Source organism: Flavobacterium sp. XN-5 (assembly GCF_008033395.2).
In the GTDB taxonomy this organism is placed as follows: Bacteria; Bacteroidota; Bacteroidia; order Flavobacteriales; family Flavobacteriaceae; genus Flavobacterium; species Flavobacterium hiemivividum.
Window position 1 is genome coordinate 57,672 of the sequence record NZ_VOGZ02000009.1, and the last position, 57,671, is coordinate 115,342.

48 protein-coding genes, 1 pseudogene and 1 riboswitch (2 of these 50 cut by a window edge) are annotated in these 57,671 nt (G+C 33.9%); of the genes and pseudogenes, 26 read left to right on the forward strand and 23 right to left on the reverse strand.

The features are described 5' to 3' along the window. The 6 genes from FQU23_RS13900 to FQU23_RS13925 form a co-directional block, all read right to left on the reverse strand. Window positions 1-104, reverse strand: partial view of an OsmC family protein gene (locus tag FQU23_RS13900; RefSeq protein ID WP_147674354.1) — the beginning only. 331 nt of this gene lie to the left of the window's left edge; only the first 104 of its 435 coding nucleotides appear in the window; its start codon is at window positions 102-104; its stop codon lies off the left edge, out of view. A gap of 122 nt (window positions 105-226) precedes the next feature. Beyond that, window positions 227-3,613 (reverse strand): bifunctional aspartate kinase/homoserine dehydrogenase I, encoded by a 3,387-nt coding sequence (thrA, locus tag FQU23_RS13905; RefSeq protein ID WP_147674355.1) that lies wholly within the window; start codon window positions 3,611-3,613, stop codon window positions 227-229. 80 nt (window positions 3,614-3,693) lie between these two features. Next, a riboswitch (SAM riboswitch) is annotated at window positions 3,694-3,801 on the reverse strand. A gap of 177 nt (window positions 3,802-3,978) precedes the next feature. After that, the gene (locus tag FQU23_RS13910; RefSeq protein ID WP_147674356.1) at window positions 3,979-4,185 is read right to left on the reverse strand and encodes a hypothetical protein; all 207 of its coding nucleotides are present in this window, start codon (window positions 4,183-4,185) and stop codon (window positions 3,979-3,981) included. A gap of 521 nt (window positions 4,186-4,706) precedes the next feature. Next, window positions 4,707-5,981 (reverse strand): O-acetylhomoserine aminocarboxypropyltransferase/cysteine synthase family protein, encoded by a 1,275-nt coding sequence (locus FQU23_RS13915; RefSeq protein ID WP_147674357.1) that lies wholly within the window; start codon window positions 5,979-5,981, stop codon window positions 4,707-4,709. A gap of 569 nt (window positions 5,982-6,550) precedes the next feature. Beyond that, a complete protein-coding gene (locus FQU23_RS13920; RefSeq protein ID WP_132111814.1) occupies window positions 6,551-6,748 on the reverse strand; it encodes a hypothetical protein in 198 nt (65 codons plus the stop codon). Window positions 6,749-6,948: 200 nt separating this feature from the next. Continuing rightward, window positions 6,949-7,254 (reverse strand): hypothetical protein, encoded by a 306-nt coding sequence (locus tag FQU23_RS13925; protein WP_147674358.1) that lies wholly within the window; start codon window positions 7,252-7,254, stop codon window positions 6,949-6,951. Between the two features lie 569 nt (window positions 7,255-7,823). On the opposite strand from FQU23_RS13925, the gene metK reads away from it, so the two are divergent. From metK to FQU23_RS13945, 4 genes are all read left to right on the forward strand, one after another. Then, a complete protein-coding gene (gene metK / locus FQU23_RS13930; RefSeq protein ID WP_132111810.1) occupies window positions 7,824-9,074 on the forward strand; it encodes a methionine adenosyltransferase in 1,251 nt (416 codons plus the stop codon). Window positions 9,075-9,207: 133 nt separating this feature from the next. After that, complete coding sequence (locus tag FQU23_RS13935) at window positions 9,208-9,999, forward strand: hypothetical protein (RefSeq protein WP_147674359.1); 792 nt, start codon at window positions 9,208-9,210, stop codon at window positions 9,997-9,999. Continuing rightward, window positions 9,999-10,613, forward strand: a complete 615-nt coding sequence (locus tag FQU23_RS13940) for a deoxynucleoside kinase (RefSeq protein ID WP_132111806.1) — start codon at window positions 9,999-10,001, stop codon at window positions 10,611-10,613. Before FQU23_RS13935 ends, FQU23_RS13940 begins: the two co-directional genes overlap by 1 nt. Before the next feature lie 146 nt (window positions 10,614-10,759). Beyond that, entirely contained in the window at window positions 10,760-11,134 is a 375-nt protein-coding gene (locus tag FQU23_RS13945) for a hypothetical protein (protein ID WP_147674360.1), read from the forward strand. A gap of 122 nt (window positions 11,135-11,256) precedes the next feature. On the opposite strand, the gene FQU23_RS13950 is transcribed toward FQU23_RS13945, so the two are convergent. From FQU23_RS13950 to FQU23_RS13965, 4 genes are all read right to left on the reverse strand, one after another. After that, complete coding sequence (locus FQU23_RS13950; RefSeq protein WP_147674361.1) at window positions 11,257-13,614, reverse strand: sodium-translocating pyrophosphatase; 2,358 nt, start codon at window positions 13,612-13,614, stop codon at window positions 11,257-11,259. A 115-nt stretch (window positions 13,615-13,729) separates the two neighbouring features. Next, entirely contained in the window at window positions 13,730-14,260 is a 531-nt protein-coding gene (locus FQU23_RS13955; protein WP_132111802.1) for an inorganic diphosphatase, read from the reverse strand. A 372-nt stretch (window positions 14,261-14,632) separates the two neighbouring features. Continuing rightward, a complete protein-coding gene (locus FQU23_RS13960; protein WP_147674362.1) occupies window positions 14,633-17,116 on the reverse strand; it encodes a DUF5686 and carboxypeptidase-like regulatory domain-containing protein in 2,484 nt (827 codons plus the stop codon). Window positions 17,117-17,185: 69 nt separating this feature from the next. Further along, a complete protein-coding gene (locus tag FQU23_RS13965; RefSeq protein WP_147674363.1) occupies window positions 17,186-18,163 on the reverse strand; it encodes a pyruvate dehydrogenase complex E1 component subunit beta in 978 nt (325 codons plus the stop codon). Between the two features lie 289 nt (window positions 18,164-18,452). On the opposite strand from FQU23_RS13965, the gene FQU23_RS13970 reads away from it, so the two are divergent. From FQU23_RS13970 to FQU23_RS13985, 4 genes are all read left to right on the forward strand, one after another. Continuing rightward, window positions 18,453-19,199 carry an electron transfer flavoprotein subunit beta/FixA family protein gene (locus FQU23_RS13970; protein ID WP_147674364.1) on the forward strand — a complete coding sequence of 249 codons (747 nt, stop codon included), beginning with the start codon at window positions 18,453-18,455 and terminating at the stop codon, window positions 19,197-19,199. An 83-nt stretch (window positions 19,200-19,282) separates the two neighbouring features. Next, window positions 19,283-20,251, forward strand: coding sequence for an electron transfer flavoprotein subunit alpha/FixB family protein (locus FQU23_RS13975; protein ID WP_147674365.1), 969 nt, complete (start codon window positions 19,283-19,285; stop codon window positions 20,249-20,251). A 164-nt stretch (window positions 20,252-20,415) separates the two neighbouring features. Continuing rightward, window positions 20,416-21,045: a bifunctional nuclease family protein gene (locus FQU23_RS13980; protein WP_132111792.1), complete on the forward strand. Its 630-nt coding sequence runs from the start codon at window positions 20,416-20,418 to the stop codon at window positions 21,043-21,045. Between the two features lie 69 nt (window positions 21,046-21,114). Continuing rightward, on the forward strand, window positions 21,115-21,939 hold the full coding sequence (locus tag FQU23_RS13985) for a thymidylate synthase (protein WP_147674366.1): 825 nt from the start codon (window positions 21,115-21,117) through the stop codon (window positions 21,937-21,939). 23 nt (window positions 21,940-21,962) lie between these two features. Here FQU23_RS13985 and FQU23_RS13990 read toward each other — a convergent pair whose 3' ends face one another. Next, complete coding sequence (locus FQU23_RS13990) at window positions 21,963-22,259, reverse strand: isoamylase early set domain-containing protein (RefSeq protein ID WP_147674367.1); 297 nt, start codon at window positions 22,257-22,259, stop codon at window positions 21,963-21,965. Between the two features lie 236 nt (window positions 22,260-22,495). Here FQU23_RS13990 and FQU23_RS13995 point away from each other — a divergent pair, with 236 nt between their 5' ends. Next, window positions 22,496-22,828, forward strand: coding sequence for a 2TM domain-containing protein (locus FQU23_RS13995; RefSeq protein WP_147674368.1), 333 nt, complete (start codon window positions 22,496-22,498; stop codon window positions 22,826-22,828). 10 nt (window positions 22,829-22,838) lie between these two features. Beyond that, window positions 22,839-23,321, forward strand: coding sequence for a dihydrofolate reductase (locus FQU23_RS14000; RefSeq protein WP_147674369.1), 483 nt, complete (start codon window positions 22,839-22,841; stop codon window positions 23,319-23,321). A gap of 52 nt (window positions 23,322-23,373) precedes the next feature. Here the strand turns inward: FQU23_RS14000 and FQU23_RS14005 are convergent, their stop codons facing one another. After that, a complete protein-coding gene (locus FQU23_RS14005; RefSeq protein ID WP_147674370.1) occupies window positions 23,374-23,673 on the reverse strand; it encodes a hypothetical protein in 300 nt (99 codons plus the stop codon). Window positions 23,674-23,914: 241 nt separating this feature from the next. Here FQU23_RS14005 and ubiE point away from each other — a divergent pair, with 241 nt between their 5' ends. Together ubiE and FQU23_RS14015 are read left to right on the forward strand one after the other, a co-directional pair. Continuing rightward, window positions 23,915-24,646, forward strand: a complete 732-nt coding sequence (ubiE, locus tag FQU23_RS14010; RefSeq protein WP_147674371.1) for a bifunctional demethylmenaquinone methyltransferase/2-methoxy-6-polyprenyl-1,4-benzoquinol methylase UbiE — start codon at window positions 23,915-23,917, stop codon at window positions 24,644-24,646. A 24-nt stretch (window positions 24,647-24,670) separates the two neighbouring features. After that, window positions 24,671-25,384 (forward strand): porin family protein, encoded by a 714-nt coding sequence (locus tag FQU23_RS14015; RefSeq protein WP_147674372.1) that lies wholly within the window; start codon window positions 24,671-24,673, stop codon window positions 25,382-25,384. 10 nt (window positions 25,385-25,394) lie between these two features. Here FQU23_RS14015 and FQU23_RS14020 read toward each other — a convergent pair whose 3' ends face one another. Beyond that, entirely contained in the window at window positions 25,395-26,117 is a 723-nt protein-coding gene (locus tag FQU23_RS14020) for a TrmH family RNA methyltransferase (RefSeq protein WP_147674373.1), read from the reverse strand. A gap of 37 nt (window positions 26,118-26,154) precedes the next feature. Here FQU23_RS14020 and FQU23_RS14025 point away from each other — a divergent pair, with 37 nt between their 5' ends. The 3 genes from FQU23_RS14025 (at window position 26,155) to accD (ending at window position 30,795) form a co-directional block, all read left to right on the forward strand. Beyond that, on the forward strand, window positions 26,155-28,719 hold the full coding sequence (locus FQU23_RS14025; RefSeq protein WP_147674374.1) for a BamA/TamA family outer membrane protein: 2,565 nt from the start codon (window positions 26,155-26,157) through the stop codon (window positions 28,717-28,719). Between the two features lie 67 nt (window positions 28,720-28,786). Beyond that, a complete protein-coding gene (gene fbaA / locus FQU23_RS14030; protein WP_132111772.1) occupies window positions 28,787-29,854 on the forward strand; it encodes a class II fructose-bisphosphate aldolase in 1,068 nt (355 codons plus the stop codon). Window positions 29,855-29,940: 86 nt separating this feature from the next. Beyond that, entirely contained in the window at window positions 29,941-30,795 is an 855-nt protein-coding gene (accD, locus tag FQU23_RS14035) for an acetyl-CoA carboxylase, carboxyltransferase subunit beta (RefSeq protein ID WP_132111770.1), read from the forward strand. Window positions 30,796-30,879: 84 nt separating this feature from the next. Here the strand turns inward: accD and FQU23_RS14040 are convergent, their stop codons facing one another. Continuing rightward, entirely contained in the window at window positions 30,880-31,926 is a 1,047-nt protein-coding gene (locus FQU23_RS14040; RefSeq protein WP_147674375.1) for an NAD(P)-dependent alcohol dehydrogenase, read from the reverse strand. A gap of 126 nt (window positions 31,927-32,052) precedes the next feature. Beyond that, window positions 32,053-33,303, reverse strand: coding sequence for an ABC transporter permease (locus FQU23_RS14045; RefSeq protein WP_147674376.1), 1,251 nt, complete (start codon window positions 33,301-33,303; stop codon window positions 32,053-32,055). 165 nt (window positions 33,304-33,468) lie between these two features. Between FQU23_RS14045 and purH the strand changes: the two genes are divergently transcribed. Genes purH through rodA form a run of 6 tightly spaced genes read left to right on the forward strand, consistent with a single transcriptional unit; the run spans window position 33,469 to window position 40,643 of the window. Beyond that, complete coding sequence (gene purH / locus FQU23_RS14050; protein WP_147674377.1) at window positions 33,469-34,995, forward strand: bifunctional phosphoribosylaminoimidazolecarboxamide formyltransferase/IMP cyclohydrolase; 1,527 nt, start codon at window positions 33,469-33,471, stop codon at window positions 34,993-34,995. 55 nt (window positions 34,996-35,050) lie between these two features. Further along, complete coding sequence (locus FQU23_RS14055; protein ID WP_132111762.1) at window positions 35,051-36,079, forward strand: rod shape-determining protein; 1,029 nt, start codon at window positions 35,051-35,053, stop codon at window positions 36,077-36,079. Window positions 36,080-36,135: 56 nt separating this feature from the next. Continuing rightward, window positions 36,136-36,960, forward strand: a complete 825-nt coding sequence (gene mreC, locus FQU23_RS14060; RefSeq protein ID WP_147674378.1) for a rod shape-determining protein MreC — start codon at window positions 36,136-36,138, stop codon at window positions 36,958-36,960. After that, complete coding sequence (locus tag FQU23_RS16260; RefSeq protein ID WP_147674379.1) at window positions 36,953-37,459, forward strand: rod shape-determining protein MreD; 507 nt, start codon at window positions 36,953-36,955, stop codon at window positions 37,457-37,459. The genes mreC and FQU23_RS16260 overlap by 8 nt, the downstream gene beginning before the upstream one ends. After that, window positions 37,456-39,390 (forward strand): penicillin-binding protein 2, encoded by a 1,935-nt coding sequence (gene mrdA / locus FQU23_RS14070; protein ID WP_147674380.1) that lies wholly within the window; start codon window positions 37,456-37,458, stop codon window positions 39,388-39,390. Before FQU23_RS16260 ends, mrdA begins: the two co-directional genes overlap by 4 nt. A 17-nt stretch (window positions 39,391-39,407) precedes the next feature. Further along, the gene (gene rodA / locus FQU23_RS14075; RefSeq protein ID WP_147674381.1) at window positions 39,408-40,643 is read left to right on the forward strand and encodes a rod shape-determining protein RodA; all 1,236 of its coding nucleotides are present in this window, start codon (window positions 39,408-39,410) and stop codon (window positions 40,641-40,643) included. A 25-nt stretch (window positions 40,644-40,668) separates the two neighbouring features. On the opposite strand, the gene FQU23_RS14080 is transcribed toward rodA, so the two are convergent. Genes FQU23_RS14080 through FQU23_RS14090 form a run of 3 tightly spaced genes read right to left on the reverse strand, consistent with a single transcriptional unit; the run spans window position 40,669 to window position 44,898 of the window. Next, a complete protein-coding gene (locus FQU23_RS14080; RefSeq protein WP_245181125.1) occupies window positions 40,669-41,490 on the reverse strand; it encodes a DNA/RNA non-specific endonuclease in 822 nt (273 codons plus the stop codon). Window positions 41,491-41,513: 23 nt separating this feature from the next. Then, window positions 41,514-42,623 carry an ABC transporter permease gene (locus tag FQU23_RS14085; protein WP_147674382.1) on the reverse strand — a complete coding sequence of 370 codons (1,110 nt, stop codon included), beginning with the start codon at window positions 42,621-42,623 and terminating at the stop codon, window positions 41,514-41,516. A 16-nt stretch (window positions 42,624-42,639) separates the two neighbouring features. Next, window positions 42,640-44,898, reverse strand: coding sequence for a carboxy terminal-processing peptidase (locus FQU23_RS14090; protein WP_147674383.1), 2,259 nt, complete (start codon window positions 44,896-44,898; stop codon window positions 42,640-42,642). 193 nt (window positions 44,899-45,091) lie between these two features. Here FQU23_RS14090 and surE point away from each other — a divergent pair, with 193 nt between their 5' ends. From surE to FQU23_RS14110, 4 genes are all read left to right on the forward strand, one after another. After that, window positions 45,092-45,871 (forward strand): 5'/3'-nucleotidase SurE, encoded by a 780-nt coding sequence (gene surE / locus FQU23_RS14095; RefSeq protein ID WP_147674384.1) that lies wholly within the window; start codon window positions 45,092-45,094, stop codon window positions 45,869-45,871. A gap of 141 nt (window positions 45,872-46,012) precedes the next feature. After that, the gene (gene lpxB, locus FQU23_RS14100) at window positions 46,013-47,122 is read left to right on the forward strand and encodes a lipid-A-disaccharide synthase (RefSeq protein WP_147674385.1); all 1,110 of its coding nucleotides are present in this window, start codon (window positions 46,013-46,015) and stop codon (window positions 47,120-47,122) included. A gap of 47 nt (window positions 47,123-47,169) precedes the next feature. Next, window positions 47,170-47,667, forward strand: a complete 498-nt coding sequence (locus FQU23_RS14105) for a C40 family peptidase (RefSeq protein WP_147674386.1) — start codon at window positions 47,170-47,172, stop codon at window positions 47,665-47,667. A 97-nt stretch (window positions 47,668-47,764) separates the two neighbouring features. Next, complete coding sequence (locus FQU23_RS14110; RefSeq protein ID WP_147674387.1) at window positions 47,765-49,801, forward strand: ComEC/Rec2 family competence protein; 2,037 nt, start codon at window positions 47,765-47,767, stop codon at window positions 49,799-49,801. A 3-nt stretch (window positions 49,802-49,804) separates the two neighbouring features. Here FQU23_RS14110 and FQU23_RS14115 read toward each other — a convergent pair whose 3' ends face one another. From FQU23_RS14115 to FQU23_RS14135, 5 genes and pseudogenes are all read right to left on the reverse strand, one after another. Continuing rightward, window positions 49,805-50,266, reverse strand: coding sequence for a thioredoxin family protein (locus tag FQU23_RS14115; RefSeq protein ID WP_147674388.1), 462 nt, complete (start codon window positions 50,264-50,266; stop codon window positions 49,805-49,807). Window positions 50,267-50,310: 44 nt separating this feature from the next. After that, on the reverse strand, window positions 50,311-52,116 hold the full coding sequence (locus tag FQU23_RS14120) for a peptide MFS transporter (protein ID WP_147674389.1): 1,806 nt from the start codon (window positions 52,114-52,116) through the stop codon (window positions 50,311-50,313). Window positions 52,117-52,153: 37 nt separating this feature from the next. Continuing rightward, entirely contained in the window at window positions 52,154-53,668 is a 1,515-nt protein-coding gene (locus FQU23_RS14125) for a peptide MFS transporter (RefSeq protein ID WP_147674390.1), read from the reverse strand. A gap of 27 nt (window positions 53,669-53,695) precedes the next feature. After that, window positions 53,696-55,198, reverse strand: a complete 1,503-nt coding sequence (locus tag FQU23_RS14130) for a peptide MFS transporter (RefSeq protein ID WP_147674391.1) — start codon at window positions 55,196-55,198, stop codon at window positions 53,696-53,698. Window positions 55,199-55,206: 8 nt separating this feature from the next. Continuing rightward, a pseudogene (locus FQU23_RS14135) lies at window positions 55,207-57,375 on the reverse strand (S9 family peptidase). Between the two features lie 180 nt (window positions 57,376-57,555). On the opposite strand from FQU23_RS14135, the gene FQU23_RS14140 reads away from it, so the two are divergent. After that, window positions 57,556-57,671 carry the 5' portion of a hydroxymethylglutaryl-CoA reductase, degradative gene (locus tag FQU23_RS14140; protein WP_147674392.1) on the forward strand. It continues 1,216 nt past the right edge of the window, so 116 of the gene's 1,332 nt are visible here — the first part of the coding sequence; the start codon lies at window positions 57,556-57,558; the stop codon falls past the right edge of the window.

A 57,671-nucleotide genomic window follows, 5' to 3' on the forward strand; every position in this document is an offset into this window, starting at 1 on the left:
TCACCACCAAATTCTGGTCGGCTGTCTACGTTAACTATGTGTCCACGTTCGTTTTTCAATTCGAAATGGAAGTTGTCATTTACTCTGTTTAATGTAATTTTCATAATGTATTTTTTGAACGTTGATCACGTTATTTTTGGACGCGGATGCCGCAGATTTAAAAACGATTGCAACGGATTTTTATTTATTTTATTGAATACTAAAAAACTGACCACTGATCATTTTTCTACCCTCTATCAGACAGCCTCAAAATATCTCCAAAAACTCCTCTGGCAGTAACGGCAGAACCGGCTCCAGCTCCTTGAATTACGATTGGGCGATCTCCATAAGATTCAGTATATATTTCGAAGAAAGAATCAGAACCTTTCAAACCACCTAAAGCAGTATCCGAAGGTACGGAAACTAGTTTTACTTCTAGAATTCCTTTGTCATGTTGTAAATCTCCTGATAGTTCCCCTATGTATCGCAACACGTGATTTGGTTTTTGCTCGCTTTTTATTTTATCGTAAATAGAATCAAATTCTTTTAGCTTCGTTAGGAAATCAGTAGCACTTCCTTCGCGTAAATGCTCTGGAATTAAATTCTGAATATCAACTTCCTCAAACTCGTTTTGCAAGTCTAATTCTCTAGCTAAAATCAGTAATTTTCGACCCACATCATTCCCACATAAATCCTCTCTTGGATCTGGTTCTGTGAATCCGCTATCAATTGCTTCTTTTAATATTTCGCTAAACGGAACATCCTTCGAAGAGAAATGATTAAATAAATAACTTAATGTTCCGGAGAAAACTCCTTTTATTTTGGTGATATTTTCACCAGAAAGATGTAGTAATTTAATAGTATCAATTAACGGCAATCCCGCTCCCACATTAGTTTCATACAAATAATTCTTTTGATTTTTCTCTAAGACACTTCTCAATTCTTTATAAAAACCATAACTCAATGTATTAGCTACTTTATTTGACGAAATTAAATCAAAACTACTATCAACCAGCGGAATGTAATTTTCTACAAAAGTTGCAGATGCGGTATTATCAATAGCTATCAAATTCTCTAAATGATTCTCGTTTGCATAAGCGATAATATCATTTAAAGTGTAACTAACTCCATCCGTTTCAAGCTCTTTTTTCCAGTTTGCATTGATTCCGCTTTTATTAAGCAATACTTTTTTAGAATTGGCAATAGCAAAAACATTAAGCTTTATGTCTTTTCGTTTTTCGATGGAAGCCGCCGACTCTAATATTTGGTTAATTAAAGTTCCTCCCACTAATCCATGTCCGAAAATGGCAATGTTTATTTTCTTGGCTACGCCAAAAATCTCTCCGTGAATAACATTTAATGCTTTATAAAGTTCCGTTTTTTTGACAACTAAACTTACATTTTTACCGGTTACAGTATTGTTGAAAAGAATAGGCACAATTTTGTTTTTTATCAATGCCGTGTAAGGCTTATGAAACGTACTTAAATCTTGTCCAATAATCGAAATCACAGATACATTATCTACAACAGTAATCTTGTTGACATCCTTAGAATAGAAATCGTTTTCAAATTCTTTCTCTAATTCGATCATGGCTTTTGTCGCTTTATCAGCCGCAACAACTAACCCGATTCCTCTTTCAGAAGATCCTTGAGATATGATACTTACACTAATATCATTATCGCCCATAACTTTAAAAATTCGAGCATCAACACCCGTTTTCCCTAATAATCCTCTGCCTTCCAGATTTACTAAAGAGACATTTTCTAATATTGAAAGAGTCTTAATTCCCGCAGCATCAGAGTTAGCAGTGATTAAAGTTCCATTATTTTCATGATTAAAAGTATTCAGAATTCGAAGTGGAATATTTTTTTCTAATAATGGAATTATGGTTTTGGCATGTAAAATATTTGCTCCAAAATTAGCTATTTCATTTGCTTCATTATAAGACAAAGTCTCAATCTTTTTAGCATCTAAAACCAATTCAGGATTGGCAGTGTAGATTCCGTTAACATGAGTGAAGTTTTGTAATTCCTCCGCATTAATATAATTTGCAACTAGCGATGCGCTATAATTACTTCCGTTTCTACCCAAAGTCGTGGTCTCGTGTTTATCATTCGAACCAATAAAACCAGTAATTACCAAAACAACATCTTTGTTATCTTTAAAAATTTGGATGATATTCTTCTTCGAAACAGCGTCTAAAGGTTGTGCGTTACCAAAGTTGGAGTCCGTTATAATTAATTCTCTGGTATCTGCTAGTTTTGCAGGAATACCTCTTTCATTCAATAAAAACACCAATAATTTAGCCGAAAGTACTTCGCCATGCGCTAAAATCTGATCTTGAATCTTCACACTATAATCCCCAATCAAGCTAACACCTTCAAAAAGTTTATCTAATTTATCAAATTCAGTCGAAAAATCAACTGCATCAAAACCATCTTTTTGATAGGTTTTAAAACTTTCTAAAAGTGGTTTGTAATTTCCGCTTTTGGCTGCAATAGTTAGAATATCATCTAGCTCATCCGTTGCTTTTCCTCTTGCCGAAACTACTACTGCAATTTTCTCTTCTCTCTTTATTTTACCCTCAATAATATCCAAAACGGTATTAATCCCTTCACCATTTGCTAAAGATTTACCGCCAAATTTTACTATTTTCATCTGTTTTTTATTTTTGAAAACAACTTCTAATAAATTGTCTAATTGTTCGTATTCCATCAAAAAGGCATCGTGCCCGTGCTGTGAGTCTATCTCACTATAGAATACATTATTTTTAAATTTTTTAATCTCATTGTAAGTTTCTCTATTCTCCTTTGCTGTAAAAAACAAATCCGAATTAATTCCAATTATGTATATATTGGCATCCACTCTTGAAATAACGGTCTCAATAGACTCGTGATTCCGAGTGATATCGATCGTTTTTAAAAGTTGGTTCATCATTTTATATGCCGAAAGCTGAAACCTTTTTTCTAATTTTTCTCCATGATAATTCAACCAACTTTCCACCTGAAACGTTTCTAGTTGTACGTTGATGTCTCTATTAAATTTCTCTTTGAAAGATTCTGGCGTGCGGTAACATAACATGGCGTGAATACGCGCATCTTCAATAGGTTTTATTGAATTATTTAGGATTTTCTCTTGCAAATAACAATTAGCAATCAACCAGTCAGTCGCTTTCCAATCTGTAGCAATGGGAATAAAGTTTTGAGCCAATTTAGGCTCTAATGCCAAAATTTCCCAAGCAATTCCTCCACCAACAGAACCGCCGATGAGCGCGAATAAAGTATCAATCTTTAAAACCCGAAGGCCTTCGATGAAAATCCTAGCGATATCTCTTGCTATAAAATCTCTGTAATTTTCGATAGTAGCCGAATTGAAACCATTACCTGGCACATCAAAAGCGACAATAGTATATTTTCTGGTGTCAATGGTTTTATCTACTCCCACTATATCATTCCACCATCCAGATTCACCAATTACTTGTGAGTTCCCGGTCAAAGCATGATTAATTAAAATAATGGGAGCGGTATGCAATGGAGCGCCAAAAACCTGAAAACTTAAGTTTAGGGTAGCATAAAAAGCACCATTATGTGTGGTGAAGTTTTGTAGGGTTATATTTGTTAGTTTATTTTCCAATTTCAAATCTTTAATGATTTTTGATTTGTATTTGGAAATATTAGAAAGAAAAAACTAGGTAAATACTAGAAAAATTCTTGTTGTTATCTTTCCACGTTTGGCGTGGTAGAATGCAGCACCTTCTTCGATAAATCGAAGGGTTGCTAAGGCTTCACTGGGTCTAATCCCTCGTCCTTTCTTTATAACATTTCAATACGTTTGTGAACTTAATACTGCAAATTAACTACATATTTTTATAACAACCAAACTTTTATGATTCTGATTATTAGCTAAAAATATTTTTAACAAAAAAAACGCAAGAGCTCGCTGAATCAAACAATTCAGAAATTCCTCGCGTGTAAAAAACTATATTGAATAACTTTCAATTAAATAAAAAGTGTATCATTTTCTTTTGAATACATCAAAAGTTGTAATGAGTTGACAACATTTTTAGCTTTTTCTCCGTTTGCAATATTCATCCCTAATCTTGGGTTGATTAGTTCATCGATTGCAATTATATTGTTCCTGCTTTTTTTGCTTCTTATGTTTCTAAGAAATCCCCATACTCTTGAAAGTTTGTTTGTTGCACTCATGATATCTGTATTTAAGTTGTTTGTTTTCTATTATTTTCTCAAAAATCACTATAAAAAAAATCCTTTTGGAAAAAATACCAAAAGGATTAAAGTCATAAAAACTTATACTTTTAGTATCAACAGACCTTCTCGCAAAACATTGCGACAAGGATCTGAATCTTTTTATTTGAAAATATCTTCATTAGCTTTTTCTATTGTGAAATAAAACTTTTTTTAAAAATAAAAGCCTCCCAATTATCTTGGGAGGCTCTTGCTATATTATATTTTTATATAATTTTAATGCAATTACAAGCTCCCGAATTTCTTCGATGCGACTAAAAATTGTTTATAAATATTTAAATTCATTTTTGGTATTTTTCTTCAACAAATATCTCATTTAATTCTATAATTTCCAAATGATTCACATTGATTTAACGATAATTTCATGTGACAAATTGAAAAAATGGTCAATATTAACGTTTGCCACTATTTATATCCAAAAATCATCTTTAGAATTAAATAAAACTTTAAAAATGATCTAACTACAATGAATCAAAAACAGCTTTTAGATCCGCCTTTAAATCTTCAATATCCTCTAACCCGACAGAAAGACGAATTAAATCTTTAGAAACTCCAGAAGTTAATTGCTGCTCTTCTGACAATTGTTGATGCGTTGTGCTAGATGGATGAATAATTAATGATTTTGTATCACCAATATTTGCTAAAAGCGAAAACAATTTTGTGTCATCCGCTACTTTTTTAGCAGCATCAAAACCTCCTTTCAAACCAAAGGTCACTAATCCGTTTTGTCCTTTTGGTAAATACTCTTGTGCTAAATTATAATACTTGCTTGATTTCAATCCTGGATAATTCACCCAAGATACTTGATCTTGCGACTCTAACCATTGCGCTAAAGCCAATCCGTTTTCACTGTGCTTTTTCACACGAATAGATAAGGTTTCTAACCCTTGAATAATTTGGAAAGCATTGAAAGGACTCAAAGCCGCTCCATAATCACGCAATCCTTCGATTCTAACTTTTGCTATATAAGCCGCAGCACCTAACGCATCATGATAAACTAAACCATGGTAACCCGGATTAGGTTCTGTGAATTCAGGAAAACGACCACTACTCCAATCGAAAGTTCCAGCATCAATTATAGCACCACCTAATGAGGTTCCATTACCAGAGATATATTTAGTTAGTGAATGAATTACAATATTTGCTCCATGCGCAATAGGGTTTAACAAAGCAGGTGAAGCAACCGTATTATCAACTACAAACGGCACTTTTAAAGTTTTAGCTACTGCCGCTATCGCTTTTAAGTCCAATACATCTAGTTTAGGATTACCTAAACTTTCTACAAAAATCACTTTGGTATTGTCATTGGCAGCTTTTGCAAAATTTTGCGCATCCGAAGGATCTACGAATGTAGTTGTAATACCTAATCTTGGCAAAGTAGCATTTAGTAGATTGAATGTCCCACCGTACAAACTACTTGAAGCTACAATGTGATCTCCCGTTTTTAACATGGTCAATAAACCTGTTGCAATTGCTGCTGTTCCAGATGCGGTAACAATTGCCGCGATTCCTCCTTCAAGAGCCGCTAAGCGTTGTTCTAAAATATCATTTGTTGGATTATTTAATCTCGTGTAAATAAAACCTGCTTCGGTTAATCCAAATAGATTAGCCGCATGCTCTGAATTATCAAACACATAAGATGATGTTTGGTAAATAGGTACTGCTCTTGTCCCTGCGTGTTTTGTTACATCATGTCCAGCATGTAAGGCATTCGTTTCAAATTTAAATGTGCTCATAATTTTAGTTTTTTAGTTTTATTCTTTTTTATTAAATGAAAAACCCTTTCAGACAGCTATCCAAAAGGGTTTTAAGTTGTATTATAAACTTATACTTTCGGAATCACCTGAAACAAACACACATCATGACTTTTGCACAAATCATTGATTTGGCAACACGTTTATTGATTTGCATAAAATTAAGGTTGATCATTTTTGAATTATTATTTATTATTTAAAAAAATATCTTTGTTCAATTTCAAAAAAAAAAAAAGCTTCCCTTTTTGAGGAAAGCTTTTGCTATATTTAAGATTTAAAATTAAAGCAATAGACTACCCCAGGAATTATCCTGCATGGCTTTCATCTTATTACAAACATTTAAACTCATTCTATTTCTTTTTTTGTTGAAACAAATTTCCTCACAATAATTCATATATCCTAATATATTTTAAAAAATAACAAATAAAAAACATTCTGTTAAAATACCAATAATCAAATATTTCTAATAAAATTCAATCTTATTTTCAATAAAAATTGAATTTCGTCTTTGAATCCTAATTGTTTGTTTTATTTTTAAAACACCTTTCAAATTATATAAACAATATATCATTCTCTTGAGAATACATTTGAAGCAACAATAAGTTTGAAGCACTTTTGGAACCAACAATTTTCGTTTTTTTGGCTTGAATCCTTGGATGAACTATTCTATTTTTTGGCTCGCCCTTCGCCTCGTTTTTTGTCGTAAATTGAAAATTCGACTCTACCGCAGTTGTTTTTAAAGTTTCCATGACACTAATTTTTACTCGTTTTATTTTTCCTTTTAATCTTAATCCGTTATCAGAATTTTAACTGCAGTTATTTTTATTTTCAATAGTTTTCAAAAAGCTTTATCTTTTCTTACGAACAGTAAAAAACAAGAATACTATTTATTTTCGCATGGGAACGTCCTACTAATTCATTTTTCAATGGATTCTCAAAAGTTCTAAAATCACTTAAAAAAAGCGTTAACAACCTTCATATTAATTTTAACCACTCTTCTTACTTGTCGCTCGCTTAACATTTTTTTATTGTACGCTTTAAGAAGCCTTTTTTTAACCGCTTCCCATTTTTCTTTCATATACGGATATAAGGACAATGAACGTAAATCTCCATTTTGAGCCATTAAATAGTGCTTATTATATTCTTTAACGTAATTATTATAGTCGTCTAAACACATATCCCATTTAGAATTTCCAACATTGTGTTTTGCAGTTCCTGTATTTTCCATTACTAAAAACTTTTCGTTTGCGCTCATGATAAAATATTTTATGGTTAATAATTAGTCTTTCTATATCCTAACGTCCATTTGTTGTGCCTAACATTTGGAAGATTTTAACAAATTTAACAAACTGCAGGTAATGAATTAAACTTAGTCGATTAACCGTCATAATATCAGTTAGCTAACATTTTTATCAAATAATAATTCAGAAAAAAGCCGCAAAAAATATTGTATCGAAACAACCTTACCAACAATGCTAAAGTAATCTTATGAATCCAGAGGAAAATAAACAAAATATTATTTCAGTTTTAAGAAATAAATTTCACTAACAATACAGATACTAGCTAGTTCCTTTTTTAAATAAAAAGAATAGCTAACTTCTAATTAAAAAAAAAGTTAAGTTTAATTTGCAATTCAAAATGGTTTCATACCTTTGCACTCAATTACAAGAGGAAAAATTTGAACTGATTGCAACCTCTTCATAATGAAATGAATTCATTATGAATGCTGAAAAATTTTCAGTAGAAAAAATGCTAAAGCAGAAACTCTTCTTTAGTATTTCCCGCAATTATTTTTCCTCCCTTAATATTAAAATACTATTTATTATGGCATATTTATTTACGTCAGAATCTGTAAGTGAAGGACACCCAGACAAAATTGCAGATCAAATTTCAGACGCATTAATTGATAATTTCTTAGCATTCGATGCTGATTCTAAAGTAGCTTGTGAAACATTAGTTACAACTGGACAAGTAATATTAGCTGGTGAAGTAAAATCAAATACCTATCTAGATGTTCAACAAATTGCTCGTGATGTGATCAAAAAAATTGGTTACACTAAGAGCGAATACATGTTTGAAGCCAACTCTTGCGGTATTCTTTCTGCGATTCACGAACAATCTGCAGATATAAACCAAGGTGTTGACAGAGCAAATCCTGAAGATCAAGGAGCTGGTGACCAAGGAATGATGTTTGGTTACGCTACAAATGAAACTGAAAATTTTATGCCTTTGGCACTAGATTTATCTCATAAATTACTGCAGGAATTAGCTATTCTTAGACGTGAAAATAAGGAAATCACTTATTTACGTCCTGATGCTAAATCACAGGTAACATTAGAATACAGCGATGACAACAAACCTACGCGTATTGATGCTATTGTAATTTCGACTCAACATGATGATTTTGATGAAGAATCAATCATGCTTGCCAAAATCAAGAGTGATCTAGTTTCGATTTTGATTCCAAGAATCATTGCAAAGAATCCTGCTCACGCTCATTTATTTAATGATGCTATTCAATACCACATTAACCCAACGGGTAAATTTGTAATTGGAGGACCTCACGGAGATACTGGACTTACAGGTAGAAAGATCATTGTAGACACTTACGGTGGAAAAGGAGCTCACGGTGGTGGTGCTTTCTCTGGAAAAGACCCAAGTAAAGTAGATAGAAGTGCTGCTTATGCTACACGTCATATTGCTAAAAACTTAGTCGCTGCAGGTATTGCTGATGAAATTCTTGTTCAAGTTTCTTACGCTATTGGTGTAGCGAAACCAATGGGAATCTTTATTGATACTTATGGAACATCTAAAGTAAACTTGACAAACGGAGAAATTGCTAAAAAAGTAGAAGCTATCTTCGATATGCGTCCTTATTTTATTGAACAACGTTTAAAACTAAGAAATCCTATCTATAGCGAAACTGCTGCTTACGGACACATGGGACGTACGCCAGAAACTGTTACTAAAACATTCTCTGCTCCAGGCGGACATGAAAAAACAGTTACAGTTGACTTATTTACCTGGGAAAAACTAGATTTTGTTGACCAAGTGAAAACCGCTTTTGGATTGTAATTAGATTCAACTGAATATATCAAAACCAGCTCAATTGAGCTGGTTTTCTATTTAAAAGCAACCTCAACAACGTAGTACGAAGTACTTAGTATCAACTACAATTCTACCGTTTTTTTTGTACTTTGCTTCCATTATGAAAAAGCTGTTTTTATTCTTTTCTCTTCTCTCACTTTCATTTGTCTTTGGACAAAACCAACAAATTTTCGTCAAAAAATTAGATTCTCTTGACATAAAAGCCGATAATTACCTGGGGCAAGATCAATTTGATTTCTACTATTATATAAGGAATAATACTTTATTCAAGTTCAAAGATGCGCAGTCCTTTGAATATAAAAACACTTCTTTTGGAGAAATAACCAAAATCGACATTCAAAACCCGCTAAAAATTACTCTGTTCTATGAAAATTTTAACGCGGTTGTATTACTTGACAACCACTTAAACGAAATCCAACAATTAAATTTTTCAGAAAACAAAAATTCGATACTGGCGTCAGCAACTGGAATTGCAGCGCACAATCAGCTTTGGATTTATAATAGTTTAAATCAACAACTGGGTCTATTTAATTATTTAAAAAACGAATATAAAACGATAAGCACCGCTTTTGCAGAAAATATCAAATACTATCAAACTGATTTTAACTCCTTTTATTGGATAGACAACAAAAACAATTGGTATACGTGCGATATTTTTGGAAGGATAAAAACGAAAGGCAAGATCCCTGATTTTGATGCCATCGAAATTATAAATGAACATCAATTTATTTATTCCAAAAATAACAAGTTGTTTCTTGAAGACTTCGAGAAAAAGCAAAAACATGAGATTGAACTATCAGAAAAAACGTTTAAAAAATTCTATTACAAAGACCAAATTTTATCTATTTTTACATCTAAGGGAATTATGAATTATAAAATCACAACACCGTAATGCACATAGCAGTAGCAGGAAATATTGGATCAGGAAAAACGACTCTAACCCGTTTATTAGCAAAACATTTTAAATGGGAGCCCCATTATGAAGATGTAGTTGACAATCCGTACTTGGATGATTTTTATCACCAAATGGAACGTTGGTCATTTAATTTACAGATTTACTTCTTAAACAGTCGTTTCCGTCAAGTAATTCAAATTCGAGAAAGCGGCAAGAAAATCATTCAAGACAGAACGATTTATGAAGACGCACATATATTTGCACCTAACCTTTATTCGATGGGTTTAATGACCAATCGTGATTTTCAGAATTATTCTTCGCTATTTGAATTAATGGAATCTACTGTAAAAGCGCCTGACTTATTAATTTATTTAAGAAGTTCAATCCCTAATTTAGTGGGGCAAATACATAAAAGAGGTCGCGAGTATGAAAGTTCGATTTCTATTGATTACTTAAGCCGATTAAACGAACGCTACGAGGCTTGGATTCACACCTACGATCGCGGAAAATTGCTAATTATTGATGTAGACAATATTAACTTTGTAGACAATCCTGAAGATTTGGGGACTATTTTAAACAAGATCAACGCTGAGTTAAATGGATTATTTTAAACATAATCTTACCTTCTTAATAAAAAAAAACTAATCATAAAAAAATGTCTCGCTGTTCGAGGCATTTTTATTTTATATATCTTTATGTACCAAGCTCATATTGTAACAAAATCTCTTTTCACCAACATTGGTTTAATTCTAAAGAAATGAAATTAAAAAAAATTAAGTGTAAAATTATTTGCGCCCTATTAACTTTAGGACTGCTATTTCAAAGTTGTGTTGTATACCAAAACCAAACTGTTTCATTAGATGATGCAGTAGCTTCTGACAGAAAAGTATTAATCACCAAAGTAGATGGCGCGGAACTAAAACTCATAAAAATAGAAAAATTAGATGGTAAATATTACGGTCATTTAAAAGTTAAAGGCGGCACTGAAAAAGTCAATATTATTGAAAACGATGTAAAAAACGTTCACTTAAAAAACAAAACTGCCAGTACCATTGGAAATATAGGAATAGTTGTTGGCTCCGGCATGGTACTATTTGCTACATTAATCGTAGTTGCTATTGCTACCTATTGACGATTGAAAAAACACCAATAATATAAAGTGAACTATCGTACTCTGCAATTTTATTTTATGTACCTATAAAAAACGCCTCACTTTCATGAGGCATTTTACATTTATAATAAAACGAATAAATATTATTTTAAAGCGTCAATTTTTGCTTGAACTTCAGCATCAGTCCCTTCGAAGATTTGAGTATCTTCCTTACCGTTTGTTATTGTAGTAACAGTTGCTGTCACTTTACCATCAATATTTGATTTTTCTATAGAAACTTCTTTCGAAATTATTTCAGTTGCTACTGGATTTTCAGAAATGGTGTGACTTCCTTCCCCTAAAATTGGCGCCATTACTAATCCTATTAAACAAGTCAATTTAATCAAGATGTTCATAGAAGGCCCAGAAGTATCCTTAAACGGATCTCCAACTGTATCTCCAGTTACGGCAGCTTTGTGTGCGTCAGACCCTTTATAAGTCATCTCACCGTTAATCAAAACACCAGCTTCAAATGATTTCTTAGCATTATCCCAAGCACCTCCAGCATTATTTTGAAAAACAGCCCAAAGCACACCCGAAACAGTGACTCCAGCCATATAGCCTCCAAGCATTTCTGCGATTAATTGATTATTATCTCCATAAACTATTTTCCCAAGAATTACAATCGCGATAGGAAAACCTATTGTCAAAACTCCAGGTAACATCATTTCGCGCAAAGCAGCTTTAGTAGAAATATCTACACATTTTGCATATTCCGGTTTGCCAGTTCCTTCCATGATTCCCGGAATTTCCTTGAACTGACGTCGAACTTCGTACACCATATCCATCGCGGCTTTACCAACAGAGTTCATCGCTAATGCAGAAAAAACAACCGGTATCATTCCACCCACAAATAACATGGCTAAAACAGGCGCTTTAAAAATATTGATTCCATCGATTCCAGTAAATGTTACATAAGCAGCAAATAATGCTAACGAAGTCAATGCTGCCGAAGCAATTGCAAATCCTTTTCCTGTTGCTGCCGTTGTATTCCCTACAGAATCCAAAATATCAGTACGCATACGTACTTCTTTTGGCAATTCACTCATCTCGGCAATTCCTCCTGCGTTGTCAGATATAGGTCCGAAAGCGTCGATCGCTAACTGCATCGCTGTAGTTGCCATCATAGCCGAAGCAGCCAATGCTACTCCGTAAAATCCTGCAAGTGCATACGAAGTCCAGATTGCGGCAGCGAATAATAAAATTGTTGGAAATGTAGAAATCATTCCTGTTGCTAAACCGGCAATTACGTTAGTTCCTGCTCCAGTGCTTGATTTTTGAACAATAGCCATAACTGGTTTCGTCCCTAATCCTGTATAGTATTCCGTAACAGATGATATAACTGCTCCAACTATCAATCCAACTATCGTAGCATAGAAAACTCTCATAGAAGATATGTCTTGTACGCCTTCGCCAAAGAATTCCATTTTCATATTGGCAGGCAACATATATTGGACTAAGAAATAACAAGCTATTGCTGTCAAACCTATGGAAACCCAATTCCCTATGTTTAAGGCTTTTTGTACTTGTGCTTCTTTTGCATTTTGATCTGTAATTTTAACTAACATAGTTCCGATAATCGAAAACAATATTCCGAAACCTGCAATTGCCATTGGCAATAAAATAGGTCCGATACCTCCAAAAGCATCTTGAATACTTCCTCCCATGTCCTTAATAACATAATTTCCAAGAACCATAGCGGCTAGAACCGTCGCTACGTAAGAACCAAATAAATCAGCTCCCATCCCGGCAACATCTCCAACGTTGTCACCCACGTTATCAGCGATTGTAGCAGGATTTCTTGGGTCATCCTCTGGAATTCCTGCTTCTACTTTTCCTACTAAATCAGCACCAACATCGGCTGCTTTTGTATAAATACCACCTCCCACACGAGCAAACAAGGCAATTGATTCAGCTCCAAGTGAGAAACCAGCTAATGTCTCTAAAACGATTGTCATATCCTCCGTATTACTCCATGTTCCATTCATAAAGAAATGGAAGAAAAAGATAAAGAAGGAAGTCAATCCTAGAACAGCTAAGCCTGCGACACCAAGTCCCATTACGGTACCACCGCCAAAAGAAACTTTAAGTGCTTGTGGTAAACTTGTTCTTGCTGCTTGTGTAGTTCTAACATTTGTTTTGGTTGCTATTTTCATTCCCATATTCCCAGCCAAAGCAGAGAAAAAGGCACCAAAAATAAAGGCAACTACTATTAAAATATGTGTTGTAGGAACAAAATAAGACAGCCCTGCTAAAACTATACTCGCTCCAATAACGAAGAAGGTTAATAATCTATATTCGGCTTTTAAGAAAGCCAATGCACCTTCATATATATAATCTGAAATTTCTTTCATCTTACCATCTCCGGCGTCTTGTTTTAATACCCACGATCTCTTAATCCACATGAACAAAAGTCCAACAATTGCCATGACTATTGGCAAATAAATCATAATTGCATTCATAAATTTGGTTTTTTTGGTTTTGGTTAATAATCAATATAGTACAAAAACGAATTTAAACAAAAAAGCAACACTCTTCACAGAATGTTGCTTTTTTTATAAAATACAGGTTTGTTTATTACTTAATACTAAACAATCCTTCTGGTTTATTCTCAATTTGATCAAAACGCTCGGTACATTTTCTAATGATCTCGTATGCTTCATTTACATCTCCCCAACCACCTACATCTACTGTTTTGTTTTCAAGATCTTTATAAACTTGGAAGAAATGTTCTATTTCTTTTAGTAAATGCGGATTCATATCTGATAAATCATTTAATGAATTCCAAATTGGATCAGAAACTGGTACACAGATTACTTTTTCATCTGGTCCTTTATCATCTGCCATGTGAAAAACCCCAATAGGCTTTACTTCCATAACACATCCAGGAAAAGTTGGTTCATTTACTAAAACCAATACATCTAATGGATCTCCATCTAATGCAAGAGTTTCAGGAATAAATCCATAATCAGCTGGATACATCATTGATGAAAACAACATTCTATCGAAACGCATTCTTTTTATTTCGAAATCGTATTCATATTTATTTCTACTTCCTCTAGGGATTTCGATTAAAACATCGAAAGTGTTTATTTTATCTGCAGTCATTTTATCTTAATGTCTTAAATTTTTATGCGACTGCAAAAGTAGGTTAAAAACACATTGTTTACAAGCATTAATTCGCTTAAAACACAAGAAGTCAAAACCATTACGTTTTATTAATAGAAAATTCATCTTCTACTCCTTCTTAGCTAATAATATCTAAATAAAAAAGCGGCTCCAGAATAACAAATACTCAATTTTTAGGATGTGGCATCGTAGTTTGTTTGCAATAAATATCTAATAATTCTTATTTAATAGTGACTACTTCAATATATTCTAGCAAAAAGGGAGTCAGAAACTTCTTCTAGGAATAAGCTATAACCAAGAGCTGGATTTAACTACAGTTAGCTACAGATACTGAAACAAGTGCAGTCTAAGCTAAAAATAAAAACCGAAAGACCCTTTTACAGAAAATCGCTGTGCATCTGGCGTGTTTAAATAATTTCCTCGCCAAGTGAAATCGATACGGAATACTTTGAAAATATTCCCAATTCCGGCACTATATTCCCAATATACGTTTTCAGGAGCATTGTATTGCAGACCCGAAGCGTTAATTGCTCTATTAGCATCAGAAATAGTTCCGTACACTCCTTTTACTCCTATTATTTCTCTCCAATTCAGTTTTCGCATAAATGGAACTCTGGAGAAAATTCGACCTCCAAAATTGTGGTCCCACTGCGCCGTAGCATATTCATCGGCCACAAACTCGTAGAAATTAAGGTTACTAAAGGTGTTTTCGATAGTAAAATAAGTTTGATTTCCCGGAATCACGCTGATCAAACCTAGAGGAATTGTACCAAAAGTTTTACCCATCTCCACCGTCACATTTGATCTTCCTAATGGCCCAATGATGATGGGTTGTTTATAATACAATTGCAATTTTTCATATTTAAAATCACTATCAAGTAATCCTTTAAATCCATGACTATAGTTTACAAAAAATCGGCTATAAGGACTATCTACATTGTCTCTCTCGACAGCATAGCCAATCGTTTTTCGCTTTGGCGTGTATTCAATCTGAAAACTAACTTCTGATTGTTTCACATCACTTTTTGTAGCTGTTTGCCCTGCATCTGTGTAGTAATCCAAACTAAATGTAGGCGAAGCAGATTCTAATGTTCGATAAGAGAAAGCCGTTTGAAATGTCAGGTTTTTAATGGGTTCGATTTCGACAGCAACATTACTTAAATTGATGTTTGTCAACTTCCCGTTACTCCCTGATGAAAATAAAGAAGACGAGGCAAAACTTCGACCCAAAACATCATTTGTAGTCGTTAAACTCGCGCCAATTTGTTCTACGTCACGTCTATTACCAGCCGAAAGAATAATTCTATTTTTCTTTTCGACCATCCATTTTCCTGAAAGTCCGTATTTGAATTTATCGTCTTTAAATCCGTAAGCAGTATATCCTTGTAATCTCCAAGTATCGCTAGTACCAAAATAAGTTCTACCTCCCGCTCTCAAGCGAACTCCCTCTACTTCATTGTAACCAAAAGTGGAAAAAATAGGTCCATAATCAAAATTTCCATAATTGAGATACCCGCTGGCAAGAACAGTAACTAAGCTTGTAATCTGTTTGAATTTGTTAACCGTTTGCAGCGTGTCCAGCATTCGATACACTCCCAGCTCATCTTTGCTCAGATTCTCATAGCGGTTATCATGCCAATATTGATCTGACTTATTGTATATCGAGTCATTTGCATAAGCAACTTCATCCTTATAAAAAGAAGCTGGTTTTTCTTTATTAAATTCATGATTCCCGTAGAAAGAAGTACGTTTTCCATAAAGTCCTTTGGAGTTTTCTTTTTTATTTAATGCAAAATCTGACATTAAATAATCACGTGTTAAAAGAAAAACAGAATCATTAACAACATCAAATTCCTGTTCTAAATAAATGTCCTTTACCCAGTTAATATTGGCACTTTTTGTAACCGCCATATTAATTTTCTTTATGGCAAATGTGGTGTCATTGACCCAGAAATCACCTTTAAAGGTCAATTCATTCTTACGTCTTGGATAGAAAACGATATTATAACACCATTTTTTATTAATGTAAGCACTGTCTTTCAATACATAATTATAAGTATCAACTCCCGTTGTAGAAAGTGGACTCGTAAAACTCTTATCAAAAAAAGTAAGGTGATTATCATAAACATTATAATCAGAATATAAATCTTTTACAAAAGACAACAATTGCTGATTTCCTTTAAAACCAGAGCTTTTATTGGCTTTTTCTTTTTCTTTTACTTTCTTGAGTTTATTGTCTCCATAAACATCTGACAGGGTTTCGTTTATGAAAATAGGTAAATACGTTTTTCCTGTCACATTTGAAGTATCAACATGATCAAAGATAAATTCCATTCCTCTAAATAGTCTGTTTTTCATAAAAGCACTATCGATTGTGTTCATATCAAACTCGATCTTCTCGTATCTTTCCATTTGGTATTGGTCAAAAAGGTACAAACCATTTTTACGTTTTCTTTCCCATATTTTCCTAAGAATATCTAGCGCTGGGTTGTCCTTTTTTGATGTTTTACCTGTAAAAATCACCACTTCATTCAAGCTTTCGGCTTCTTTCAACAACACATTAAAGTTATAACTAACCGCTTTTTCTAAGGCAATTTCTCGATCTGAAAAACCAACGGAAGTAATTACTAAAGTCGAATATGTTTTAGTAGATTCAATGTAAAAACGCCCATCTTCATTGGCAACAGCCCCCTCTTTAGAATCTTTGAAAGCAACATTTGCAAAAGGAACTGGAAGTCCAGATTTATCCACAACGACACCACTCACTTTTGTTTGCGCAAAAATAGCACTCGTGACAGTTAACAAGAAAACAATAAATAAAAAGCTCTTTTTCATAATTCTATTTAAAACAAAAAGCTCCACCAATCGATTGAATGATGAAGCTTTTATAAAATGTTTAGTGTATTATTTATACATTACTTTTTTTACAGCTTTAATCACATCATCAGCATTAGGCAACCATTCTTTCAACAAGACTGGAGAGTAAGGTGCTGGTGTATCTGCTGTTGTAATTCTTTGAATAGGTGCATCAAGAAAGTCAAAAGCACGCTCTTGTACAATATAAGTGATCTCAGAAGCAACACTTGCAAAAGGCCAAGCCTCTTCAAGAACTACTAATCTATTTGTTTTTTTAACAGAAGTTAAGATAGTATCATAATCCATAGGACGTACAGTTCTTAAGTCGATGATCTCACAAGAAATACCCTCTTTAGCTAATTCGTCAGCAGCAATATGGGCTTCTTTTATTATTTTTCCAAAAGAAACGATAGTTACATCTGTTCCTTCACGTTTAATGTCAGCAACACCAATTGGAATTGTGTATTCTCCATCAGGAACTTCACCTTTATCACCATACATTTGTTCTGACTCCATGAAAATTACAGGATCGTTGTCACGAATAGCTGATTTTAAAAGTCCTTTTGCATCATAAACAGTAGATGGAACAATTACTTTTAGACCTGGAGTGTTAGCAAACCAGTTTTCTAAAGCTTGTGAATGCGTTGCTCCTAATTGTCCTGCCGAAGCTGTTGGACCACGAAAAACAATAGGCACATTAAATTGACCACCTGTCATTTGACGCATTTTGGCAGCATTATTTATTATTTGATCAATTCCAACTAAACAAAAGTTGAAAGTCATGTATTCCACAATCGGTCTGCAACCATTCATCGCTGAACCTACTGCAATTCCAGTAAAACCAAGCTCTGCAATAGGAGTATCAATTACTCTTTTTGCTCCAAACTCGGCAAGCATTCCTTTAGACGCTTTATATGCACCATTATATTCAGCAACCTCTTCACCCATTAAGTAAATGGACTCATCATTACGCATTTCTTCGCTCATCGCTTCGCAAATAGCCTCTCTAAATTGTATCGTTCTCATATCTGATATTGTATCTGTATAATTTTCGAAAGCAAAAATAAATATTTTAAATCACTTTAATGCATAAATTTCTTTAAATTAATTAGATGCTTATTCAAGCTCGAATAGTCTACGGACACTATAACTTCTTCTAGTCTAATGTTAAAAAACTAGATGACAATAAAGACTCACCTACTACATGGTCTACGAAAACGAAATAGTTAACTAAAATTTATATGCACGCATAGTATATTATTCGAATTATTATTCTAATTTTGTAGAAGACTATTAGAAAATAAAAACCAATCCTATGAAAATATTAGTTTGCATCAGTCACGTTCCTGATACTACTTCAAAAATTAATTTTACCAATGGCGATTCAGAATTTGATACCAATGGAGTACAATATGTAATAAATCCAAATGATGAATTTGGCCTAACCCGCGCCATATGGTTTCAAGAACAACAAGGAGCAGCAGTAACTGTTGTGAATGTTGGAGGACCTGAAACCGAACCTACTTTAAGAAAAGCACTAGCTATAGGAGCAAACGAAGCGATTCGTGTCAACGCAACACCTACTGATGGTTTTTTCGTAGCTAAACAACTTGCCGAAGTTATTAAAAATGGTGATTACGATCTTGTTATCGCAGGAAAAGAGTCTTTAGATTATAATGGCGGAATGGTTCCTGGAATGATTGCAGGTATCTTAGGTTACAATTTCATTAATTCTTGTACAGGAATTACCGTTGACGGAACTGCTGTAAAAACAGTTCGCGAGATTGATGGTGGAAAAGAAACAGCATCTACTTCACTTCCATTAATTATTGGTGGTCAAAAAGGATTAGTAGAAGAAAAAGATTTGCGTATTCCAAACATGAGAGGAATCATGACTGCTAGATCCAAAGCATTAACTATTGTAGAACCAGTAGGCGCTCCAGTTAATACTAAAGCAGTAAAGTTTGAAAAACCAGCACCTAGATCAGCGGTGAAATTAATTTCCCCAGATAACTTAGATGAATTAATCGACTTATTACACAACGAAGCGAAAGTAATATAATTTTAAATTATGAATTTAAAATTGTGAATTAACGTTCTCAAATACATTTAAAATTTATAATTCAACATTTAAAATAAAAAAACATGTCAATATTAATATATGCAGAATCTACAGAAGGAAAATTTAAAAAAGTAGCCTTTGAATTAGCTTCTTATGCAAAAAAAGTAGCCGAATCTCTCGGAACAACTGTAACAGCAGTAACAGTAAACGCTGGTGATGTTTCCGAATTATCTAAATACGGAGTAGACAAAGTATTAAATGTAACCAACACTAAATTAGCAGGCTTTACTGCTAAAGCGTATGCTGACGTTATCAAACAAGCAGCACAAAAAGAAAGCGCTAAAGTAGTTTTACTTTCATCAACAACTGACAGTATTTACCTTTCATCACTTGTTGCTGTAGCCTTAGAAGCTGGTTTCGCATCAAATGTTGTAGGATTGCCAGTTAGCACTTCTCCTTTTCAAGTAAAAAGAAATGCATTTTCAAATAAAGCGTTCAATATTACTGAAATCAGTACTGACGTAAAAGTTCTTGGCCTTGCTAAGAACTCTTATGGTATTTCTGAAAACCCATCTACTTTAACAGAAGAAGATTTTAATCCAACTATTGGAGAAAATGACTTTGGCGTAAAAGTAGAATCAGTAGAAAAAGTATCTGGAAAAGTATCAATCGCTGATGCTGACATCGTAGTTTCAGCAGGTCGTGGCTTAAAAGGACCAGAAAACTGGGGAATGATTGAAGAGTTAGCAACTGTACTTGGTGCAGCAACAGCTTGTTCTAAACCAGTTTCTGATTTAGGATGGAGACCTCACGGAGAACACGTGGGTCAAACAGGAAAACCAGTAGCAACTAACTTATATATTGCAATTGGAATTTCTGGAGCAATCCAACATATTGCTGGAATTAGTTCTTCTAAAGTAAAAGTGGTAATCAACAATGATCCAGAAGCACCTTTTTTCAAAGTAGCTGATTACGGGATTGTAGGTGACGCTTTTGAAATTGTACCTAAACTAATTGAGAAATTTAAAGCATTTAAGGCGCAACAGTCTTAATTTAAAATTCTCTAGTAATTATAGCTGCCTGAAAACAAGTTAATCGTACCTTTGTTTTCAGGCAGTTTTTTTGTCTGTCATTTTTTTATTAAAATTGCACCAAAATTTCAAACCAAATATTAAATCTTTAAATTAGGTACTTTGTACTTTTCATTTCAGTAAATATGAGCTTAGTTAAATTATCGATAAAAGGAATTTCATACAGCCAAACACAAAATGGAGCATACGCTCTAATTTTGAACGAAGTTGATGGCGAAAGAAAACTACCAATTGTCATAGGCGCTTTTGAAGCACAATCTATTGCAATAGCCTTAGAAAAAGAAATTAAGCCCCCTCGTCCCTTAACCCACGATTTATTTAAAAATTTCGCAGAGCGATTTGACATTACTGTTAAACAAGTAATCATTCATAAACTTGTGGACGGAGTATTTTATTCTAGCATTATTTGCGAAAGAGATAAAATTGAAGAAATAATAGACGCCCGCACTTCTGATGCGATAGCACTGGCATTGCGATTTAACGCACCTATCTTTACTTATAAAAACATCTTAGACAAGGCTGGTATTTATCTAAAAGCAAACTCACAAGAAACAGATAAAGACTCACAAGAAATAGATGACATTCTTTCAAACCCTGAAACTTTTGGCAATGAAAAAGAAAGCAATCAATCTGGCCGAGTTTATATTAAATACAGTCTTCAAGAATTAAGTGAATTACTTGATCAGGCCGTTCAACACGAGGATTATGAGAAAGCAGCAAAAATAAGAGACGAAATTTCTAAAAGAGAATCTTAGTTTTCAACCCTAATTTAGGTTGTTTGTGAATTCAACACCCAATTATCAATTTTCCAAATAAACATATCAATGAAGCAATATTTAGACTTAGTGCAGCACGTTATGGACAACGGTTGTCAAAAAGGAGATCGCACGGGAACAGGAACAAAAAGTGTTTTCGGACATCAAATGCGTTTTGACTTAAGCGAAGGTTTCCCAATGGTAACTACTAAGAAATTACACTTCAAATCGATTGTTTATGAATTGCTTTGGTTCTTAAAAGGAGACACAAATATTAAATATCTTCAAGAAAACGGAGTGAAAATCTGGGATGCTTGGGCTGATGCCAATGGCGATCTAGGACCTGTTTATGGTCATCAATGGCGCAACTGGAACAGTGAAGAAATCGACCAAATATCAGATTTAATTACAGAGTTAAAAACAAATCCTAACAGCCGTAGAATGCTTGTTTCTGCTTGGAATCCATCTGTACTTCCAGACACTACAAAATCATTTGAAGAAAATGTAGCCAACAATAAAGCAGCATTACCGCCATGCCACGCATTCTTTCAGTTCTATGTAGCCGATGGAAAACTATCTTGTCAATTATACCAACGCAGTGCTGATATATTTTTAGGAGTACCTTTTAATATTGCATCTTATGCCTTGCTTACTATGATGATTGCTCAGGTTTGTGATCTAGAAGTAGGTGAATTTATTCATACTTTTGGAGATGCTCACATTTACAACAATCATATTGAACAGCTGCAACTTCAATTATCCAGAGAGCCAAAATCATTACCCAAAATGATATTGAATCCAGATATCAAAGACATATTCAAATTTGAATTTGATGATTTTAAGCTACAAGGATACGAACCGCATGCTCTTATAAAAGGAAATGTGGCTGTATAAAAATTGAAAAATGTTTTAGAGATTTAAATCTCTAAAACACTATTTTCGGCGCCAGCAAATTCATTCCACTTAAAAGAATCAGCTTCAGTTTCATTTACAAAAGCACCGTCAATTAAATATTTAAATTCATAAGAGGTATCTTTGTCTAGATCAAAAACGCCTTTGAAAGTTCCGTTTTTCAATTTATTCAAAGCACCTTCTTTAGGATTCCAATTGTTAAAATCTCCTACAACTGCAACTTCATCGGCTTCTTTTACAGCTACTGAAAAAGTAACTTTACAAACCGGTTTTGTCTTTATAAATTGTTTTTTAATAGCCATAACACTTTCATTTTTAATATTATAAGACAAAGAAAGTGAATAATACAAAGACTGCAACAAAACTATAAAGTTTTAATAAAATGCAACAAACTATGTTAAAAAAAAGCTATTTCATTAATTAAACTATGCTTTACTTTTATTAAATAAAAAAGAAATCGTTTTCTTAATAAATATAACACAGGCTAAATACGAACTTTCCAAATTAAATTTTATCTTTATCATCAAAAATTCAACTTATGGAAAGAGAGCAACATGAACTATATGAATATGCCCGAAAAAGATTAAAACAAAAAAAAGGGTTGTATTTTCATTTTGTCCTACTATTTTTAGTTAGTTTATTTTTGTTTGTAGCAACCAAGCTATTTAATTTTGGAATAGATTCTAATTGGTACATGTATGCAATTACGGCTTGGCTTTTTATTTTTCTTTTACATTTCATTAAGGTGTTCATAACGGATCGATTTATGAATAAAAATTGGGAGAGAGATCAAATTGACAGGCTGGCAGCCTTACAAGCTAAAAAAATAGCTGAATTACAATCAAATATCGAAGAAGAATCTTCAAATTAAGCACTACCACATGATTATAATGATTGCGGCGGCATCCGAAAATAATGCACTTGGAAAAAACAATGAATTAGTTTGGCATTTACCCAATGATTTTAAGAGATTTAAAAGTCAAACTTCAGGACATCATATCATTATGGGGAGAAAAACATTTGAAAGTTTTCCAAAACCACTACCTAACAGAACACATATTGTAATAACGCGCCAAGAAAATTATAATCCCGAAGGTTGTATTGTAGTCAACAGTATGGAGAAAGCGTTAGAAAAATGCCCTTCAAACGAAGCGATATTCATCATTGGAGGAGGAGAAATTTATAATTTAGGGCTTCCTTTTTCAGACAAGATCGAACTTACTCGAGTTCATTACACCTTTGAAGCAGATGCTTTTTTTCCAGAAATTGATCCGAGAGACTGGGAATTAGTAAATTCTGAATTCCAACCAAAAGACGACAAACACCTATTTGATTATAGTTATCAAACTTATGTTCGAAAATAAAAAACACTCCAATTAAAAGGAGTGTTTTTCTTGTAATGATTGAGAAAATGATCTACTCTTGAAACAGTATTTGATAACATAATACAAAAATAACCAATGTTAAAAACACTCCAGAAACGAAGATTATAACATTTGATGTTTTTTGAGAATACATCTCAAAAAAGCCTTTAACACCAAATACCACAAAGGTACTAAAGACAAAAAAAACTAAAATTTCCAAAAACAAATTCAGCCCTAAGAACGTGTGCTGCGCAATTACTTCACTACCGCTTTTAATGACGGCACCGTCAAAACCGCTTACAAGAACAAGTGATATGATTAGCGCAAGAAGCAACCACTTGATTTGGACCATAAATTCCCTTTTAATCATTGAAAAATTATTATAATTTTATACTGTAAAAATGGGCATAAAAAAGATATCACACAATACCCACTTTTAGTGATATTTCAATTAATATAAAAAACTGTATTATTAAAGTCATTTCTATAGAAATCAGGCCAAAACTCTTCTAATTATTTTTTTATTACTATTTTGACATCTAGAATACAGTTCAAAATAGATTGTATTATATTTGTAAAAACTTAAACAAAAAATGTCAAAAAACATAACTCCATATAAAAATTCTACCTTAGGTAAAAAAGAACAGGTTGCAAAAATGTTTGATACCATTTCTGGAAATTACGACAACTTAAATCGTGTCATTTCTTTTGGAATAGATATAAAGTGGCGCAAAAAAGTATTAGATATTGTTGCAAAATCAAATCCTGAAACCATATTAGATATCGCAACAGGAACCGGAGACTTAGCTATTTTGATGGCACAGACTAAGGCTACAAAAATTATTGGCTTAGACATATCAGCAGGAATGCTTGAAGTAGGCGTAAAAAAAATCGCTGACAAAAAACTATCTAATACTATAGAAATGGTTTTAGGAGATTCTGAAAACATGCCTTTTGAAGATAATTATTTTGACGCTATAACAGTTGCCTTTGGTGTTCGAAATTTCGAGACACTTGAAAAAGGATTGAAAGAAATATTACGAGTTTTAAAACCAAACGGCGTTTTTGTAATATTAGAAACCTCTGTTCCTGACAAAACTCCTTATAAACAAGGATATAATTTTTACAGCAAAAACATACTTCCTATCATTGGTAAATTATTCTCCAAAGACGATGTGGCTTATGAATATTTATCAGAATCGGCGGCGGCATTTCCTTACGGGGAAGCTTTAAACAATATTTTGAGAAAAATTGGGTTTATAGATGTAAAGGCACTTCCGCAAACGTTTGGAGTAGCTACTATTTATTCGGCATCTAAGAACTAATACTGAAGCATATTCAGTCCAAACATGAAAAAAATTGTTGTCTTACTTTTACTTCTTCTGTCCATTAAAGGAAACTCACAGTTTAAAAAAAGCATGTTTGGGCAAGATCCTATAATTAATTTAGAAAATTTTCAAAAGCAAAGAGTTTACTACGGCTATTTTTTAGGATTTAACTCCTTCGATTTCAAATTTGACTATAAAACGGTAGGTCCAGATATTTTGGTTAAAAAAACCACTGGATTTAATGTGGGAATCGTAGGTGATTTAAAACTTCAGGAATATATAAATCTAAGATTTGAACCTGGGCTTTATTACACCAAAAGAGATCTCTATTTCCCAGAATCTGCGGAAATCGACACTCCTACTGATGTTTTGAGAGAGGTAAACAGCACTTATATTCATTTTCCTCTATTACTGAAATTTTCGTCCCTTAGAACCGGTAACATCCGTCCGTATCTTGTTGGTGGGGTTTCTGCTACTTTAAATCTATCGAGTAATTCGAAAGCAATCGATGATAATTACGAACAAAAATTCAGAGTAAAACCTTGGACAACAAATTATGAAGTAGGTTTTGGGATCGATATTTTTTCAGAATATTTCATATTCTCTCCTTCGATTAGAGGTGTTTTTGGAATTGGCGATGAATTGATTCGAGACAATGACGTAAATAGTCCTTGGACCGGAGACATTCAATCACTAAAAACCAGAGCGGTCTTGATTAACTTTACCTTTCATTAGGTAGCAAGTTTTACCTTCTAAATTCACTAAGAATAATCGCAGTTGCAGTTGCTACATTTAAACTTTCTGTTTTTTGGATTTCTCCAAAGCGAGGAATTGACAGTCTGTTTTTTATCAAATTTTCAAGCTCCTTAGAAATTCCATTCGCTTCATTGCCCATTACAACAATACCTTCTTGCGGTAATGATGTTTTATAAATATTTTCGCCGTCCATAAAGGTGCCAAAAACAGCCAAATTAGTATTCGAAATAAATGCATTCAAATCCACATAACTCACATTAACTCTAGCGATGGAACCCATCGTCGCCTGAACCACTTTTGGATTGTATAAATCTACCGTTTCTTTAGAACAAACAATCTCTTTAACACCAAACCAGTCAGTAAGCCTTAAAATTGTTCCTAAATTACCTGGATCTCGTATCGAATCTAAAGCAATAATTAGCCCAGACTCCTTAATCTGTTTCTCAATAGGAATTTTAAAAACTGCCAAACAGCTATTAGCCGTTGCCAAAGCAGTAATTTTCTTTAAATCAGCCTCGTTGATCAATGTTTTTTTAGATGCCAGAACTTCCTCAAAATCTTGTTTCGTAGAATACAAATGCTCCAATTCAAAGTTTGAATCTAGCAATTCCTGTATTACCTTTACCCCTTCGGCAAAAAATAATTTATTGATGATTCTATATTTTTTTTGCTGTAAACTCGTTATCAGTTTGATTTGGTTTTTACTAACCATAAATTAATGTACTTTTGAATTAAATATATTATACCAGTTGAAGAAGATTTCTACAAAAATAGCAGCATTTATTCTAATAGCAATATTTATTTGCGCCTGTAACGCAGTAAAAAGAGTTCCTGAGGGAAAACAGCTCCTTACTAAGAATCAAATTACGGTAAACGGTAAAGCCACAAAGTCCGAAACCGTATTTAATCAATTGTATCAAAAACCAAATAGTACTTTATTATTGGGCTTTCCTTTGCGTTTGCATTTGTACAATTTAGCAAATCTAAACCCAGATTCAACGTATCAAGCGAAATTCACTAACAATCCCGGAAAATACGAAAGAAAATCAAAATGGCTTTCGGCGAAACAAGTAGATAGACTTGGAAAATCTTTTTGGTATCAGGGCATTCATGATTTCCTTAAAAGAACGGGAGAAGCTCCGGTAATAATAGACACTGCAAAAACCGAAAAATCAATTTTACGTCTAAAGTATTATTACTTCAATAATGGTTTTTTTGATGTAGATGCAGATTACAAAGTAGATACCTTAGGTAATAAGAAAGGCAAAATAAAATATGAAATCACCACTGGAAAACCTTACTTTCTAGACACGATACAAACCTCAATCACTACCCCCGCATTAGATTCTATTTATGAAACGATAAAATCTAACGCCGTCATTAAAACTGGAAATCAATATAAAACAATTGATTTTAATGATGAAAAAAATCGGGTAACTAATCATTTCAGGAATAATGGCGTCTATTATTTTCAGCCTACCTATGTGAATTTTGATATTGATACAATTCAAAAAGGAGATAAGGCTGGTGTAAATTTAATCATCAAAGATTATTCTTTTCAGGATAAAGACTCATCAAGAACGGAGCCTTTTAAAATGTATAAAATAAGCGATGTAAACATCTACACAGACTATTCGTCCAATAAAAGCAATCAACCCATTACGGATAGTGTAACATATAAAAACTTTAATTTATACAGCCATGACAAATTAAAATACAAGCCACATGCTATTACAGATGCCATTTTCATTACTAAAGGCGGACTTTTTGCTGATAACAAAACTATTCTGACCACCCGATATTTGAATAATCTTAAAATATTCAATTATCCAAGTGTTCAATATGAAATTGACACAAGAGATACTACATACAGTTCGTTAATTGCAAAAATATATTTAACGCCAAGAAAAAAATACAGCTTTGGAACTTCTCTGGATGTTACCCATTCTAATATTCAAGACATCGGAGTCGCGTTAAGCGTTTCAGAAACGATTCGTAATGTGTTTAACGGTGCTGAAACACTGGAAGTTTCCGTGCGTGGAAACATTGGATCATCAAAAGATTTAGCCAATCCAAACAATCAATTTTTTAACGTTTCAGAATATGGAGTGGACTTAAAGTTGAATGTCCCAAGAATTTTCATGCCTTTCTCTACCGAAAAAATAATTAAGAAACGTATGATTCCTTCTACCTTGATGGCTATTGGATTTGCCAGACAAAGAAATATTGGATTAGACAAACAAAATTTCACAGGAGCCTTTACCTACAACTGGACTCCAAAGAAAAACAACACCGCTCGTTTTGACCTTTTCAACGCTCAATTTGTACAAAATTTAAATCCGCAAAACTATTTTAATGTTTACGGTTCGTCCTACAAAGCCTTGAATGAAATTGGAAAAATATACAACACAAACCCCAGCTATTTTAATAACGACACGGATCGAGATTTAATAATTGAAACTGGAACAAGGGGATTTATTAGCGATGTACTATCTGGGAATACGCCATTGACTTCTACAGATAGGGATTATGCCGATGTTAAAAGTATAGAAGAACGAAGATTGAGACTGACCGAAAATGATTTTATTCTAGCAACCAGTTATACATTTACAAAATCCACAAAAACGGATCTGACTGACAACACTTTTTATCTATTTAAAACAAAAATCGAATCTGCAGGTTCACTATTATCTTTAATTTCGAATACAACAAACCAAGCAGAAAATAAAAACGGGAAATTTGAACTTTTCAGTCTAGAGTATTCAGAATATATCAAAACAGAGTTTGACTATATTAAACATTGGGATTTGACAAGAGAGAAAGTATTTGCAGTTCGATCTTTCTTTGGAATCGCAATCCCATTTGGAAATTCTGATTACATTCCATTTTCAAGAAGTTATTTCTCTGGAGGTTCTAATGATAATAGAGCTTGGCAACCCTATAGTTTAGGTCCTGGAAGCAGTGGCGCAAAAGATGATTTTAATGAAGCAAACATGAAAATTGCATTAAGTGCAGAATTCAGATTTAAACTTTTAGGAGATTTAAAGGGAGCGCTTTTTGCAGACGCCGGTAATATCTGGAATGTTTACGATAATGTAACTGATGAGAAGTCAACTTTCACTGGTTTTAAAAGCCTAAAAGACATCGCTTTGGGAACTGGATTCGGATTACGATATGATTTAAACTTCTTTGTTATCCGATTTGATTTTGGATTTAAAACCTATAATCCTGCTAATGAAACGGGCGAAAAATGGTTTAGAGAATACAATTTCGGGAACTCTGTTTTAAATTTTGGAATAAATTACCCGTTCTAATGCTATTTAATTCTTATTTTTGCAGTCTTGAACTAAAAATAAAAAAAACCAACAAAAACAATTTAAAATGGGACATAACATCAAACCGGGCGTAGCTACAGGAGATCAAGTACAAGAAATTTTCAATTATGCAAAAGAAAAAGGCTTTGCTTTACCTGCAGTAAACGTTACTGGTTCTAGTACTATAAATGGAGTTCTTGAGACTGCTGCAAAATTAAACGCACCTGTTATCATTCAGTTTTCTAATGGAGGAGCGCAGTTTAACGCTGGAAAAGGACTTTCTAATGCTAATGAAAAAGCAGCTATCGCTGGAGGTATTGCAGGCGCAAAACACATCCATGCCTTAGCAGAAGCATACGGAGCTACAGTAATTTTACATACTGACCACTGTGCTAAAAAACTTTTACCTTGGATTGACGGATTATTAGATGCTTCAGAAGAACATTTTGCTGCAACTGGAAAACCATTATACAGTTCGCATATGATTGACTTGTCTGAAGAGCCAATCGAAGAGAACATTGAAATTTGCAAAGGATACTTAGCTAGAATGAGCAAAATGGGAATGACATTAGAAATCGAACTTGGAATTACAGGTGGTGAAGAAGATGGTGTTGACAACTCTGACGTAGATAGTTCTAAATTATACACACAGCCAGAAGAAGTAGCTTATGCTTATGAAGAATTATCTAAAATAAGCCCAAGATTCACTATTGCTGCTGCTTTTGGAAACGTACATGGTGTTTACAAACCAGGTAATGTGAAATTGACTCCGGTAATTTTGAAAAACTCACAAGATTTCGTTCAAAAGAAATTCAACACAGGACACAATCCAGTTGATTTTGTTTTCCACGGTGGATCAGGTTCTACTCTTGAAGAAATCAGAGAAGGAATTAGCTACGGAGTAATCAAAATGAACATCGATACTGACTTGCAATTTGCATTTACTGAAGGTATCCGTGATTATATGGTTAAAAATATCGATTATTTAAAAACTCAAATTGGTAACCCAGAAGGTTCTGATATTCCAAACAAAAAATACTATGATCCAAGAAAATGGATCCGTGAAAGTGAAATGACTTTCAACGCAAGACTAGAGCAAGCATTTGCTGACTTGAACAACGTGAATACACTATAAAATTAAGAATTATGAGTTATAAAGTAGAAGCATTCTTTCTATTTTACAACTCATAACTTTTAACGCATAACTCATAACTATTAAATATGGCTTGGTTTAAAAGAAAAGAAAAAGGAATCACAACTGCGACCGAAGACAAAATGGATGTTCCAAAAGGTCTATGGTACAAGTCTCCTACAGGGAAAATTATTGATGCCGATGAGTTGGAACGCAATTTATTTGTAAGTCCTGAAGACGGTTTCCATGTTCGAATTGGTAGTAGTACTTATTTCGAAATCTTATTTGACAATAATGAATTTGTTGAATTAGATAAAAACTTAACTTCTAAAGACCCGTTGAACTTTGTTGACACAAAGAAATACGCAGACAGGCTTAAAGACGTTATGGAAAAAACCAAACTAAAAGACGCTGTGCGTACTGGAGTTGGGAAATCCAAAGGTCGTGAAGTTGTAGTTTGCTGTATGGATTTTGCCTTTATTGGTGGATCTATGGGAGCTGTAGTAGGTGAAAAAATATCAAGAGGAATCGATTATTCTATCAAAAACAGAGTTCCATTTGTAATGATTTCAAAATCAGGTGGAGCGAGAATGATGGAAGCTGCTTATTCTTTGATGCAATTAGCAAAAACATCGGTAAAACTTGCCCAGCTTGCTGAGGAAAAAATCCCTTACATCTCTTTATGTACAGATCCAACTACGGGAGGAACAACTGCATCTTATGCAATGTTAGGAGATATCAATATTTCTGAGCCAGGAGCATTAATTGGATTCGCAGGACCTAGAGTTGTAAGAGACACTACGGGTAAAGATTTACCTGAAGGTTTTCAAACTGCTGAATTTCTTTTAGAGCATGGTTTCTTAGACTTTATCACGCCAAGAAAAGAATTGAAAGACAAGATTAACTTGTATATCGATTTGATTCAAAATAATGATATTAGATAGTTTTAAAACTACCTAAACCAAAAAATCCCAAGAATTGCTTCTTGGGATTTTTTTATATCTATCAAAGTCAAAAAGTTCTAACTTTTATTTTAAAGATGCCATATCAATTACAAAACGGTATTTCACATCGCTTTTATTCATTCGATCATAAGCTTCATTGATATAATCCATATTGATTACTTCAACATCTGAAGTGATGTTGTGTTCAGCGCAATAGTCTAACATCTCTTGTGTTTCGGCTATTCCACCAATCAAACTTCCCATTATACTTCTACGTTTCATGATTAATGTCATCGCAGGTATTTCAGCTGGCTTACTTGGAACTCCTACAATTATCATAGTTCCATTTGTATTCAACAAATTTAAATAGGCATTATAATCATGGTCAGCAGAGACCGTGTTTAGGATAACGTCAAATTTATTTGCCAATGATTTCATTACTTCAGCATCAGAAGTTAATGCAAAATGATGCGCTCCTAATTTCTTAGCATCCGCTTCTTTAGAAGGAGAATGACTCAACATAGTTACCTCAGCACCAAAAGAAGCTGCAAATTTAACGGCCATATGACCTAAACCACCTAAACCAAGAACTCCTACTTTATGTCCTTTACCTACTTTTAAATAACGTAACGGAGAATAAGTTGTAATTCCTGCACATAATAAAGGAGCAACTCCTGAAAGCTCTAATTTATCTGAAATATGTAAAATGTAATTTTCATCAACGGTGATGCTTGTAGAATAACCTCCGTAAGTAGGTGTCTTTGTACCTCTTTCATAGCTATTGTAAGTTCCAGTCATTCCTTCGTCACAAAGTTGCTCATCACCTGCCTTACAACTAGGACAAGTTCTACAAGAATCAACAAAACAACCTACGCCTGCTAATTCTCCTACTTTAAATTTAGTAACCTCACTACCTACTGCTGTAATTTTACCTACAATTTCATGACCTGGCACTAAAGGATAAATAGCCGGTCCCCAATCTCCCTTTGCAGTGTGAATATCTGAGTGACAAACACCACTATAAAGTATTTCTATTTGAACTTCATTTTTCGCAAGTTCATCTCTTTCAAATGTGTACGGCCTTAATGGAGTTTCTGTGTCGTATGCTGCATATGCTTTTATTGCTGTCATATTTTTAGTTTTAATTGAATATCAAATCTACAAAAAAGACAGTCTTTCTTTGTTAAGAATATAATAAATGAATTTTTTAAATTTTATTGTTCCAAAAAATGAATTAATAATTATACTAATCATCAATTACATTCCTGTCCTAATCGCTTCCACAGGATCAAGTTTTGAAGCCGAAATTGCAGGCAGAATTCCTGAAATTAAACCAATCAATCCTGCTAGTAGCGTACCTAAAAGAATATTTCCCATTCCTAAAACAAATTCGAAATCTAAAACATTTGTCAACACCACTGCAATAATCCAAACTAAAAACAAACCAATTATCCCTCCAATAACAGACAGTATAACCGCCTCGAATAAAAATTGAAATAAGATAAAACGGTTTTTGGCTCCCAATGATTTTTGAATACCGATTAAATTCGTTCGTTCCTTTACCGAAACAAACATAATATTAGCAATACCAAAACCGCCCACTAAAAGTGAAAAACCACTAATCATCCACCCACCAAATTTCATGTTTAAGATTATCCCATCAATTAAATCTGTAAAACCGGAGAATACATTTATAAAAAAATTATCTATTTCACCTGCTTTAACCCCTCTATACGCTCTAAGTTTTTGCGAAATTTCAGCTTTATAAGCATCCATATCAACGCCCTTATTGGGTTTCAAAACAATCACGTTTACTAAAGACTCATTATTATCTCCATACAACTGCCTAAGAAAATTGACTGGAATAAAAGCCGAAGTATCGTCACTATCTCCAAATAGCCCTGCACCTTGTTTTTTTAGGACTCCAATTACCGAAAAACGCTGACCATATACTCTAACATTTTTCCCAATGGGCTCCACTTCATCAAAAAGTGATTTTGCAATCTCGCTGCCCAAAACAATAACTTTCGATCCTGAATTAGCTTCGGATTCGTTATAAAACCTTCCTTTTTCAAACTCAAGCCCTTGAATATCGATAAATTCATAAGATACAGGAACCATATTAACATCACTTACTGTCTTAGAGTCGTATTTTATTGTTTCACGTTTCGTGAAAATTTGGTAGCCTAATTCCTCCGTATTTGTCATCGCACCTTTCATATACGTATATTCATCGTACTTAATGTTAGGAAACTGCTCTCTTTTCCATTTTGGAACGTCAGAAGGTCCAAAAGAAAACTTCATCAAATAAATAGTGTTTTTATCTAAACTACTTAAATCTTTAGTAATCTTTCTATCTAATGAATCTACTGCGGCAAGCACTGCTATTATTGAGAAAATACCAATAGTTACACCCAGCAGAGAAAGTAAAGTTCGCAATATATTACTTCGCAGTGCATTCATAGCAAAGGCAAAACTTTCTTTCAATAATCGGAGATATACTAGCATAAAGTCTTTTTTGTTTTATTGTAAAAATCTGCAAATATTATTCGAAATCCAAATAATAAAGTACACTACAAGTTGGTATGATTTTTTAAGACAATGTTACAACACTTCATATAAATTTATAATCAAAAAAAAACTATTTTTGCACTTTATAACTAGAACTACATAATGAACACAACTAAAAAGATTCAATCAGCATTAATTTCAGTATTTTCAAAAGAAGGATTAGAACCGATAGTTAGAAAATTACATTCTCAAAATGTAATTTTATATTCTACAGGCGGAACTGAAGATTTTATAAAAAACTTAGGTATTCCTGTAGTACCTGTTGAAGATGTTACTTCTTACCCTTCAATCCTAGGCGGAAGAGTAAAGACATTGCATCCAAAAGTTTTTGGAGGTATATTAAACCGTCAAGACAATGAAAGTGATGTTCAACAAATGCAGGAGTTTAATATTCCTCAAATTGATTTAGTAATCGTTGATTTATATCCTTTCGAAAAAACAGTAGCTTCTGGAGCAAGTGAAGCTGATATAATTGAAAAAATTGATATCGGTGGAATTTCTTTAATTCGTGCTGCTGCAAAAAACTTCAAAGACACCGTTATAGTTGCCTCTGTTGATCAATATAGCACCCTTTTAGATTTGATCACAAATCAGGATGGCGCCACATCTCTTGCCGACAGAAAATTACTTGCAACAAAAGCTTTTCACGTTTCGTCTCACTATGACAGCGCTATTTTTAACTATTTCAATACAGATGAAACTGTTTATAAAGCAAGTATCGCAGAAGGTCAGGTATTAAGATATGGCGAAAATCCACATCAAAAAGGTTTTTACTTTGGTGATTTCGAAGCAATGTTCAACAAAGTTCATGGAAAAGAATTATCATATAACAATTTATTAGATGTCGACGCTGCAGTTAATTTAATTGCTGAGTTCAAAACTGACGCGCCTACTTTTGCTATATTAAAACACAATAACGCTTGTGGCTTAGCTACAAGAACTAGTATAAGTGAAGCTTACAATGCGGCGTTAGCTTGCGATCCAACATCTGCTTTTGGTGGTGTATTAATTTCGAATGCAAAAATAGATGTTGCAACAGCAACTGAAATAAACAAATTGTTTTGTGAAGTAGTTATTGCACCTGAATATGATGCAGCAGCAATTGAAATCCTACAGGAAAAGAAAAACAGAATTATCTTAATTCAAAACGAAGTAGAATTACCTAATAAACAAGTTAGATCTTGTTTAAACGGACTTTTAATTCAAGAAAGAAATAACATTACCGACAATAAAGAAGGTTTAACGACCGTTACTACAACAACTCCGACAACACAAGAAATTCAAGATCTACTATTTGCTTCTAAAATTTGTAAAAACACAAAGTCTAACACCATTGTATTTGCAAAAAACGGAACACTTATTTCATCTGGAACAGGACAAACGTCAAGAGTTGATGCTTTACTTCAAGCAATTGAAAAAGCAAAAACATTTGGTTTTGATTTAAACGGAGCCGTGATGGCCAGCGACGCTTTTTTCCCTTTCCCTGACTGTGTAGAAATTGCAAAAAACGCTGGAATAACAGCAGTTATTCAACCAGGCGGATCTATAAAAGACCAATTGAGCATCGACTATTGCAACGAGAATAAACTTGCAATGGTATTTACGGGAACTCGTCATTTTAAGCATTAATTTGTTTAACTTTGTACGCTCCTAATTTTTAACTTTTTAAACCCCTGAAAAACTTATGGGATTTTTTGATTTCATGACCGAGGATATTGCGATAGATCTTGGTACCGCTAACACTTTAATCATACATAATGATAAAGTCGTAATTGACAGCCCATCAATAGTTGCTAGAGATAGAATCTCTGGTAAAATCATTGCAGTTGGTAAAGAAGCCAACTTGATGCAGGGTAAGACACATGAAAACATTAAGACAATAAGGCCCTTGAAAGATGGTGTAATTGCCGATTTTGATGCTTCAGAGAAAATGATCAGTTTATTCATAAAAAGCATTCCTGCTTTAAAGAAAAGAATGTTTACTCCCGCTCTTAGAATGGTAGTTTGCATTCCTTCTGGAATTACTGAAGTTGAAATGAGAGCCGTAAAAGAATCTTGTGAAAGAGTGAATGGTAAAGAAGTTTACTTAATTCATGAACCTATGGCTGCAGCAATTGGTATCGGTATCGATATTATGCAACCTAAGGGAAATATGATTGTAGATATTGGAGGAGGAACAACTGAAATCGCTGTAATTGCATTGGGCGGAATTGTATGTGACAAATCTGTAAAAATTGCAGGTGATGTTTTCACAAACGACATCGTGTATTACATGCGTACCCAACACAATTTATTTGTTGGAGAAAGTACCGCTGAAAAAATAAAAATTCAAATTGGAGCCGCTATTGAAGATCTAGAAACTCCTCCAGAAGACATGTCTGTTCAAGGAAGAGATTTACTTACCGGTAAACCAAAACAAGTAGATGTTTCTTATAGAGAAATCGCTAAAGCATTAGACAAATCAATTCAAAGAATTGAGGACGCTGTAATGGAAACCTTATCTCAAACTCCTCCAGAATTAGCAGCAGATATTTATAATACAGGTATCTACCTTGCTGGTGGTGGTTCTATGTTACGCGGCTTAGACAAAAGAATTTCTCAAAAAACAGATTTACCTGTTTATATCGCAGAAGACCCGTTAAGAGCAGTAGTTCGTGGAACAGGAATGGCGCTTAAAAACCTAGCAAAATTTAAAAGTATCTTAATAAAATAAGACACTCGCGAATCCCGTTAGAAGCAAAACCTGAAACAAAATAATTATACTAGAGAATGCAGCAAATATTTAATTTTATATTCAAAAACAGTAATCGAATACTGTTTTTGCTGTTATTATCCATTTCGTTTTTTCTAACGATACAAGCGCACTCCTACCACAAAAGTAAAATCATAAGCTCCGCTAATATTTTAAGCGGCGGAGTCTATGAAAAGATCAACAATGTGAGTGAATATTTGAATTTGAAAACTCAAAATGATGCTTTGGCAATAGAAAATGCTAGGCTAAAAAGTATTTTATTTGCTGCTACCGACTCTATTTCGATTACAAAATTAGAAAAAACTAAGGAAACCCAACCTTACGATATTGTCGTTTCTAAGGTGATTCACAACTCTTACAATGTTCACGAGAACTACCTTACTTTGAACTCCGGTAAATTACAAGGTGTAAAATCTGATATGGGGGTGATCAATAATTTAGGACTAGTGGGAGTCATAGACAATACTTCGCCGAGATATTCGACTGTTGTTAGTATTTTGAATGTAAAATCACAAATTAACGCCAAAATTAAAAAATCAAATCATTTTGGTTCTTTAATCTGGAATGGAAAAAGCACTGGTTTTGTTCAGTTAATAGATGTTCCAAGACTAGCATCCGTTAGAAAAGGAGATACTATCGTCACTGGTGGTCAATCGGTGATTTTTCCGGAAAACATCAATATTGGAACGATTGAAAAAATATACATCGACAATAAAACCAACTATTATACTTTAGACATTAAGCTTTTTAATGATATGACAAATTTAGGTCATGTTTATATTCTAAAAAGCAGATACCGAGACGAACTTAATAATTTAGAAAAAGTAAAGAAAAATGAATAGCACATTGTTAGTCAATATTTTTCGGTTCATTTTATTACTAGCCGTCCAGATAGTTATTTTCAATAACATGAATTTTTTAGGATTTGTAATGCCGCTTCCTTACATCCTATTTATCATTTTGTATCCTGTTAACGGCAACAAAACTGGTCTGTTACTAGCTAGTTTTTTATTAGGTCTCACAATGGATATCTTTTCTAATTCAGGAGGAGTACATGCCATTGCCTGTTTAACATTAGCCCACCTTAGACCGTATCTATTTAAATTTTCATTTGGTATAAGTTACGAATACCAAACCATAAAACTAAACGACGTATTAACACCAGAACGATTCTCTTTTATATTACTGTCTGTTGTTATTCATCACTTTACCCTGTTTATAATAGAAGCTTTTCAAGTAAGTTTCTTTCTGGATATCTTAATACGTGCTCTCTTAAGCACTATCTTTACAGTTATCCTTTGCATTATTATAATATACCTTATTAAGCCCAACAAACGATGAGAAAAATTCTGCTGCCTTCCTTAATTATTGTTGCAGCATCATTGCTACTAATCCGGATTTTCTATTTGCAAGTTATCAACGATACTTTCAAATTAAAGTCAGAAAATAACGCTATCAAAATAAAATATGACTATCCCGAAAGAGGTTATATTTTTGATCGTTATGGAAAGCTGTTAGTATCAAATCAGGCATCTTACGACATCATGGTAATTCCCCGAGAGTTAAAAAACATCGACACATTAGAGTTTTGTCAGTTGTTGAATATTACAAAGGAGGACTACATAGAAAAAATAGCGAAAGCTAAAGTATATAGCCCACGACTGCCTTCAGTCTTTCTAGCTCAATTAAACAAGAGTGAATTTGCAGCATTTCAAGAAAAAATCAGAAAATTCGAAGGGTTTTATTTTCAAAAACGTTCACTTCGTGATTATGAAGTTGATTTTGGAGCTAATATTTTTGGCGGCATCACAGAAGTAAACGAAAAAACAATAGAAAAGAACTCTTACTATAAAAGCGGTGACTTAATAGGAGTACAAGGAGTTGAGCAAAGCTATGAGGAAATTTTACGTGGTATTAAAGGAGTAAAATACATTCAAAAAGATAAATACAACCGCGAAATAGGTTCCTACAAAAACGGTAAATACGATACTATTGCAGTACAAGGAGAAGACATAAATCTTACACTAGATGCTGATTTACAAAGGTACGGTGAGCAATTAATGATAAATAAAAGAGGTGGTATTGTCGCTATCGAACCTAAAACTGGTGAGATTTTAGCACTTATAACAGCACCATCATACGATCCATCGATTTTGGTTGGGAGACAGCGCTCTAAAAATTACACCTTACTATATTACGATTCTATCGCAAAACCACTGTATGACAGAGGTCTTTTGGCAGAATATCCCCCGGGCTCTCCCTTTAAGATTCTAACTGGACTTATAGGACTGCAAGAAGGAGTAATAGACGAGCAAACTTCATTTATTTGTCACAATGGATTTAGCTATGGTAGAGGGCGGTTTATGAAATGTCACGCCCATACCCCTAGCCAGCAACTTCATAATGGAATTTACAATTCTTGCAACACTTATTTCGCACAGACTTACATGCGCACCATAAATAAATATGCCAAGCCTTCGTATGCAGTTGATGTGTGGAGTAATCATCTGAAAAGTTTTGGTCTTGGACAATTCATGGGTTACGATTTACCTACAGGAAAAAGAGGAAATATTCCAAATTCAAAAACATACAAGCGCATTTATCCTAACGGAGGTTGGCGAAGCACTACTATTGTTTCAAACTCTATCGGACAGGGAGAAGTACTTATGACACCTATCCAACTCGCTAGTATGATGGCTACAGTTGCCAACGAAGGTTATTACTATACTCCTCATATGATTAAAAAAATCAAGGGCGAGCAAATAGATCCCAAATTTAAGGTAAAGCATCAAACTACAATTGACAAAAAACATTTCAAGCCTCTCATCAGCGGTTTATTTGACGTGTACAACGTTGGTACAGCTAGATCATTACGTGTAGAAGGCATCGATATTGCTGGAAAAACAGGTACCGCAGAAAATTTCGCCAAGATAGGTGGCAAAAGAGTTCAACTTAAAGACCACTCTATTTTTGTGGCCTTCGCCCCTAAGGATAATCCGAAAATTGCGATTGCAGTACTGGTAGAAAATGGTGGATTCGGTGCGACAATTGCCGGACCAATTGCCAGTTTAATGATCGAAAAATACCTAAGAAAAAAGATTACAAGAATTGACTTAGAAACAAGAATTCTAAACATAAGTTTGCGTGATGAATATGCAAAAATGGGCGGAATGAAAGCAGCAGAGGCTATCGAAACTACCCCTAAAGACATTAGTATCAAAAATAATGAGTTTAGCAACTTTACTCGTAAAGACTCGACTACTCAAAATTAAAAAGAGATTCATTTCCAATGAAAAATCAAAGCATAAAGAAAAATCTTGACTGGACCTGTATATTAATTTATAGTGCACTTGTGATAATGGGCTGGTTAAACATCTACTCATCCTCCTTGTCTTCTATAGATGAAACCTACCAGAAACAGCTAATATTTATATTATTGACTATTCCATTGATTTTCATAATACTCGCCATTGACGGTAAATTTTATGAAAAATATGCGAGTATTATCTTTATTGGCTCTTTGATAACATTAGCCGGTCTTTTTCTCTTTGGTAAAACAATAGCAGGTCAACGATGCTGGTACGCTATTGGAAGTTTCACCATACAACCCTCTGAGTTCGCTAAAGCAGCGACCTCTTTAGCTTTAGCCAAATTTCTAAGCGACTCTCAAATTAATCTAAAAGAAACAAATCGTCAGATACAAGCGCTGGCAATTGTATTTTTACCCGTTTTACTTATTCTACCACAACCAGACCCTGGAAGTGCCTTAATCTACAGTATTTTCATCATTGTACTCTATCGTGAAGGACTGCCAGCATGGTATGTGTGGACAGGATTTGCTACAATTACTTTATTTGTACTGTCCTTAGTTTTAGAACCACAATATGTCATTTTAATAGCACTAATAGTCCTCTTGCTCGTTCACTTTAAATCAAGATTAGCAGACAGAAATATCGTTTTGAGCAGCATTCTTTTTGTATTGATATCTGGTTTTGTTTTGTCAGTAAATTATGTTTTTGAAAACGTATTTAAACAACACCATAGAGACCGTTTTAATATCCTATTAGGTAAAACAGTAGATTTAAAAGGTGTTGGATACAATACCAATCAATCTGAGATCGCGATCGGCTCTGGTGGTTGGTTAGGAAGAGGTTTCCTTGAAGGAACTCAAACTAAAGGTGGATTTGTACCAGAACAACATACGGATTATATCTTTACTACCGTTGGTGAAGAATGGGGTTTTGCGGGCTCTATTGTCGTAATAGGATTGTTTGTAAGTTTGTTTCTTAGAGTGATCTACTTGGCCGAAAGGCAAAAAACTAAATTCAGTAGAGTTTACGGCTATTGTGTGGCCGGAATATTATTTACACATTTCTTTGTAAATATAGCGATGGTAGTTGGTATCTTCCCTACTATTGGAGTTCCATTGCCTTTCTTCTCTTATGGAGGATCCGGACTGTGGGGATTTACTATTTTACTGTTTATTTTCCTTAAAATGGATGCTAATAAAGTAAACGAATGGTAGTCTAACTACAACTCAAAACTTATTTTTAATTAAAAATCCAAGCGCTAAAATCGGTGTTTTTCTCTAAGCTGTTCTCTAATTTGTCTTCCAGTTTAGGGAAAAAGTCAATTCCAGTCAATTCCTCAATTCTGTCTACAGAAACTATAAAACTGTATAGCGGCTTTTCACTTCGTTCATTTGGAATTAAAAAAGCAACCATTTTATGCTTCTCATTAGAAATATTTAAAACAATCTTATAAAAAGAATCAGGAACAATTACTTTTTCTTTACCAATTGTTCTGGTTGAATTCTTCAAAACACCTCCGGTTACAACATACACACCGTTATACTTGACAGCCCAATAACGAACTTTTTGTTCGAGTCTGTTCCAAATTCCACTATTAAAGTCACGATCTTGAGGAGAAATATTAGAGGTGTAAAAAGTATCACTAAAAGCCTCTTCATCAAACTCCATGTCAGCAGCGGGACACAAGTGGCCTTTATCATATCCTGAATTCTTATAATTCCTCCAATCAGCGGAGAAAGTTAAAACTTTAGGATCCGCAATAAAATAAGGCCTTATATAATCTCTATTGGTAACATATTCCTTTTTCAATTCATAAGCTAGCCATTCTGCCTGTTCCGCTTGCTCATTATAGGATAGCGTGTAGTATTTGTGTTTTACAACTTCGTTTGAAGAAGTTTCAGGTAAATAATCGAATAAAACTTTAGATTCATTCACATCTCCATTAACTACCAAAGTATGTGAAATACTACTATTATCTATCGCACTGTCCTCTGCTTTCTTACAAGAACATAAAAACATAAAACTTGTAAATACTATTACTCCTCGTTGAAAATATTTCATTTACAAATCATCTTAGATTATGACTATTGCTTTACATCCAAAGCATCACGCAGGGCATTTCCCATCATCATAAAAGCCAATGTGATCAACATAATAGCGATACCAGGAACCATTGCTAAATACGGTTTGCCTAGAATAATATAACTGTAGTGATCTTTTATAATACTTCCCCAACTCGGAATGGGAGGTTGAGCTCCTAAACCTAGAAAACTAAGTCCGCTTTCTACTAATATAGCTGACGCAAAATTAGCCGCCGAAATTACAATTACTGGAGCCATTATATTTGGCAAAATATGATTGAATATAATTCGGAAATCTCCAAAACCTAAAGCTCTAGCTGCTGTTACATATTGCATCTCCTTAACACTTATGATTTGACCGCGAACTACACGTGCCACTTCAACCCACATCGTTAATCCCACGGCGACAAAAACCTGCCAAAACCCTTTTCCTAATGCCAATGTAATTGCGATCACAAGAAGTAAAGTAGGAATGGACCAAATAATATTAACCAGCCACATAATCAGCGCATCAACTTTACCGCCAAAATACCCACCTATTGCTCCGAAAAAGATTCCAACAATTAGAGAAATCAGCACGGCAACAACACCAATCGAAATCGAAACTCTCGAACCAATCAACATCCTACTTAGCAAATCTCTACCATATTTATCAGTCCCTAAATAAAAAGTCCTGTTCTTAATAAATTTCTGCTCCACTGTTTTAATTGAACTTTCTCCAGCAAAGGACTTTAGATTAATCTCTTTAACCATTTTTAACGATGGCTCATCATTATACTCCTCATATAGGATGGTATTCCCAACGATCTTATAACTCTCAATAGCTACTTCGGTAACACTATTTGGAAAACCAGAAAAATAATTACTAAACGTAGCATTAGTCTTTTCCTCTAAGGGAATAGAAAGAATATTGACATTAAAACCTGGTGGCTTTGAATGAATGGACAAATGCATTTGATTTGCATTTTCGGAACGATCCGGCGCCAAAACATAAGCAAAAATAGAAACGAGTACTAAAATTACGATAAACGCAAGACTGAAAACGCCCCATAAATTCTTTTTGAATTTATGGAGCGCAATAGCAGTTAATGATTGAGTTGTATTATTATTCATTTAAAGAAGGCTACACTTATGACTTAGCTAGTTTTTCTTTTTTTAATTTCCCAGGATCAGCTTTTTTTAAAACAACCTTAGTCTGTAAATCATCCAAAACATTTAATGCTTCCTCAACATAGATATCTTTAGATAAGCTTTCGTGCCATCTGTCTCTTTTCTCTTTTAAAATACTGTCTTTACTTGTTTGAACAATTTCATAAGGTAAAGAAGAGAACTGTAATGAATTCTTATATTTCGAAATTGGCTTATATCTTTTTGCCTTTTCTTCAACTGCATTCTGAGCAATCTTGAATTTTTCAATATTTAAACTATAAGTATTTTCCTCACTTCTGCTATCAATCCATTTTGCATTTTCTTCGATTAACTTAAACTGATCATTCGCAGCAATTCTAGCTTTACTATTGGCAATAGCTTTATTAAAATTAGCAGTTTTATCCCAAACGGTGTAAGCAGCAGCGTCAATTTTATCCCAAGGCATAGCGTGCTCTACATCTCTCTCTCCCATTTTTAAATAAGCATATCTGTCTGGCATTACAATATCACTACTCACCCCTTCTAATTGAGTTGAGCCACCATTGATTCTATAAAATTTTTGAGTCGTGGTTTTCAATGCACCCAAATCTCCCATTTCATTACTTCTAACAAATTGGTTTAAATCAATAACATTTTGAACTGTTCCTTTCCCGTAAGTTTGTTTACTACCTACGATAATCCCTCTCTTATAATCCTGGATTGCGGCAGCCAAGATTTCTGAAGCGGAAGCGGAGAAACTATTGACCATAATTACTAACGGTCCATCCCACTCGATTTTTTTATCTCTATCAAATAAAACTTCTTTCTTTCTACCAGCCGATTTAATTTGTACAATCGGGCCTTGCTCGATGAATAATCCAGCAATATCAACAACCGTTGATAAAGAACCTCCTCCATCATCACGAACATCAAGTATAATTCCGTCTACGTTTACAGCTTTCAATCGCTCTACTTCTAACGCAATGTCTTTTCCAGCATCTCTACCGTCTTTATTTTCGAAATCAATATAGAATTTAGGTAAATAGATCACACCGTATTTCAATCCGTCTTTATTAACAACGCTTGACTTAGCATAAGTTTCTTCGATTTCGACAATATCTCTAATTATCGAAATAACTTTAATAGTTCCATCTACCTTCTTCACTGTAAGACGAACCTCAGAACCTTTGGGCCCTTTGATTTTTTTCACAACATCATCAAGTCGCATTCCTACAACATCAACAGGCGTTCCATTTCCTTGAGCCACTTTCATCACTAAATCTCCGGCTTCCAATTGTTTTCCTCTCCAAGCTGGTCCTCCAGAGATCAAATCAGTAATCTCTGTAAAGTCATTTTTCTTTTGAAGACGCGCCCCAATACCTTCTAGTTTTCCACTAATACTTACATCAAAACGCTCCTTTTCTTCTGGGGCAAAATAATTAGTATGTGGATCAAATCCAGCCGTTATAGAATTAATATAAACTGAAAACCAATCATCCCTGTCTAAGTCATTCATGAAACCAAAATATTCATCCAAAGATTTTTTTGCACTTTCACGTGTTTCTTTTTCTAATTCGGCAAAAGTTTTTGGTTTTCCAGCATCCTCAATATTGTCAATTTTGATTTCTTCCAAATTATCGTCCATCAAATCTTCTCGAGATTTTGCAGCATTCGTTGTGTCATCGCTACCTTTCGTCTTCTTTTCTTGAACTCTCAAACGCTCCGTCAAAGAAGAAAGTGTCGATAATTTGATTTGTTTTCTCCATCTTTCTGTCAGTTCAGCAGTGTTTTTTGGATACGGTGCTTTTTCGTAATCCGTATTAAAACTTTCATCTATTGAATAGTCAAAAGGCACACTCATAATCCCTTTATAAATACTTTTACTTTCATCCATTCTTTTCATCAAACGCTCAAACGTAAGATTGAAAAAAGTCAAGTCCTTATTAAGTAAAGCGTCATCTAACTGCAACTCGTATTTAGAAAACTCATCAATATCAGATTGTAGAAAAAAACGTTTTGATGGATCTAAAGCCGCCACGTAATCTTTATAAACCCCCTTAGAAAAGGTATCATCTATAGTCGCAGGACTATAGTGTCCTTTTTCAAGTACAAAAGTCAGTAATTCTAATAATAATTTATCTTTATCAGGATTAGAACTCACCCCTGATTTTAAATTAAAAGCAAATAATGTCGCCGAAAGCAAAACAGTCGCAATTAATATTTTATAATTTCTTTTCATAAAGCTAAGAATAATATTCATCCAAATTTTTGAACTAATATACGGTAAAAACTATGCCACCATTAGCAAGCCCTCCATAAATTTTTGTTAAAGATATAAAATTGTTTTTTTGTTTTCCTTTAATCCAGCAAGTTAATAATTTTTGTTTTCTTTGTTTGAAATACAACAACTACCTTCCACAAATGTACTTTTGGAAGCACAAAAAAAACAAAAAATGGAAACAGCAAAACCTTTAATCTTAATAACAAATGACGACGGCGTATCAGCTCCAGGACTTCGAGCATTAATTACTGTTATGGCCGAAATAGGTGAAGTATTAGTTGTAGCGCCAGACAAACCTCAAAGTGGTATGGGACATGCAATAACCACAAACAACACCTTGTATTTAAACAAACTTTCGAAAGATGATGATGCTATTCAAGAATACAGCTGCTCTGGAACACCAGTTGACTGTGTTAAGCTTGCCGTAAATGAAATTCTAAAAAGAAAACCAGACTTATGCGTCTCTGGAGTAAACCATGGTTCTAATTCTTCTATAAACGTAATTTATTCAGGAACAATGAGTGCCGCTGTCGAAGCGGGGATCGAAGGAATTCCGGCAATTGGATTTTCTCTTTTAGACTATGACTGGAATGCCGATTTTGAAACCATGAAGCCTTTTATTCGTAAAATAAGCTTAGAAGTTTTAGAAAACAGCCTGCCCAAAGGAGTAGTTTTAAACGTTAATTTTCCGAAATTAGCAAAGGAAAACATCAACGGAATCAAAATATGTCGCCAAGCGAAAGCCCGATGGATGGAAAAATTCGACAAACGAAAAACACCACAAGGAAGAGATTATTACTGGCTTGCCGGTGAGTTTGTAAACCAAGACAAAGGAGAAGACACTGATGAATGGGCTTTGGCCAATGGTTATATCTCTGTAGTTCCTGTTCAATTTGACTTAACAGCACACCATGCTGCTCAAGAGTTAAACACTTGGAAATGGAATGAATAAAATAAACAGATTAAAACACTTTGTTTAGACCTAGTTCCCTTTAGTGTTTTACTAAAAATAACAACTAATTTGCTTGATTGATGAACATTCAATGGCTAATTTTGAAAGCCGAAAGTTTTTACACTAATTCACATCCTTAAAATGAAATACTACATTCTAGCTGGAGAAGCATCAGGAGACTTGCACGGATCTAATTTGATTAAAGAAATATTCAAACAAGATAAGGATGCACAAATAAGATGTTGGGGCGGTGATTTAATGCAACAAGCTGGCGCAGAATTAGTTTCTCATTATAAAGAGCGTGCTTTCATGGGCTTTTCGGAGATTATAAAAAACATTTCTTCTATATTAGATTTTATAAAGACCTGCAAACAAGACATTCAAGATTACAAACCCGATGCCTTAATTTTCATCGACAACTCTGGCTTTAACCTTCGAATTGCAAAATGGGCTAAACCTGCAGGGTTCAAAACTTTTTACTATATAAGTCCACAAGTTTGGGCGTCTAGAGCAAGTAGAGTCGAGACGATTAAAAAAACAATTGATCATATGTATGTGGTTTTGCCATTTGTAAAATCTTTCTATGAAAAATACAATTATGATGTAACATATGTAGGACATCCTTTAATTGACGCAATCCACAATCACCCCTCAATAGATTCCGCGACTTTTAAGTCTGAAAATCAATTGAGTGAAAAACCAATTATTGCTTTGCTTCCAGGTAGCCGTAAACAAGAAATTACCAAAATGCTTACTGGAATGTTAAGTATTGTTGATGATTTCCCAGATTATCAGTTTGTTATTGCTGGTGCACCAAGTCAAGATTATTCGTTTTATCAACAATTTATTAAGAATGAAAATATAAAGTTCATTTCGAATAAAACGTATGATTTATTAAAAAATGCTACAGCAGCCTTGGTCACTTCGGGAACTGCAACATTAGAAACCGCACTTTTTAAAGTTCCAGAAGTTGTGTGCTACAAAGGAAGTTGGGCATCGTACCAAATTGCAAAACGAATTATAACCTTAAAATACATCTCGCTTGTCAATTTGATTATGGACGAGGAAGTTGTTACTGAATTAATTCAAGAAGACTTCAACACTAAACATATTAAAACTGAACTACAAAAAATTCTGGAATCCAACCACCGAACAAAGTTGTTACAAAAATACGACCTACTAGAACAAAAACTAGGTGGTACTGGAGCAAGTGAAAAAACAGCAAAATTGATTGTTGCCGCCCTAAAATAATTTTAATTACAAGCCATATCCGCTAAAATTTTATAATCCAAAATAAATTGAAAAAGTCACTTTACATAATATCTCTAATTGTTCTTTTCGCTTCTTGTAAATCTTCCTCCGTAATTACCAGCTCATCAGCTGACAATAAAAAGGAGAGTACAAACTACACTGTTGACAAAATAATAAGTTCCGCTTCTGAAAATATTGGTGTGCGATATAAAACAGCTGGAACTACAAAATCAGGTTATGACTGTTCCGGATTAGTGTACTCCACTTTTGGTTTATACGACATCAAACTTCCCCGAGCATCCTACGAACAAGCAAAAATAGGAATTGAACTAGGACAGAATTTAAAAAAGGCTCGAAAAGGAGATTTGATTTTTTTTAGAACCAATAAAAGAGCACACATCAATCATGTGGGAATCATAACTACTGTCGAAGACGACGACATAAAATTCATCCACTCCTCGACCTCAAAAGGGGTAATCATATCTTCTATGAAGGAACCCTATTATCAGAAGGCATTTGTTCAACTGAACCGTGTTTTAAAATAAAATACTGAACATATTCCTTTTTTCGTAGAAAAACGGACATTTTTTAAACGATAAAATCGTAACGTTTTTTATCGCTAAAATTCTGTACTTTAGGACTATGAAAGTACTACAATTCCCTTTATCGCGAATTACTATAGGATTTGTATTGGGGATTCTAACCGCCTCTTACATAAAACCTGCTCCATCATTACTTCTGGGATTATTAGCTGCTGCTTTTTTACTTTTTCCTACAGCATACTTTTTACAAAAAAATATTCTCAAAAACACAATCGTTTTTGGTATAAGCACTTACTTACTATCCTTTTTAATTGGAGCAACTACTCTAGTTACTCATACTGAATCCTACCAAAAAACAAACTATACGCATCATACTACTGTTTTTGAAAAACCTCAGTTTTTGTCTCTGGTGATTAGAGAAAAACTAAAAGGAAGCATTTCGAATGACAGATATATCGCTCTTCTTAACAAAATTGGAACTAAAAATTACACCGGTCGAATATTATTAAATATTCGTAGAGACAGTGTATATCCTACATTTGTAACTGGGAATCTATTACATATTACAGGAGTATTATACAAAAATAAAATACCTAACAACCCCAACCAATTTGACTACGGCGCCTATCTTTCTAAAAAACAAATATATGCACAACTATATCCTGACTCCGAATTAATAAGGATTAGTCCCGAATTAAAAAAAGACATCTGGTATTATGCATCTAACATTCGGAGCACGATTATTGCAAATCTAGAGAAAAACGATTTTCACAAAAAAGAGTTAAGTGTAGCCATCGCCTTAATTCTAGGCCAAAAACAAGATATCTCTCCTGAAATTATTCAAAGTTATCAATTTGCTGGAGCCATTCATATATTATCAGTTTCTGGACTACACGTCGGATTCCTACTACTATTCCTGACCTTTATCCTTCGTCCGATACCAAACACAAAAAGAGGCACTCTAATCAAATTAATTATAATTTTGCTAAGCTTGGCTAGTTTTGCCGTAATCGCGGGTCTTGCTCCTTCTGTTGTGCGATCAGTAACCATGTTCTCTTTTGTCGCAATCGGTTATCAGTTGCGAAGAAGTGTCAATATCTATCACACCTTATTGGTTTCCGTTTTACTGATTTTAGTTTTCCAACCTTCATTCCTATTTGATGTGGGTTTTCAATTGAGCTATATCGCTTTGTTTTCTATAGTTTGGCTACAGCCGCTATTAGTTTCCATTTGGACACCAAAAAACAAAGCGATTAACTATTTCTGGAAAATTCTCACGGTTTCCTTTGCGGCACAAATTGGCACTATGCCTTTAAGTATCTACTACTTCCATCAGTTTCCAGGCTTGTTTTTCATCACCAACCTACTTGTCATTCCGCTACTTAGTTTTATAATGATACTCGGCGTTTTAGTTATGGTATTAGCAGCATTTGATTACGTACCAATTTTACTTTCAAAACCGCTAGAATGGAGTATTTATTTCCTGAACAACATTATAAATTCGGTCACTTCATTCGAACAATTTATTATTCGAGATATTCCCTTTAACATCTACTTATTACTAAGTTCTTATTTATTTATTATAGCTGCTATCGTTTGGCTCAAAAAACCTAGCTTTAATAAATTGGCCATCGTATTAGTGTCTATTATAGCAATCCAAGTTTCATTTATGCACATTAAATGGAACGTGCAAAGCCAACAAGAATGGGTGATTTTTAACTTAAAAAATAACACCATGATAACCGAGCGAAATGGAAATAAGACAGCGCTATATGCCGATGATAGCATCAGGAAAAACTCAAGTAAAAACACTGTTCTTAAATCCTATTTAACGGCTAATTTTAGCGTTTTGAGTACCAAAGAAAAAATTAAAAACACAGCTTTTTTTAAAGAAAATAGAATTCTAATTATAGATAGTACAGGAATGTATTCGGAGGAACTCCGCCCAGATATTATTATGATTACACAAAGTCCTAAGATAAATTTAGAGAGAATGCTCCAAATACTAAAGCCAAAAATAGTAGTAGCAGATAACTCAAATTACAAAAATATTCAGAAACATTGGCGACAAAGTTGTGAAAAACAAAAAATCCCTTTTCACGCTATTGGCGAAAAGGGATTTTTCAAACTAAACTAATAATTATGTTTTTTTAAGTATTCCATTAGCTACAGCCAACCAAGCCAAAGCTCCACCAGCGACATAACCGGTACTTCCTAAACCTTCAAAATTAACTTTTCCATCGGTAGTTTTAGCAGTGGCAAAATAAATAGTTGGAAAACCTTGTATTCCAAAAGCTTGTTGCAATTCACCATTTTGTTGCTTCACTTCTGGGGTTTGAGGCGTTCTTCTTGGATAATCTAACTCCACAAGAATAACATTCTCTTTTGCCCATTTTGCAAATTCGGGCGTCAGCAACACTTCTTTTTGCAATTTAATACACCATCCACACCAATCACTACCAGTGAAAAACATCATTAATGGTTTATTCTCTTTATTCCCAACTGTAATTGCTTCCTTAACATCCGTATGCCATTTCAATTCTTGTGATTGAACTAGCTGCATACCAAAAAATAAAACGAATAGTAAACTTATCTTTTTCATGTATGAGTCTTTAAGTAATGATTTACAAAAGTAATATCTATATTTTATCGAACACCATGCATTAACTTTTTAATAACAGGCGACATCGCAACTGAAAACAAACCAACAGCTACTGAAATGATTGTTAGCATCCAGAAGAAGTAACTCAATCCGTGCTCATCTGCAATTTTATCGATATTCTCACCAAACATACCTGCCCCTTTCATACCAATAGCAACCGCTAAATACCATACACCAAACATAAATGCAATCATTCTAGAAGGTACTAACTTACTTACATAAGACAGTCCAACAGGAGAAATACACAATTCTGCCATAGTGTGGAAAAGATATACTAATACAAGCCAAATCATACTTACAGAAGCTGTTTTTGCACCTGCTTCGATTCCGTCTGCTCCAAAAGCAATACAAGCCATCCCGATAGCTAGTAATGACATCCCAATTCCGAATTTAACATTTGCAGAAGGATTGTATTTACTTTCCCACCATTTAGAAAATAATGGTGCCAATGTAATTATGAATAATGAATTAAGAGTAGAGAACCAGGTCGCAGGAACTTCAGTTAATGCCACAGTTACTTTGTCAATTTTCAAAGAAGCTAAGGTAGCATCAGACAAGTCTAAATAACCCGCCGTGTAATAATCTTTAGCCAACATCCAGATAGCAATTACCCAAATAATTAAAAAACTGAAACTTAAAATGACATTTGCCAGCGCATAATCTTTGAACGTTCTTTTGAACATTAAATACAAAACATAAGTAATAATCGCTAATGGAACTATCGTGATTAAAGAGTTAATAACCAAGAACACCACACTCCAACTACCTTCTAAAACTCGATCAGTATAGTCGTTTGCAAAAATTGTTAAACTGTTAGGTGACTGCTCGAAAATAGCCCAAAAGAAGATTGTTAAAAACGCAAAGAAAGTAACTGCAATTAATTTCTCTCTTGTAATTTTCGAATATTGAGTAAAACGATAAATCAATAATATAATGAATAATAATAAAGCAGTAACAATTGCGATTGAATTACCATTTTCACCTAGAAAACTAAATACATTTATTTTACCTCCCGAAATCTTAGAAGCAGGATCATTTAAAATCCATAATAAACCTAGCGTACTTGATAACCCAATAACAACTAATTGCCATCCAGTAAATGGATTTCTTTTGTCTGTATCTAATGCGTCAGCTTTGGCTACGCTTTCTTTATTGGGCTTTAAGCCAATGTCTCCAAAGATACTTTGAGACAACCAAAATTGTAACATTCCGAAGAACATGAAAATTCCAGCTAATCCGAAACCATAACTCCAACCTACTTTTTCACCTAAGTATCCACAAAGTAAAATCCCGAAGAACGCTCCAGCATTAACTCCCATGTAAAATAAAGTATAAGCACCATCTTTTTTCTCAGGACGATCTTGATACATCACCGATAGAATGGATGTCATATTAGGTTTGAAAAAACCGTTTCCAAATACCAAGAGTACTAATCCTAAATAAATAGCGAACTCTGTTTCAACAGCCATCGATGCATGACCAAGCGTCATTAGCACCGCACCAAGTATAACGGCCCATCTAAAACCAATAACCTTGTCGGCAAAATAACCACCTAACATGGTTGATAAATAAACAAGACCAACATAAGATCCAAATAAAGCAGAAGCATTTTCACGTGTCCACTCCCAACCTCCGTCAACCATCGAAGTTGTTAAAAATAAAATCAATAACGAACGCATTCCGTAGAAAGAGAAACGTTCCCACATCTCCGTAAAAAATAATACGAACAATCCAGCAGGATGTCCTAGAACAGGGTCTTTAAAAAATTCGTCAGTAGTATTTTGATTCATGTTTTTATAATATTAAAATAGATAATTCGCTAACTTTTTATTTTTCGTTATCCTCAGCACCGTGAGTTAATCTTTGTAATGGTTTTAACAAAAGGATAAAGATTCCACCAATTAACATGGTAAAAATCAGTATCCCAAGAAAAACTGTGTATTCTCCCAGATTACTTGCAGACTCACCGATAATTCCAGCGACCTTATTTCCTAATCCTGTAGCAGCAAAATAAACTCCCATCATCAGGGAAGCATATTTAACTGGGGATAATTTAGTGATAAATGACAATGCTACTGGGGAAAGACAAAGCTCACCAATGGTATGAAACAAGTATGCCATTACTAACCATATCATACTTGAAGAACCTGATTTTTCAAACTCCATGGCAGCAAACACCATAAATAGAAATCCAAAACCCATGATTATAATACCTACAGCCATTTTAAATATTGACGATGCTTCTTTTCCTTTCAGTTTACGTTTTGCCCATAAGCCTGCAACCAAAGTTGCAAAAAGAATAATAAATCCAGCATTTAAACTTTGGAACATAACGGTAGGAACTTCCCATCCTAGCAACATTCTGTTCGTTTTAGCATCTGTATACAAATTCATTAATCCTCCAGCTTGCTCAAACGCTCCCCAAAAAATAATTACCATTATAAAAGACAATAACAAAACCACAAAACGATCCTTATCAACTCTGGAAGATAATTCTTTGTAAATCATCATCATCAAGGCTACAATCGTAGACAAGAAGATAAATAATAATCCAAAAGCCCAACCTAAATTAAACCATCCAAAGATCGATAGTACTACAAGTAGTGCTGTAACTAATAATTGAGTTCTCGATTTTAAAAGGTCTCCAAAAAGACGACCATAAGAGGAGTCGTCTACTTCATTTGGTTTTGGTGCTTCAAAATTACCAACATGCGTTAAATATTTTTGTCCCCAAAGATATACTACAAGTCCCAATAGCATCGCAATACCTGCTAAACCAAATCCAGCATGCCATCCCCATTTGACAACAACAAAACCAATAACCATCGTTGCTAATAAGGAACCTGTATTTATACCAATATAGAAAATACTAAATCCTTTATCTCTTCTAATGTCTCCCTCTGGATATAAACCTCCAACCATAGTTGAAATATTAGGTTTTAATAAACCTACCCCCAAAATCACCAAGGCTAAACCAGTATAAAACGCCCAAGTATCTGTCAGAACTAGTACTCCATGTCCTAAACAAAGAATTATAGCACCTACTAATACCGCTTTCTTTTGTCCTAATATTTTATCAGCAATCATTCCGCCTGGTATAGACATTACATAAACTAACATAGTATACCATCCGTATAAAGCCAAAGCTTCTTGATTTGACCAAGCCAAACCGGGTCCTCTACCATCGCCAGTTGTTTGAGTAGTCATATACAAAACCAGTAAAGCTCTCATTCCATAATATGAAAAACGCTCCCACATTTCAGTAAGAAATAGGATAAATAACCCAATTGGATGACCAAAAAGTTCTTTTTGTAAGTGAGCTTCTGTAGTAGTTTTCGACATATTATAATGTTTGGTGAATGTTAGTATTTATTTGACTTCCCGCATTAATTTTCTAATTAGTGGAGAAACTACTATAAGTAGTATGCCAGCAATTAAAGCATATATTGCTAATTGATAATATCCTTCAGTGTATCCTTGCAATTTTGTGACTAAAGAGGCGTTCTCATCTGGTGATGACATACCCGCTCCAAGCAATCCTGCTGCGTACTGACCGTAAGCACTCGCTAAAAACCACATTCCCATCATCATCCCTGACAATCTTTTTGGCGATAACTTTGTCATAATAGACAATCCAATTGGCGATAAACAAAGCTCTCCAAAAGTGATCACTAAATAAGCCAAAGTAAATACATTTAAAGAGGTTAATCCTTCCGCATCTGCAAAAAATCTAGTGTAGTAAAACACATAGAAAGCAGCTGCTAGAAACAAGAAACCGACTCCAAATTTTATCACCGTATTAGGCTCAATTTTTTTCTTGGCCATAGCTAACCAAATCAATCCTACTATTGGGCTAAAAATGATTACAAATAATGAATTTGACGTATTGTTGACAATGTTAGGGTTAATTTCGAAAAATAACAAATTGTGATGTAAGTTGTCTTTTGCAAAAAGCGCGAGAGAACCACCACTTTGTTCGTAAAAAGCCCAAAAGATAATGGAGAAAAGTATGAAGATGAATGCAGCGATTAATTTCTTCCTTGCCGCTTCCTCTTTCTCTTTATAAGTTTCGAAAAGGAAATATAAAACAGCCAGAGGACCAATGGTATACATGAAGTAATCAGTATAGTCCGTGTTTTTGATCATTATAAAAATTAGCGGAATACTTATTAAAGCGCCCACATAAACAGCTATTTCATTAGTTGTTCTTTTTGAAGCCGGTAGATTCATCAGTGGCGAATCACCTATAGGACCTAAAGAATGTTTTGTAAGTATAAAAGTAACTAAACCGATAAACATAACAATTGCAGCCGATAAAAAAGCATAACTCCAGCCATAATCAGGGCTTGTTCCTAAATACACACAAATAGCTCCACCTAATAATGCACCAATATTTATACCCGAATAAAACAATCCAAAACCAGCATCTCTACGACTGTCACCTTCTTTATATAATTCACCTACCATCGAAGAAATATTTGGTTTAAAAAAACCAGTTCCAATGATTGTTAAGGTAATTCCCAAATAGAAAAAATCTTGAGGAGAGAATGCAATAATCAGATTCCCAAGAATCATGACCGTTCCACCAAAGAGTAGTGACTTTTTAAAACCTAAAATCTTATCGGCAAAAATTCCACCAATAAAAGTAAAGGCATATACAAAAGCCTGAATGGCTCCATATTTTAAATTTGAATCCTTATCAGATAATGCCAGACCTAAAAGTTGGTCAGCCATAAATATGGTAAGTACCCCACGCATTCCATAAAAACAGAAACGCTCCCACATTTCAACTAAAAACAAATACCATAATTGCTTAGGGTATTTGCCTTCAAAATTTTGAATTTCTTCTAAGGTTGGAACTTTATTATTCATTTATGATGTTATAAATTTTCTTTAATAAAATTAGTCATCTTATTGTATAACTGAATTCTAGTGTTCCCTCCATAAATACCGTGGTTATTGTCTGGATATACTTCTGAATCAAATTGCTTATTTGCCTGAATTAACGCTTGCATCATTTGCATCGAATTTTGAACATGTACATTATCATCTCCTGACCCATGAATTAAAAGAAATTTCCCTTTCAATTTATCCACATGGTTTATAGGTGAATTATCATCGTATCCACTGGCATTTTCTTGTGGAGTTTGCATGTATCTTTCAGTATAAATACTGTCATAAAATCTCCAGTTGGTTACTGGCGCTACAGCAATTGCCATTTTAAACACATCATTGCCTTTCAAAAGACAATTTGAAGCCATAAATCCACCATAAGACCAGCCAAATATACCTATTCTAGACTTATCTACAAACGAATAGTTTCCGATCACTTTTGCAGCATCAATTTGATCCTCTACTTCGTATTTCCCTAGTTGCAATTGAGTGACTTTCTTGAAATCGGCTCCTTTAAAACCAGTTCCTCTTCCATCGACACAAGCAACAATGTAACCTTGCTGAGCAAGCATCATAAACCAATAGTCATTAGAACCGTTCCATCCATTTACAACTTGTTGAGACCCCGGACCGGAATATTGAAACATAAAAACAGGATATTTCTTAGAGGCATCAAAATCTTTTGGTTTGATGATCCACGCATTTAGCTCATTTCCTTTCTCGGTTTTTAGTACAAAAAACTCTTTTTCTGGTAAATTAAAGTCTTTTAATTTTGTTGCTAGTGCAGCGTTGTTTTCAATAACTTTTAATTGCTTACCTGCTTTCGCCTCATTTAAAGTATAAGTAGTTGGTTGCGCAGCACTAGAAAACGTGTTAATATAGTATTGGAAATTTGGACTGAATGTAGCCGAATTTGTTCCTGTTTTAGTAGATAAAGCTTGTTTACTTTTTCCGTTAAGTGCAATTCTATAGATGGCTCTGTTTATAGATCCATTCTCTGTAGACTGATAAAATATAGTATTTGTTTTTTCGTCAAAACCATAGTAAGAAGTTACTTACCAGTTTCCTTCTGTCACTTGATTGCGTAGTTTTCCATTTTTATCATATAAATAGATATGATTAAAACCGTCTGTTTCGCTTGTCCAAATGAAACTGTTGTCTTTTAAGAAAGTTAGATTGTCAGTAACATCAACATAAGCTTTGTCTTTTTCATTCAACACTACTTTAGATACTCCAGTAGTTCCATCAATAAACAATAAGTCTAAATTGTTTTGGTGACGATTTAATACTTGTGCCGAAAGCACATTAGCATCATTTGTCCACTGCAAGCGGGCAATGTAAAAATCATTATAAGAACCTAGGTTAATTTCTTTAGTCGCTTTAGAAACTGCATCGAAGATATGCAAAGAAACTAATGAGTTTTTCTCTCCTGCCTTTGGATATTTAAAAGTTTCAACCGTTGGGTATAAATCTTTATGAAACATTGACATTGAGAATTCAGGAACTTGACTTTCGTCAAAACGAATATAAGCCAGTTTTTTACTGTCTTTACTCCAGTCGAAAGCTCTTACAAAAGCAAATTCTTCTTCATAAACCCAGTCCGTAATACCATTGATAATCGCATTCTTCTTCCCGTCAGCAGTAATTTGATTAGTTGTTTTGGTTGCTAAATCGTAAACGAATAAATTATTGTCTCTAGCATAAGCAATCTTCTTTCCATCAGGAGAAAAAGTAGGTTCTTGTACTTGAAAATCGAATAATTTTGTCAGTTCTTTTGTTGCGGTATTATATAAGTAGTAATCTGCAGTAAAAGAATGACGGAAGATTTGCTTTGTATTAGCCGCGATTAAAATCATTTTTTCGCTAGCGTCAAAAGTATAACTATCAATCATTGGCATACCTGCATGATCTTTTGTGTTGATTAAAGTTGCCGTTTTTTTAAGGCTTGCAAAATCATATAAATCAATTTGCATCGCTCTAGAAGGACGATCAAAGTTCAATACAGTATATTGATTTGTATTTTTCAAGGACTGTAATTTATCCATTCCTTGGGTACGAAAAGTGCCATTGTAAATTTGCTCAACCGAGACTTTTTGCTGGCCAAAAACCGTGAAACATAAAAATAAAAATAAGACCGAAAACTGCTTAGACTTCATACTATAATTTTAAAAGTAAAAATGACCCCAATTTTAGTGAAAAAATTACAATTATATAACATTTCATGTGTTAAATATTAAAAACAATATTTTAAAAGGCTCTTTAATGACGATAATTTAACGGGGATAAAACGGCTAAAAATGTATATTTGCACCTAATTACATTATAATATACTGAGAATGAATAAGCCTATTGCCGGATTTTCTAAATTATCCAAAGAAGAAAAAATAAACTGGATTGCTGAGGAATACTTTTCAACTCCTTCTGCAGCCATTGCATTGCTAAAAAACTATTG

Coding starts and splice junctions, on each gene's coding strand:
- FQU23_RS13910 (WP_147674356.1), bottom strand. CDS start 4,185: ATGAGTGCAACAAACAAACTTTCAAGAGTATGGGGATTTCTTAGAAAC.
- FQU23_RS13915 (WP_147674357.1), bottom strand. CDS start 5,981: ATGAGCACATTTAAATTTGAAACGAATGCCTTACATGCTGGACATGAT.
- FQU23_RS13920 (WP_132111814.1), bottom strand. CDS start 6,748: ATGGAAACTTTAAAAACAACTGCGGTAGAGTCGAATTTTCAATTTACG.
- FQU23_RS13925 (WP_147674358.1), bottom strand. CDS start 7,254: ATGAGCGCAAACGAAAAGTTTTTAGTAATGGAAAATACAGGAACTGCA.
- metK (WP_132111810.1), top strand. CDS start 7,824: ATGGCATATTTATTTACGTCAGAATCTGTAAGTGAAGGACACCCAGAC.
- FQU23_RS13935 (WP_147674359.1), top strand. CDS start 9,208: ATGAAAAAGCTGTTTTTATTCTTTTCTCTTCTCTCACTTTCATTTGTC.
- FQU23_RS13940 (WP_132111806.1), top strand. CDS start 9,999: ATGCACATAGCAGTAGCAGGAAATATTGGATCAGGAAAAACGACTCTA.
- FQU23_RS13945 (WP_147674360.1), top strand. CDS start 10,760: ATGAAATTAAAAAAAATTAAGTGTAAAATTATTTGCGCCCTATTAACT.
- FQU23_RS13950 (WP_147674361.1), bottom strand. CDS start 13,614: ATGAATGCAATTATGATTTATTTGCCAATAGTCATGGCAATTGTTGGA.
- FQU23_RS13955 (WP_132111802.1), bottom strand. CDS start 14,260: ATGACTGCAGATAAAATAAACACTTTCGATGTTTTAATCGAAATCCCT.
- FQU23_RS13960 (WP_147674362.1), bottom strand. CDS start 17,116: ATGAAAAAGAGCTTTTTATTTATTGTTTTCTTGTTAACTGTCACGAGT.
- FQU23_RS13965 (WP_147674363.1), bottom strand. CDS start 18,163: ATGAGAACGATACAATTTAGAGAGGCTATTTGCGAAGCGATGAGCGAA.
- FQU23_RS13970 (WP_147674364.1), top strand. CDS start 18,453: ATGAAAATATTAGTTTGCATCAGTCACGTTCCTGATACTACTTCAAAA.
- FQU23_RS13975 (WP_147674365.1), top strand. CDS start 19,283: ATGTCAATATTAATATATGCAGAATCTACAGAAGGAAAATTTAAAAAA.
- FQU23_RS13980 (WP_132111792.1), top strand. CDS start 20,416: ATGAGCTTAGTTAAATTATCGATAAAAGGAATTTCATACAGCCAAACA.
- FQU23_RS13985 (WP_147674366.1), top strand. CDS start 21,115: ATGAAGCAATATTTAGACTTAGTGCAGCACGTTATGGACAACGGTTGT.
- FQU23_RS13990 (WP_147674367.1), bottom strand. CDS start 22,259: ATGGCTATTAAAAAACAATTTATAAAGACAAAACCGGTTTGTAAAGTT.
- FQU23_RS13995 (WP_147674368.1), top strand. CDS start 22,496: ATGGAAAGAGAGCAACATGAACTATATGAATATGCCCGAAAAAGATTA.
- FQU23_RS14000 (WP_147674369.1), top strand. CDS start 22,839: ATGATTATAATGATTGCGGCGGCATCCGAAAATAATGCACTTGGAAAA.
- FQU23_RS14005 (WP_147674370.1), bottom strand. CDS start 23,673: ATGGTCCAAATCAAGTGGTTGCTTCTTGCGCTAATCATATCACTTGTT.
- ubiE (WP_147674371.1), top strand. CDS start 23,915: ATGTCAAAAAACATAACTCCATATAAAAATTCTACCTTAGGTAAAAAA.
- FQU23_RS14015 (WP_147674372.1), top strand. CDS start 24,671: ATGAAAAAAATTGTTGTCTTACTTTTACTTCTTCTGTCCATTAAAGGA.
- FQU23_RS14020 (WP_147674373.1), bottom strand. CDS start 26,117: ATGGTTAGTAAAAACCAAATCAAACTGATAACGAGTTTACAGCAAAAA.
- fbaA (WP_132111772.1), top strand. CDS start 28,787: ATGGGACATAACATCAAACCGGGCGTAGCTACAGGAGATCAAGTACAA.
- accD (WP_132111770.1), top strand. CDS start 29,941: ATGGCTTGGTTTAAAAGAAAAGAAAAAGGAATCACAACTGCGACCGAA.
- FQU23_RS14040 (WP_147674375.1), bottom strand. CDS start 31,926: ATGACAGCAATAAAAGCATATGCAGCATACGACACAGAAACTCCATTA.
- FQU23_RS14045 (WP_147674376.1), bottom strand. CDS start 33,303: ATGCTAGTATATCTCCGATTATTGAAAGAAAGTTTTGCCTTTGCTATG.
- purH (WP_147674377.1), top strand. CDS start 33,469: ATGAACACAACTAAAAAGATTCAATCAGCATTAATTTCAGTATTTTCA.
- FQU23_RS14055 (WP_132111762.1), top strand. CDS start 35,051: ATGGGATTTTTTGATTTCATGACCGAGGATATTGCGATAGATCTTGGT.
- mreC (WP_147674378.1), top strand. CDS start 36,136: ATGCAGCAAATATTTAATTTTATATTCAAAAACAGTAATCGAATACTG.
- FQU23_RS16260 (WP_147674379.1), top strand. CDS start 36,953: ATGAATAGCACATTGTTAGTCAATATTTTTCGGTTCATTTTATTACTA.
- mrdA (WP_147674380.1), top strand. CDS start 37,456: ATGAGAAAAATTCTGCTGCCTTCCTTAATTATTGTTGCAGCATCATTG.
- rodA (WP_147674381.1), top strand. CDS start 39,408: ATGAAAAATCAAAGCATAAAGAAAAATCTTGACTGGACCTGTATATTA.
- FQU23_RS14080 (WP_245181125.1), bottom strand. CDS start 41,490: ATGAAATATTTTCAACGAGGAGTAATAGTATTTACAAGTTTTATGTTT.
- FQU23_RS14085 (WP_147674382.1), bottom strand. CDS start 42,623: ATGAATAATAATACAACTCAATCATTAACTGCTATTGCGCTCCATAAA.
- FQU23_RS14090 (WP_147674383.1), bottom strand. CDS start 44,898: ATGAATATTATTCTTAGCTTTATGAAAAGAAATTATAAAATATTAATT.
- surE (WP_147674384.1), top strand. CDS start 45,092: ATGGAAACAGCAAAACCTTTAATCTTAATAACAAATGACGACGGCGTA.
- lpxB (WP_147674385.1), top strand. CDS start 46,013: ATGAAATACTACATTCTAGCTGGAGAAGCATCAGGAGACTTGCACGGA.
- FQU23_RS14110 (WP_147674387.1), top strand. CDS start 47,765: ATGAAAGTACTACAATTCCCTTTATCGCGAATTACTATAGGATTTGTA.
- FQU23_RS14115 (WP_147674388.1), bottom strand. CDS start 50,266: ATGAAAAAGATAAGTTTACTATTCGTTTTATTTTTTGGTATGCAGCTA.
- FQU23_RS14120 (WP_147674389.1), bottom strand. CDS start 52,116: ATGAATCAAAATACTACTGACGAATTTTTTAAAGACCCTGTTCTAGGA.
- FQU23_RS14125 (WP_147674390.1), bottom strand. CDS start 53,668: ATGTCGAAAACTACTACAGAAGCTCACTTACAAAAAGAACTTTTTGGT.
- FQU23_RS14130 (WP_147674391.1), bottom strand. CDS start 55,198: ATGAATAATAAAGTTCCAACCTTAGAAGAAATTCAAAATTTTGAAGGC.